This window comes from Nonomuraea sp. B5E05 (genome assembly GCF_039880665.1).
Taxonomy (GTDB): domain Bacteria; phylum Actinomycetota; class Actinomycetes; order Streptosporangiales; family Streptosporangiaceae; genus Nonomuraea.
Genome location: NZ_JBDPMJ010000010.1, coordinates 114,161 through 168,532 on the forward strand (window position 1 = coordinate 114,161; position 54,372 = coordinate 168,532).

General features: G+C 71.8%; 59 protein-coding genes and 1 pseudogene (2 of these 60 only partly in view). 30 read left to right on the forward strand and 30 right to left on the reverse strand.

The annotated features are described in order from the left end of the window. Together ABGB01_RS20175 and ABGB01_RS20180 are read right to left on the reverse strand one after the other, a co-directional pair. Nucleotides 1–642, reverse strand: the 5' portion of a protein-coding gene (locus ABGB01_RS20175) for an ABC transporter permease (RefSeq protein WP_347775084.1). The gene continues 297 nt to the left of window position 1, outside the view; 642 of the gene's 939 nt are visible here — the first part of the coding sequence; its start codon is at nt 640–642; its stop codon lies off the left edge, out of view. Further along, nucleotides 639–2,132, reverse strand: coding sequence for an ABC transporter substrate-binding protein (locus tag ABGB01_RS20180; RefSeq protein ID WP_347775085.1), 1,494 nt, complete (start codon nt 2,130–2,132; stop codon nt 639–641). Before ABGB01_RS20180 ends, ABGB01_RS20175 begins: the two co-directional genes overlap by 4 nt. An 86-nt stretch (nt 2,133–2,218) precedes the next feature. Here ABGB01_RS20180 and ABGB01_RS20185 point away from each other — a divergent pair, with 86 nt between their 5' ends. Genes ABGB01_RS20185 through ABGB01_RS20200 form a run of 4 tightly spaced genes read left to right on the forward strand, consistent with a single transcriptional unit; the run spans nt 2,219 to nt 5,578 of the window. After that, entirely contained in the window at nt 2,219–2,965 is a 747-nt protein-coding gene (locus tag ABGB01_RS20185; RefSeq protein WP_347775086.1) for a FadR/GntR family transcriptional regulator, read from the forward strand. A 57-nt stretch (nt 2,966–3,022) separates the two neighbouring features. Next, a complete protein-coding gene (locus tag ABGB01_RS20190; protein ID WP_347775087.1) occupies nt 3,023–3,988 on the forward strand; it encodes an adenylate/guanylate cyclase domain-containing protein in 966 nt (321 codons plus the stop codon). Nucleotides 3,989–4,046: 58 nt separating this feature from the next. Continuing rightward, entirely contained in the window at nt 4,047–4,571 is a 525-nt protein-coding gene (locus tag ABGB01_RS20195; protein ID WP_347775088.1) for a SigE family RNA polymerase sigma factor, read from the forward strand. Further along, the gene (locus tag ABGB01_RS20200; RefSeq protein ID WP_347775089.1) at nt 4,568–5,578 is read left to right on the forward strand and encodes a hypothetical protein; all 1,011 of its coding nucleotides are present in this window, start codon (nt 4,568–4,570) and stop codon (nt 5,576–5,578) included. Before ABGB01_RS20195 ends, ABGB01_RS20200 begins: the two co-directional genes overlap by 4 nt. Before the next feature lie 45 nt (nt 5,579–5,623). Here the strand turns inward: ABGB01_RS20200 and ABGB01_RS20205 are convergent, their stop codons facing one another. Further along, entirely contained in the window at nt 5,624–7,141 is a 1,518-nt protein-coding gene (locus tag ABGB01_RS20205) for an acyl-CoA synthetase (RefSeq protein ID WP_347775090.1), read from the reverse strand. Between the two features lie 219 nt (nt 7,142–7,360). On the opposite strand from ABGB01_RS20205, the gene ABGB01_RS20210 reads away from it, so the two are divergent. After that, nucleotides 7,361–7,996: a class I SAM-dependent methyltransferase gene (locus ABGB01_RS20210; RefSeq protein WP_347775091.1), complete on the forward strand. Its 636-nt coding sequence runs from the start codon at nt 7,361–7,363 to the stop codon at nt 7,994–7,996. Here ABGB01_RS20210 and ABGB01_RS20215 read toward each other — a convergent pair. Together ABGB01_RS20215 and ABGB01_RS20220 are read right to left on the reverse strand one after the other, a co-directional pair. Then, on the reverse strand, nt 7,963–8,154 hold the full coding sequence (locus ABGB01_RS20215; protein WP_347775092.1) for a hypothetical protein: 192 nt from the start codon (nt 8,152–8,154) through the stop codon (nt 7,963–7,965). The genes ABGB01_RS20210 and ABGB01_RS20215 overlap by 34 nt on opposite strands. A 39-nt stretch (nt 8,155–8,193) precedes the next feature. After that, nucleotides 8,194–9,144 carry a LysR substrate-binding domain-containing protein gene (locus ABGB01_RS20220; protein WP_347775276.1) on the reverse strand — a complete coding sequence of 317 codons (951 nt, stop codon included), beginning with the start codon at nt 9,142–9,144 and terminating at the stop codon, nt 8,194–8,196. Between the two features lie 66 nt (nt 9,145–9,210). Here ABGB01_RS20220 and ABGB01_RS20225 point away from each other — a divergent pair, with 66 nt between their 5' ends. Further along, nucleotides 9,211–10,419 carry an MFS transporter gene (locus tag ABGB01_RS20225; RefSeq protein ID WP_347775093.1) on the forward strand — a complete coding sequence of 403 codons (1,209 nt, stop codon included), beginning with the start codon at nt 9,211–9,213 and terminating at the stop codon, nt 10,417–10,419. Nucleotides 10,420–10,453: 34 nt separating this feature from the next. Here ABGB01_RS20225 and ABGB01_RS20230 read toward each other — a convergent pair whose 3' ends face one another. Then, nucleotides 10,454–11,368: a MerR family transcriptional regulator gene (locus ABGB01_RS20230; RefSeq protein WP_347775094.1), complete on the reverse strand. Its 915-nt coding sequence runs from the start codon at nt 11,366–11,368 to the stop codon at nt 10,454–10,456. A 63-nt stretch (nt 11,369–11,431) separates the two neighbouring features. On the opposite strand from ABGB01_RS20230, the gene ABGB01_RS20235 reads away from it, so the two are divergent. Then, entirely contained in the window at nt 11,432–12,178 is a 747-nt protein-coding gene (locus ABGB01_RS20235) for a maleylpyruvate isomerase family mycothiol-dependent enzyme (protein WP_347775095.1), read from the forward strand. Here ABGB01_RS20235 and ABGB01_RS20240 read toward each other — a convergent pair. From ABGB01_RS20240 to ABGB01_RS20285, 10 genes are all read right to left on the reverse strand, one after another. After that, on the reverse strand, nt 12,175–13,374 hold the full coding sequence (locus tag ABGB01_RS20240) for a sigma-70 family RNA polymerase sigma factor (protein WP_347775096.1): 1,200 nt from the start codon (nt 13,372–13,374) through the stop codon (nt 12,175–12,177). The genes ABGB01_RS20235 and ABGB01_RS20240 overlap by 4 nt on opposite strands. A 94-nt stretch (nt 13,375–13,468) precedes the next feature. Next, on the reverse strand, nt 13,469–14,290 hold the full coding sequence (locus ABGB01_RS20245; RefSeq protein ID WP_347775097.1) for an aldo/keto reductase: 822 nt from the start codon (nt 14,288–14,290) through the stop codon (nt 13,469–13,471). A 76-nt stretch (nt 14,291–14,366) separates the two neighbouring features. Then, a complete protein-coding gene (locus tag ABGB01_RS20250) occupies nt 14,367–15,011 on the reverse strand; it encodes a response regulator transcription factor (protein ID WP_347775098.1) in 645 nt (214 codons plus the stop codon). Next, on the reverse strand, nt 15,002–16,150 hold the full coding sequence (locus tag ABGB01_RS20255) for a histidine kinase (protein ID WP_347775099.1): 1,149 nt from the start codon (nt 16,148–16,150) through the stop codon (nt 15,002–15,004). Before ABGB01_RS20255 ends, ABGB01_RS20250 begins: the two co-directional genes overlap by 10 nt. 10 nt (nt 16,151–16,160) lie before the next feature. Next, the gene (locus ABGB01_RS20260; RefSeq protein WP_347775100.1) at nt 16,161–16,952 is read right to left on the reverse strand and encodes an ABC transporter permease; all 792 of its coding nucleotides are present in this window, start codon (nt 16,950–16,952) and stop codon (nt 16,161–16,163) included. Then, nucleotides 16,949–17,863: an ATP-binding cassette domain-containing protein gene (locus ABGB01_RS20265; protein WP_347775101.1), complete on the reverse strand. Its 915-nt coding sequence runs from the start codon at nt 17,861–17,863 to the stop codon at nt 16,949–16,951. Before ABGB01_RS20265 ends, ABGB01_RS20260 begins: the two co-directional genes overlap by 4 nt. A 221-nt stretch (nt 17,864–18,084) precedes the next feature. Beyond that, nucleotides 18,085–18,396, reverse strand: coding sequence for a YbaB/EbfC family nucleoid-associated protein (locus tag ABGB01_RS20270; RefSeq protein WP_347775102.1), 312 nt, complete (start codon nt 18,394–18,396; stop codon nt 18,085–18,087). A gap of 65 nt (nt 18,397–18,461) precedes the next feature. Beyond that, nucleotides 18,462–19,340 carry a hypothetical protein gene (locus ABGB01_RS20275; RefSeq protein WP_347775103.1) on the reverse strand — a complete coding sequence of 293 codons (879 nt, stop codon included), beginning with the start codon at nt 19,338–19,340 and terminating at the stop codon, nt 18,462–18,464. After that, entirely contained in the window at nt 19,340–19,627 is a 288-nt protein-coding gene (locus tag ABGB01_RS20280; RefSeq protein WP_347775104.1) for a hypothetical protein, read from the reverse strand. Before ABGB01_RS20280 ends, ABGB01_RS20275 begins: the two co-directional genes overlap by 1 nt. Nucleotides 19,628–20,175: 548 nt before the next feature. Beyond that, nucleotides 20,176–23,004, reverse strand: coding sequence for a response regulator (locus tag ABGB01_RS20285; RefSeq protein WP_347775105.1), 2,829 nt, complete (start codon nt 23,002–23,004; stop codon nt 20,176–20,178). 158 nt (nt 23,005–23,162) lie between these two features. On the opposite strand from ABGB01_RS20285, the gene ABGB01_RS20290 reads away from it, so the two are divergent. From ABGB01_RS20290 to ABGB01_RS20320, 7 genes are all read left to right on the forward strand, one after another. Continuing rightward, nucleotides 23,163–23,849: a response regulator gene (locus ABGB01_RS20290; protein ID WP_347775106.1), complete on the forward strand. Its 687-nt coding sequence runs from the start codon at nt 23,163–23,165 to the stop codon at nt 23,847–23,849. Beyond that, nucleotides 23,846–24,673 (forward strand): glutamate ABC transporter substrate-binding protein, encoded by an 828-nt coding sequence (locus ABGB01_RS20295; RefSeq protein ID WP_347775107.1) that lies wholly within the window; start codon nt 23,846–23,848, stop codon nt 24,671–24,673. Before ABGB01_RS20290 ends, ABGB01_RS20295 begins: the two co-directional genes overlap by 4 nt. Before the next feature lie 81 nt (nt 24,674–24,754). Then, nucleotides 24,755–25,498: an amino acid ABC transporter ATP-binding protein gene (locus ABGB01_RS20300; protein WP_347775108.1), complete on the forward strand. Its 744-nt coding sequence runs from the start codon at nt 24,755–24,757 to the stop codon at nt 25,496–25,498. Between the two features lie 8 nt (nt 25,499–25,506). Beyond that, nucleotides 25,507–26,334: a glutamate ABC transporter substrate-binding protein gene (locus tag ABGB01_RS20305; RefSeq protein WP_347775109.1), complete on the forward strand. Its 828-nt coding sequence runs from the start codon at nt 25,507–25,509 to the stop codon at nt 26,332–26,334. Between the two features lie 4 nt (nt 26,335–26,338). Further along, a complete protein-coding gene (locus ABGB01_RS20310) occupies nt 26,339–27,007 on the forward strand; it encodes an amino acid ABC transporter permease (RefSeq protein ID WP_347647493.1) in 669 nt (222 codons plus the stop codon). Next, nucleotides 27,004–27,807, forward strand: coding sequence for an amino acid ABC transporter permease (locus tag ABGB01_RS20315; RefSeq protein WP_347775110.1), 804 nt, complete (start codon nt 27,004–27,006; stop codon nt 27,805–27,807). The genes ABGB01_RS20310 and ABGB01_RS20315 overlap by 4 nt, the downstream gene beginning before the upstream one ends. Before the next feature lie 57 nt (nt 27,808–27,864). Continuing rightward, complete coding sequence (locus ABGB01_RS20320; protein ID WP_347775111.1) at nt 27,865–29,307, forward strand: amidase; 1,443 nt, start codon at nt 27,865–27,867, stop codon at nt 29,305–29,307. 113 nt (nt 29,308–29,420) lie between these two features. On the opposite strand, the gene ABGB01_RS20325 is transcribed toward ABGB01_RS20320, so the two are convergent. Next, complete coding sequence (locus ABGB01_RS20325) at nt 29,421–30,014, reverse strand: helix-turn-helix domain-containing protein (RefSeq protein ID WP_347775112.1); 594 nt, start codon at nt 30,012–30,014, stop codon at nt 29,421–29,423. 146 nt (nt 30,015–30,160) lie between these two features. On the opposite strand from ABGB01_RS20325, the gene ABGB01_RS20330 reads away from it, so the two are divergent. The 7 genes from ABGB01_RS20330 to ABGB01_RS20360 all read left to right on the forward strand — a co-directional run bounded on the left by ABGB01_RS20330 (nt 30,161) and on the right by ABGB01_RS20360 (nt 35,503). Continuing rightward, nucleotides 30,161–31,210 (forward strand): aldo/keto reductase, encoded by a 1,050-nt coding sequence (locus ABGB01_RS20330; RefSeq protein WP_347775113.1) that lies wholly within the window; start codon nt 30,161–30,163, stop codon nt 31,208–31,210. Nucleotides 31,211–31,863: 653 nt separating this feature from the next. Then, the gene (locus tag ABGB01_RS20335) at nt 31,864–32,325 is read left to right on the forward strand and encodes a DUF6069 family protein (protein WP_347775114.1); all 462 of its coding nucleotides are present in this window, start codon (nt 31,864–31,866) and stop codon (nt 32,323–32,325) included. Between the two features lie 38 nt (nt 32,326–32,363). Continuing rightward, nucleotides 32,364–33,245, forward strand: a complete 882-nt coding sequence (locus tag ABGB01_RS20340; protein ID WP_347775115.1) for an ABC transporter ATP-binding protein — start codon at nt 32,364–32,366, stop codon at nt 33,243–33,245. After that, nucleotides 33,238–33,978, forward strand: a complete 741-nt coding sequence (locus ABGB01_RS20345) for an ABC transporter permease (RefSeq protein WP_347775116.1) — start codon at nt 33,238–33,240, stop codon at nt 33,976–33,978. The genes ABGB01_RS20340 and ABGB01_RS20345 overlap by 8 nt, the downstream gene beginning before the upstream one ends. A gap of 72 nt (nt 33,979–34,050) precedes the next feature. Continuing rightward, nucleotides 34,051–34,389 (forward strand): helix-turn-helix transcriptional regulator, encoded by a 339-nt coding sequence (locus tag ABGB01_RS20350; protein ID WP_347775117.1) that lies wholly within the window; start codon nt 34,051–34,053, stop codon nt 34,387–34,389. After that, nucleotides 34,386–34,862, forward strand: a complete 477-nt coding sequence (locus ABGB01_RS20355) for an SRPBCC domain-containing protein (RefSeq protein ID WP_347775118.1) — start codon at nt 34,386–34,388, stop codon at nt 34,860–34,862. The genes ABGB01_RS20350 and ABGB01_RS20355 overlap by 4 nt, the downstream gene beginning before the upstream one ends. After that, nucleotides 34,859–35,503 (forward strand): dihydrofolate reductase family protein, encoded by a 645-nt coding sequence (locus tag ABGB01_RS20360; RefSeq protein WP_347775119.1) that lies wholly within the window; start codon nt 34,859–34,861, stop codon nt 35,501–35,503. The genes ABGB01_RS20355 and ABGB01_RS20360 overlap by 4 nt, the downstream gene beginning before the upstream one ends. 209 nt (nt 35,504–35,712) lie before the next feature. Here ABGB01_RS20360 and ABGB01_RS20365 read toward each other — a convergent pair whose 3' ends face one another. The 4 genes from ABGB01_RS20365 to ABGB01_RS20380 form a co-directional block, all read right to left on the reverse strand. Beyond that, nucleotides 35,713–36,315, reverse strand: a complete 603-nt coding sequence (locus tag ABGB01_RS20365) for a DUF6461 domain-containing protein (RefSeq protein WP_347775120.1) — start codon at nt 36,313–36,315, stop codon at nt 35,713–35,715. Nucleotides 36,316–36,411: 96 nt separating this feature from the next. Beyond that, entirely contained in the window at nt 36,412–36,711 is a 300-nt protein-coding gene (locus tag ABGB01_RS20370) for an NUDIX domain-containing protein (RefSeq protein ID WP_347775121.1), read from the reverse strand. Between the two features lie 116 nt (nt 36,712–36,827). Beyond that, nucleotides 36,828–37,589 carry a class I SAM-dependent methyltransferase gene (locus tag ABGB01_RS20375; RefSeq protein WP_347775122.1) on the reverse strand — a complete coding sequence of 254 codons (762 nt, stop codon included), beginning with the start codon at nt 37,587–37,589 and terminating at the stop codon, nt 36,828–36,830. A gap of 569 nt (nt 37,590–38,158) precedes the next feature. Beyond that, nucleotides 38,159–38,788, reverse strand: coding sequence for a TetR/AcrR family transcriptional regulator (locus tag ABGB01_RS20380; protein WP_347775123.1), 630 nt, complete (start codon nt 38,786–38,788; stop codon nt 38,159–38,161). An 88-nt stretch (nt 38,789–38,876) separates the two neighbouring features. Between ABGB01_RS20380 and ABGB01_RS20385 the strand changes: the two genes are divergently transcribed. After that, entirely contained in the window at nt 38,877–39,851 is a 975-nt protein-coding gene (locus ABGB01_RS20385) for an aldo/keto reductase (protein WP_347775124.1), read from the forward strand. 259 nt (nt 39,852–40,110) lie between these two features. Here the strand turns inward: ABGB01_RS20385 and ABGB01_RS20390 are convergent, their stop codons facing one another. Beyond that, entirely contained in the window at nt 40,111–40,701 is a 591-nt protein-coding gene (locus tag ABGB01_RS20390) for a TetR/AcrR family transcriptional regulator (protein ID WP_347775125.1), read from the reverse strand. Between the two features lie 78 nt (nt 40,702–40,779). Here ABGB01_RS20390 and ABGB01_RS20395 point away from each other — a divergent pair, with 78 nt between their 5' ends. From ABGB01_RS20395 to ABGB01_RS20410, 4 genes are all read left to right on the forward strand, one after another. After that, nucleotides 40,780–41,793: a hypothetical protein gene (locus ABGB01_RS20395; protein WP_347775126.1), complete on the forward strand. Its 1,014-nt coding sequence runs from the start codon at nt 40,780–40,782 to the stop codon at nt 41,791–41,793. 341 nt (nt 41,794–42,134) lie between these two features. After that, nucleotides 42,135–42,752, forward strand: coding sequence for a TetR/AcrR family transcriptional regulator (locus tag ABGB01_RS20400; protein ID WP_347647480.1), 618 nt, complete (start codon nt 42,135–42,137; stop codon nt 42,750–42,752). Beyond that, nucleotides 42,749–42,949, forward strand: coding sequence for a ferredoxin (locus ABGB01_RS20405; RefSeq protein ID WP_347775127.1), 201 nt, complete (start codon nt 42,749–42,751; stop codon nt 42,947–42,949). Before ABGB01_RS20400 ends, ABGB01_RS20405 begins: the two co-directional genes overlap by 4 nt. Nucleotide 42,950: 1 nt before the next feature. Beyond that, nucleotides 42,951–44,228, forward strand: a complete 1,278-nt coding sequence (locus ABGB01_RS20410; protein WP_347775128.1) for a cytochrome P450 — start codon at nt 42,951–42,953, stop codon at nt 44,226–44,228. 30 nt (nt 44,229–44,258) lie between these two features. Here ABGB01_RS20410 and ABGB01_RS20415 read toward each other — a convergent pair whose 3' ends face one another. From ABGB01_RS20415 to ABGB01_RS20425, 3 genes are read right to left on the reverse strand one after another with little or no spacing between them, the layout of a single operon-like run. Beyond that, nucleotides 44,259–44,408, reverse strand: a complete 150-nt coding sequence (locus tag ABGB01_RS20415) for a hypothetical protein (RefSeq protein WP_347775129.1) — start codon at nt 44,406–44,408, stop codon at nt 44,259–44,261. After that, nucleotides 44,405–45,793, reverse strand: a complete 1,389-nt coding sequence (locus ABGB01_RS20420; protein WP_347775130.1) for an OFA family MFS transporter — start codon at nt 45,791–45,793, stop codon at nt 44,405–44,407. The genes ABGB01_RS20415 and ABGB01_RS20420 overlap by 4 nt, the downstream gene beginning before the upstream one ends. 51 nt (nt 45,794–45,844) lie before the next feature. Further along, on the reverse strand, nt 45,845–46,462 hold the full coding sequence (locus ABGB01_RS20425; RefSeq protein ID WP_347775131.1) for a TetR family transcriptional regulator: 618 nt from the start codon (nt 46,460–46,462) through the stop codon (nt 45,845–45,847). 96 nt (nt 46,463–46,558) lie between these two features. Between ABGB01_RS20425 and ABGB01_RS20430 the strand changes: the two genes are divergently transcribed. Continuing rightward, nucleotides 46,559–47,446 (forward strand): TIGR03620 family F420-dependent LLM class oxidoreductase, encoded by an 888-nt coding sequence (locus ABGB01_RS20430; protein ID WP_347775132.1) that lies wholly within the window; start codon nt 46,559–46,561, stop codon nt 47,444–47,446. Between the two features lie 23 nt (nt 47,447–47,469). Here ABGB01_RS20430 and ABGB01_RS20435 read toward each other — a convergent pair whose 3' ends face one another. Further along, nucleotides 47,470–47,880: a cupin domain-containing protein gene (locus tag ABGB01_RS20435; protein WP_347775133.1), complete on the reverse strand. Its 411-nt coding sequence runs from the start codon at nt 47,878–47,880 to the stop codon at nt 47,470–47,472. A gap of 30 nt (nt 47,881–47,910) precedes the next feature. After that, on the reverse strand, nt 47,911–48,651 hold the full coding sequence (locus ABGB01_RS20440) for an SDR family oxidoreductase (RefSeq protein ID WP_347775134.1): 741 nt from the start codon (nt 48,649–48,651) through the stop codon (nt 47,911–47,913). A 227-nt stretch (nt 48,652–48,878) separates the two neighbouring features. Here ABGB01_RS20440 and gdhA point away from each other — a divergent pair, with 227 nt between their 5' ends. Then, the gene (gdhA, locus tag ABGB01_RS20445; RefSeq protein ID WP_347775135.1) at nt 48,879–50,222 is read left to right on the forward strand and encodes an NADP-specific glutamate dehydrogenase; all 1,344 of its coding nucleotides are present in this window, start codon (nt 48,879–48,881) and stop codon (nt 50,220–50,222) included. Nucleotides 50,223–50,282: 60 nt separating this feature from the next. On the opposite strand, the gene ABGB01_RS20450 is transcribed toward gdhA, so the two are convergent. The 3 genes and pseudogenes from ABGB01_RS20450 to ABGB01_RS20460 all read right to left on the reverse strand — a co-directional run bounded on the left by ABGB01_RS20450 (nt 50,283) and on the right by ABGB01_RS20460 (nt 52,108). Further along, entirely contained in the window at nt 50,283–51,008 is a 726-nt protein-coding gene (locus tag ABGB01_RS20450; RefSeq protein WP_347775136.1) for a phytanoyl-CoA dioxygenase family protein, read from the reverse strand. After that, nucleotides 51,005–51,604, reverse strand: coding sequence for a TetR/AcrR family transcriptional regulator (locus ABGB01_RS20455; RefSeq protein ID WP_347775137.1), 600 nt, complete (start codon nt 51,602–51,604; stop codon nt 51,005–51,007). Before ABGB01_RS20455 ends, ABGB01_RS20450 begins: the two co-directional genes overlap by 4 nt. 70 nt (nt 51,605–51,674) lie before the next feature. Beyond that, a pseudogene (locus tag ABGB01_RS20460) lies at nt 51,675–52,108 on the reverse strand (SAM-dependent methyltransferase). 92 nt (nt 52,109–52,200) lie between these two features. On the opposite strand from ABGB01_RS20460, the gene ABGB01_RS20465 reads away from it, so the two are divergent. Then, nucleotides 52,201–53,601 carry a tetratricopeptide repeat protein gene (locus tag ABGB01_RS20465; protein WP_347775138.1) on the forward strand — a complete coding sequence of 467 codons (1,401 nt, stop codon included), beginning with the start codon at nt 52,201–52,203 and terminating at the stop codon, nt 53,599–53,601. Nucleotides 53,602–53,732: 131 nt separating this feature from the next. After that, nucleotides 53,733–54,372 carry the 5' portion of a PIG-L family deacetylase gene (locus tag ABGB01_RS20470; protein ID WP_347775139.1) on the forward strand. The gene runs 185 nt beyond the window's last position, so 640 of the gene's 825 nt are visible here — the first part of the coding sequence; its start codon is at nt 53,733–53,735; its stop codon lies beyond the right edge, outside the window.

The window sequence follows — 54,372 nt, forward strand, 5'->3', positions numbered from 1 at the left end:
GCGCAGGTAGTCCTCCCGCATGACGTCGAGCACGGCGCTGCGCACGTAGCGGGTGAGCACCGCCCCCTGGACGAGCCCGAGCGACGCCCACGGCAGCAGGAGGCCGCGCAGCCACTCCCCCGGGTCCTCCGCGAAGGGCACGTAGCCGCCGGACGGCAGCACCTGGGCCTGCACCGCGAACACGAACACCAGCAGGATGCCGGCCAGGAACGCCGGGATCGCGATGCCGACCTGGCTGGCCGCGCTGATCGCCGCGCCGAGCGGGTCGCGGTGGTGCACGGCGGCGTACGTGCCCAGCGGCACCGCGACGGCGAGCGCCACGGCCATGCCGCCGAGCACGAGCACGGCCGTCACGCCGAGCCGGTCGCCGATCTGCGGCCCGATGGGCGAGCTGGTCACGTAGGAGGTGCCGAAGTCGCCCTGGAGGAGACCTCCGGACCAGTCGAGGAACTGCACGACGGGCGGCCGGTCGGTGCCGAACTCCTCGCGCAGCGCGGCCACCGCCTCGGGCGTGGCGTTGACGCCGAGCGCGATCTCGGCCGGGTCACCGGGCAGCAGCGCCATGAACCCGAACACCACGACGGCGGCCACGGCGGTGCTGGCGAGCAGCACCGCCAGGCGTTTGAGCAGGTAGAGGGTCACTGTTTGGCGAGTGCGGTGAAGTCGAAGGACTCCGAGATGGCGTTCTTCGGCAGGCCGGTGACGCCCTTCTTCGCCACGATCAGGTTGGGGAAGAGGAAGAGCCAGTCGGCGGCCGCGTCGTCGGACAGGAGCTTGGCGGCCTGCTTGAGGTCGTCGGCCTGCTCCTGCTCGGTGCCCTGGTCGGCGGAGGCGAGGAGCTTGCCGAACGCGGGATTGTCGTAACCGAAGTAATAAGACTTATCGGCAAAGATCCCCATGTCTCGGGGTTCGACGTGGTTGATGATCGACAGGTCGTAGTCGCCCTTCGAGAACACCTGGTCCAGCCAGCGGGCGGGGAACTCCAGCGGCTCGATCTCGGCCGTGATCCCCACCTGGGCCAGCTGCGACTTGACGACCTGGGCGCTCGCCACCGCGTACGGCAGGTTGGGGATGCGCATCTTGACGTTGTACGTCTTGCCGCCGAGCAGCTGCTTGGCCTTGGCCGGGTCGTACGGGTAGTCGCCGGTGCGGTCTTCGTACCAGGGGTCGGTGGGCGGCACCATCGAGCCGATCAGCCCGCCGCGCCCGGCCCAGGCGGTGTCGAGCAGCGCCTTGTGGTCGATGGCGTGCCGGACGGCCTGCCTGGCCTTCTTGTCGTTGAACGGCGGGCGGCCGTTGTTCATCGACAACACGACCTCGCCGTTGGTGGTGCCCTCGATGACCTCGAAGCGGCCTGGGTCGGCGAACTGCTGCAGCGACTCGGGCGCCTGCACGCTGGAGATGACGTCGATGCCGCCGGTGAGCAGCGCGTTGTTCATCGCCGTCGCGTCCTTGAAGTATTTCAGCGTGATCGACGACAGCGGCGGCTTCGTGCCCCAGTAGGAGGGGTTGGCGTCGAGTTTGATCGAGTCGCCGCGCCGCCACGAGCCGAGCACGTACGGGCCGGTGCCGACGGGCTTACCGGCCAGGTCGGACACTCCCGTGCGGCTGAACATCGCGCCCAGCCTGGTGGCCATCGAGTAGAGGAAGCCGTTGCTGGGCTGCTTGAGCGTGACCACGGCGGTGGAGTCGTCCTTCTTCTCCACCTTGTCGACGACGTCGAGCTGCGACTTGATCTTGAGCTTCCAGTCGGACTTCACCCGGTCGAGCGAGAAGACCACGTCGTCGGCGGTGAACGGCGCGCCGCTGGAGAACTTCACGTTCTCGCGGAGCGTGAACGTGTAGGTCTTCCTGTCGTCGGAGACCTCCCACTTCTCGGCCAGCAGCGGCACGATCTCGCCTGCCTGGTCGAGCTTGACCAGGCCCTCGTAGACGTTGACGAGCAGCGCCTGCGGGATCGCGGCGCCCTCGGTGGAGGTGAAGTCGAGGTTGGCCGGCTCGGCCACGAACCCGACGGCCAGCGACTGGGCCTCGGGGGTGCCGGACGCGGATCCACCGCTGTCGCCGCCACCGCAGGCGGCCGTGGCCAGCAGGAGACCGCCGACGGCGATCCAGATGCCGATGCGCCTCATTGTCTTCAGCCTCCTGGCTAGTGCACTGGTCGGACCAGTAGGCTGCACATTGCCAGTCGTCGGCGGCTCGGGTCAAGGGGGATTGCATGGGTGGTCCGCGGTTCGAGCCGGTGCGTGCCGTCCGCGCCTACGAGCGGGTCGTGGAGCAGGTCGAGGAGGCCATCGAGAGCGGCGCGCTCAGCCCTGGCGAGCGGCTGCCGAGCGAACGCGACCTGATGGTGCAGTTCTCGGTCAGCCGGTCCACCGTGCGCGAGGCGCTGCGGGTGCTGCAGGCGCGCGGCCTGGTCCGGTCGCGTCCCGGCGATCCGCACGGGGCGGAGGTGCTGCCGTTCACGCCCGCCGCCCTGCACAAGTCGATGACCACGCTGGCCAGGGTGGCGGAGCTGTCGCTGGCCGAGCTGGTGCAGTTCAGGATGGTGCTCGACTCGTCGGCCAGCCTGCTGGCCGCCCGGCTGCGCACCGACGGGCAGCTCGCCGAGATGGGGGCGGCCGTCGCGCGCATGCGCGCCGCGACGGACCACGACGCGTTCGTGGCCGAGGACGTCTCCTTCCACGATGTGGTGGCGCGGGCCAGCGGCAACAAGCTGATCCAGATCTGCACCGACGTCGTCCGCTCGATCGTGCTCGGGCTGATCTCGGAGAAGCTCGCCGCCGCCCCCGACCGGCCGGCGCTGATGCGGCAGACGATCAAGCACCACGAGGAGGTGCTGGCCGCCGTGCGCGCGGGCGACGGGCCGCTGGCCGCCCGGCTGACCCGCAAGGCGATGTACGACTATTACGCGGACTACGTGCCGGACGGTGAACGCCCGGCCCTGCGCGCCCTGCTGGAGTGATCGCGCTGACTCCGCACTGGTCACCTGACCCGGGGCCCCGAATGTTATCTTGCCCACGTGCCGCTCGATGATGGGGACGCGTTGCGCGAGGCGTTCCTGCGCGAGCCGCGCCGCTACACCAGCCACCAGGTCGCCGACATGGCGGGGGTGCCGGTCTACCGCGCGCGGCGGCTCTGGCGCGCCCTCGGGTTCCCCAACGTGGCCGACGACGCGGTCGAGTTCACCGACTCCGACGTCGAGGCGCTCAGGACGATGTTGCGCATGGTCGGCTCCGGCGCCTACGACGAGGAGCACATGCTGCTGATCGCCCGCTCCATCGGCCGGGCCACGACCAGGCTGGCCGAGTCGCAGGCCGAGGTGGGCGTGGAGTCGCTCGACCAGGCGGGCGTGCCGCTGGAGGAGCGGTCGCGGGCGTGGCGGCGGCGGGCCGAGCTCGTGGTGCCCGACCTGGGGCGGCTGCTGGTCTACGCCTGGCAACGTCAGCTCGCCGCCGCCGCCGGGCGCATCGCGGGCCAGGACATGAGCGCCGTGCGGCTGTCCGTCGGGTTCGCCGACCTGGTCGCGTTCACCCGGCTGAGCCGGCAGATCACCCTCGGCCAGCTGGCCCGGCTGGTCGACAGGTTCGAGGGGCGCTCGGCCGACATCGTGACCTCGTCCGGCGGGCGGGTGGTCAAGACGCTGGGCGACTCGGTGTTGTTCGTGGCCGATGAGGCGCACGTGGCGGCGGACATCGCGGTGCGGCTGGTGGAGACGCACGCGCGCGGCAAGGACATGCCGGAGCTGCGGGTGGGGCTGGCGGCGGGGCCGGTGATGTGGCGCATGGGCGACGTGTTCGGCACCACGGTCAACCTGGCCAGCCGGCTCACCGCGCTGTCATTGCCCGGCACGATCCTGGCCGATCCGCAGCTCGCGGAGGAGCTCGAGGGCGACCGGGAGTTCCGGCTGCGGGCGGTCGACCGGCTGTCGGTGCGCGGGCTGGGCGAGCTGGTGCCGTTCACGGTCACGCGCGCCGAGACCGCCTGACGCCGGTTCCCCCGGCCGGCGACGCCGGTTCCGCGCGGGCAACCTGGCGTCGCGCTCGATGCGTCACTACCGTCGGCAAGCTTCGAGGAGGCAACTCACGTTGGCGGATAGGACGATATTTCATGACTTTGTGGCGACAAGGTCCGATCGGCTGCTGCGCACCGCGTACCTGCTGACCCGCGACTGGGGGGTCGCCGAGGACCTGCTGCAGGAGTCGCTGGCCAAGGCCTGGTTCGCCTGGCCGGGCATCGACGAGCCCGAGGCGTACGTGCGCAGGGTCCTGGTGACCACGTACACGTCCTGGTGGCGGCGCAGGTGGCGCAGGGAGCTGCCCAGCGACGACCTGCCCCACGCCGTGACGCATGATCCTCCCGGCGGCGAGCGGGAGGAGCTGTGGCAGGCGGTCGGCCGCCTGCCCGCCCGGCAGCGCGCGGTGGTCGTGCTGCGGTTCTACGAGGACCTGCCGGTGGCCGAGGTGGCCAGGATCCTGGGCTGCCAGGAGGGCACGGTCAAGAGCCAGTGCGCCAAGGCGCTGGCCAAGCTGCGAGTGGACGAATCGATCGTGAAGGAGCTGCACCGATGAGCGCGCACGACCTGCGTGACGTCCTGCGGGAGCGGGCTGAGGCCCCGGCGCCCCCCAACCCGCACCGGCACGACCAGATCCGCTCCCGCATCCGCAGGACCCGCATCCGGCGGGGCGCGATGGCCGGCGCGGCGGTGGCCGCGGCGGCCGTGGTCGTCGGCGTCTCCCTAGTCCCCGGCGCGGCCGAGTCCCCCGCCCGGGAGATCACCGCGGCGGCCAGGCCCGCGGCCGAGCTGCCCGAGACGTTCACCTCCGGCGACGGCACCGAGTACCGGCGGCTGGCCACGACCCAACTGGCGGCCAAGGGCGGGCAGAAGACGTCGGTCACCGTCCCGGTCACCGGCAGGCCGCTGGACCTGGCCGGGTTGTGCCGGGGCAGGCCCGGGAGCCAGCCGCCGCACATCACCGTGAACGGCAGGCTCCACCAGGCCGGCTCCCTGAGGTGCGGGAAGGACATGGAGCTCAGACCGCTGGTCGTGCCGGAGGGCGCCACGGAGGTCACCGTCACCTTCGACACCGAAATAATCGGGTACGGCTGCGTACGTGAGAAGAAGGGCGGGAGGTGCGAGCCGCTCAAGCCGCACTGGGCCGCCTGGAGCCTGGCCGTCTACGAGTGGACGCCGCCCGCCGAGCCGGTCGAGCCCGACGAGCTGCGCTCCCCGCCTGCCAAGCTGGCCGGTATGAGGCTTGCCGTCGCAAGGGGCGGCACGTGGACGAAGGAGCGCTCGTTCGAGCTGGTGGTCAGGAGCCCCGGCGGGAAGCTCGGTCTGGAACAGCTCTGCACGGGCGACCTGGCCCGTCGCATGTGGTTCACCTACCGGATCAACGGCAAGGACACCGGCTCGACCGCCGACTGCGGCACCTGGAAGAGCGGCCCCTTCCCGCTGGCGATGGGCGAGCACACGGTGCCCAAGGGCGAGAAGGTGACGATCACCGGGAAGGTGGGCCTGTGGGGTGAGGCCACCAACCGGCCGGTCCGCTGGTCGGTGGCGGCGTACGTGAATTGACCGCCTCCGGGCGTGCACCGATGACCGGCCGCCGGCGGCGGCCGGTCAGAACCTGTCGCGCAGTTCCCGCTTGAGCACCTTCCCCGAGGCGTTCTTGGGGAGGGTCTCCACGAACACCACCCGCTTCGGGGTCTTGAAGGCGGCCAGCCGCTCCCGCAGGAACGCGATCAGCTCGTCGGCCGTCACCCCGGCGCCCTCGCGCAGCACCACGGCGGCCGTCACCGCCTCGATCCACCGCTCGTCCCGCACGCCGAACACGGCCGCCTCCGCGACCTCCGGATGCTGGTAGATGGCCTCCTCCACCTCGCGGCTCGACACGTTCTCGCCGCCCGACTTGATCATGTCCTTCTTCCTGTCGACCACGGACAGGTAGCCGTCGGCGTCCATGACGCCCAGGTCTCCGCTGTGGAACCAGCCGCCGCGGAACGCCTCCTCCGTCTTGGCGGGGTCGTTCCAGTAGCCGAGCATGGCGTGCGGGCTGCGGTGCACGATCTCGCCGACCACGCCGGGCGGCACCGGCCTGTCCTCGTCGTCGACGATCCTGGTCTCGACGTTCAGGGCGGGCCTGCCCGCCGAGCCCAGCCGGGTGAGCTGCTCGTCGGGCCCGAGGATCGTGGCGACGGGGGCCATCTCCGTCTGGCCGTAGAAGTTGAACAGGCGCACCTCGGGCAGGCGGGTGGCGATCTCCTTCAGCACCTCGACGGGCATGATCGAGGCGCCGTAGTAGCCCTTGCGCAACGACGACAGGTCGCGGCGGCCGAAGTCGGGGTGGCGGAGCAGGCCGATCCAGACGGTGGGCGGACAGAAGAGCTTCGTCGCGCGCTCGCCCTCGATCGTGGCCAGGATCACCGCGGGGGTGGCCCCGGGCAGGATGATGTTGGTGGCGCCCAGGTAGATGCCGGGCGTGAGGAAACAGTGCAGTTGCGCGCAGTGGTAGAGAGGCAGCGCGTGCACCTCGACGTCGTCGGGGCTCATCTCGCCGTCGGCCACGCACGTGACGTACTGGGAGATCAGGCTGCGGCTCGACAGCGTGGCGCCCTTGGGGCGCGACTCGGTGCCGCTGGTGTACATGAGCTGGATCGGGTCGTCGTCGGCGATGTCCACCTGCGGCTCCGACGCGTCGTCGCAGGCGGCCCAGCTCGCGAACGGCTCCCAGCCGTCCGCCGCCGCGCCGATCACCCCGCGCACGGTGACCCGCGGGCCCGCCGCCGCGGCGGCCACCGGCAGCAGCCCCTCCTCCACCAGCATCCCGGTCGCGCCCGAATGCTCCAATATGTACGCGACCTCGTCGCTCCCCAGCATGAAGTTGATCGGCACGGAGATCGCGCCCAGCCGGGCCAGCGCGAAATACGCGACCACGAACGCGTGGTTGTTGTGGCTCAGCACCGCGAACCGGTCGCCCTTGCCGACGCCCCGCGCCGCCAGCGCGTTCGCCGTGCGGTTGACCATCAGATCGAGGTCGGCGTAACTCTGGCGCAGGTCACCGTAGACGACGGCGGTCTTGGCGGGGTGGCGGGCGGCCGAGCGCCGCAGCAGGTCAGCGATGGTATGCCGGCGGATCATGGGGACATCCTTCAGTCGCGCAGAACCATGTTCGGGTGATCCTAACCGTTCCCCGTCTCCTGCGCCCGCGCGCGATGCCGCCGGCATCGGGTGGCGGGGCATAGACGGTGGTCATCCGGGAACTCGCTTCGGTGACGACGTCATCTCAGTTCACGGAGACGCTCACGCGTCCCATCCGAGAGAGGCCGCGCCACCGCCATGCCGCCCATTCCAGAGATCATGCACCGTACGTTGTTCCGCACCCTGTCACTGCTCCCGCCGCAGGCCCAGGGCATAATACTCGGCCGTTTCTTCGACTGGCGGCACCGGGTCCCCGACCCCTGGAAGTTGTCGACCGACACCTACGAGCGGCAGAAGTACGAGGCCACGCTGAAACACGTGCCGCGGAAACCGTACCGGCGGATCATCGAGGTCGGGTGCAGCGAGGGCGCTTTCACCCGCGCGCTGGCGGCCGCCTATCCCGAGGCCGAGATCGTCGGGGTCGACGTCTCCGCGCGGGCGCTGGCGCGGGCCCGACGGCGGGTCCCCGACACCGGCCGGGTGCGCTTCGTCCGGGCCGACATCCTCACCCACGTGCCCGAGCAGCGCTTCGACCTCGTGTTCTGCTCGGAGACCCTGTACTACCTCGGCCGCCACGAGCGCCTGCGCCTGGCCAGCGCCCGCCTGGGCCGGCTGCTCGTGCCCGGCGACGGGGTGCTCGTGGCCGTGCACCCATGGCCGGAGGCCGGGCGGCTGCACCGCTACCTCGACGCCGACACGGCGCTGTCGCGGCTGACCGAGGAGGTCTACCCGGCGCCTCCCCGCCCGTACGCCGTCACGATCTACACCACGAGGGCCGGCCCACCGCCCGCGTGACTCACCCGCGACATCAGCGGACCGAAGGCCGTCCTCCCGGCGGCGGTCCGTGTCCCCGGCTTGCCCCAGCGCGCGTCCTGCGCCGCCCGCTCCGCCGCCACGTCGGCGAGCACCCTAGCCAGCGAGCCCGGCACGCCCGCATCGCCGTCCTCAGTCATCTCTCCAGTGTGGCCCATGAGCCCCGCCGGCCTCACCGGTCACGGAGAGCCGGGCGGCTCGCCACGGAAGCCCGGCCCAAGATCCGTCACACCGGCGCACACGTGCTCCCTGAACACCCGCGCCGCGGGGGTCAGCCGCTCGCCCGCCGGCCAGCTCACGCCGATCGTCCTGAACACCGGCGGCGACAGGGGGATCTCCATGACCCCGGCGAGCGAGCCGGGCGGCCCGGAGCGGGGCAGGATCGCCACCCCCAGCCCCGCCGCCACGAGCCCGCGCACGGTCTCCGACTCCTGCCCCTCGAACACGATCCGCGGTTCGAATCCCGCCCTGGCACACAGGTCGTCGGTGATCTGGCGCAGGCCGTACCCGGGTTCGAGCGTCACCAGCTCCTCCCCCGCCAGCTCGGCGGCCCGCACCCGCCTCCTGGCCGCGAACCGGTGCGAGCCCGGCACGGACAGCACCAGCTCCTGGTCGGCGAGCCGCCTGCTGACCAGGCCCGGATCGTCCAGCGGCATGGGCGCGAGGAACACCAGGTCGATCTCGCCCTCGCGCGCGGCCCGCAACATGGTCTGCCGCGAGCCCTGCACCAGGCTGAACCGGATCCCGGGATGGCGCTCGCGGAAGTCGCGGATGAGGGAGGGGACGAGCGTGCGGCCGAGCAGGTGCAGGAAGCCGAGGACGACGCGGCCCGTGCCCGGGTCGGTCTCCTCGCGCACCTCGCGGACGGCGGCGGTCACCGAGCCCAGCGCGCGGGCGGAGGCGGCCGCGAGCACGCGCCCGGCCCTGGTCAGGCGGATGCCGCGGCCCGCGGGGAGCACGAGCGGCGCGCCGACCAGGTCGGCGAGCGCGGCGAGGCGGCGGCTGGCGGTCGGCTGGGGGATGCCGAGCAGCTCGGCCGCGCGGGTCACGTGCCCGGTCTCGCCGACCGCCGCGATCAGCGCGAGGTCGGAGGCGAGGCGGGCGGCGAGCTCCTCGTCAGACTCATCCATCACGGTATGAATCATCTCCTGTTTCCGCATTGGACGTATCTATGTGCCGTGCCTAGCGTGGCGCGGGTGGTGGTCACTCAGGCTCAGGCTCTGCCCGCGGACACGCGGCGGGTCAGCGCGGCCGTGGCGGCGGCCGGGGTGTCGTCGTTCGCCCTGCTGTACGCGCCCCAGCCGGTGCTGCCGCAGCTCGCCGGGGCGTTTCGGCTGGATCCGGGGAGCGCGTCGCTGGCTGTCGGCGTGGCCACGACCGCGCTCGCCGTGACGGTGCTGCCGCTGGCCTGGCTCGCCGGGGTGGCGGGGCGGCGGCGGGTGATCCTCTGGTCGGTGCTGGTGTCGGCGGTGATCGGGCTGCTGCTGCCGCTGGCTCCGTCGTTCCCCGTGCTGCTGGCGATGCGGGCGGTCCAGGGGGTGGCGGTCGCGGGGTTCGCCGGGGTGGCGGCGGCGTACCTGGCCGACCGGCTCGGCACGGCGCGGTTGCCGGGCGCGGTGGGCGCGATGATCGCGGGCAACACGATGGGCGGGATGCTCGGCCGGCTGGGCGCGGGCTTCGCCGCCGGCCCGCTGGGCTGGCACGGCGCGCTGTTCGCCGTGGCGAGCGTCGCCCTGCTGTGCGCGCTGTTCACGGCACTGGCCCTCCCCCGCGACCAGCCCCCGCCCCCTGGCCAGGGGCCGCCGCACCCCCACGTCGCGGCATCCGCGCCGTCGCGTGAGGGGCCGGGGCGGCCGGTCGCCGCCTACGCCGTCGGCGCGCTGGGCATGGGCGCGTTCGTGGCGCTGTACAACGCCGCCGGCTTCCGCCTGTCCGCGCCGCCGATCTCGCTCAGCACCGCCGCGGCGTCCCTGGTCTTCCTCGCGTACGCCATGGGCACCGCCTCGTCGGCCGCCGCCGGACGGGTGGCCGCCCGCCTCGGACGTACGCCCGCCCTCGTCACGGCGCTGATGGTCACGGTGGCCGGCGCCGTCATGACCGCCCATCCGGCGCTGCCGTTCGTCGTGCTGGGCTTCGCCGTGCTGACCGCCGGGTTCTTCGCCGCCCACGCCATCGCGAACGCCTGGGTCACCGCCGATGCCGCGCCGCGGGCCCGCGGCCGGGCCGCCGGGATGTACACCCTGGCCTACTACCTGGGCAGCGGCGTGGGCGGCACCGCGGGGGGCGTCGTGTACGGGCGCGCGGGCTGGACCTGGCTGGTGGTCCTGACGTCGGCCTGGCTGCTGCTGGCGGGCCTGGCCGTCCTCGTGTCACGCGCGGCGAGGGGACGACGGGTCAGACCGTGAGGGCAGCACGATCCGGCCGCGAGGGCACCACAGGTCAGGCGGTGAGGGCGTGTTCGAGCGCGTCGGCGAGCCACAGGTGGGTCGAGCCGAGCGTGGCCTTCTCTCCGCTGACCTCGCTCACGAGCCGCCAGTAACGGCGGAAGCGCGGGTCGCGGTCGGGAGCCACGTTCGCCAGCAGTTCGCGCCGGAAGTCCGGGGTGTCGCCGACCCCCCGCACCGTGGCGTGCACCGCCACGAACCGGTCCAGCTCGGGCCCGGGACGCGGCGCCTCTCCTGCGATCACGAGGGGCTCGACCAGCGCGCACGCCTCGCCGAGGCCGTACATCAGCTCGTCCTCGTCGTGGATCGCTTTCACGTTCTCCAGCGCACGGGCGCGCAGGAGGCGCGTCAGCGACCGGTCGGCGACCAGGGTGACCAGCTCGGCGTACGCGACGACCTGGGGCGGGGTCGGATGGGCGGGCGGGTCGGGCACGGCCATGGCCACGAACGACGCGAACATCTCGTCGGCGATGGGCGCCACCATCTGCCGCCGCCAGAATCCGACCAGCTCGTCGCGGGCGGCGGTGCCCTGCTCGGCCGCGGCCAGCAGGTCCAGCCGGGCCGGCCGCTCGGCCGGGCCCGCCTCCTCGACGGCGCGCAGGGCGGCCCGCCGCCAGGCCAGCCCGGCGAGCTGGACGTCGAGCACCGCGCGCTCCTCCGCCACCGCCTCGGCCACGGAGCGCTCGCCGGCGAGCACGCGCGCGATGGCGGCCAGCCCCAGGCCGAGCCCGCGCAGCCGCCTGACCATGCCGAGCCGCTCCACCGCGGCGCCGTCGAACCTGCGGTGGCCGCCGGCACTGCGCACCGACTCGATGATGCCCTCGTCGCAGTAGAAGCGGATGGTCCGCACCGGTACGCCGGTCAGCGCCGCCAGATCGCCGATCCCGAGCGTGTCGTTGCTCACATCCACTTGAACCTCCACCGGACTGGAGTTTCTACGGTACCGGCGTACCCGTTGAGAGGATTTTTCGCCATGACGACACTGGACACCGCCCGGCTCGCGGAGGGCTTGCGAGAGCAGACGGCGGGATTCGCCCGCGCGGTCACCGGCGGCGACCCGGACGCCCGGGTGCCGACGTGCCCGGAGTGGCGGCTGCGCGACCTGGCCGGGCACATCGGGCACGCGCACCGGTGGGCGGCCGAGCTGGTGCGCGAGGCCGCGCCCGTGCCCATCGCCGATCCCGCCACGGACGATCCGGGGCCTCGGGACGTGTGGGCGCGGTGGCTGCGGGACGGCGCGGAAGAGGTGATCGGCGCGGTCCAGGAGGCGCCCGCCAGCGCCCGGGTCTGGTCGCTGACGGGTCCGACGCCGCCGGTGTTCTGGTTGCGCAGGATGCTGGGCGACACCGTCATCCACCACTATGACGCGGCGGCCACGACCGGCGTCGCGTTCGACGTCGCCGGCGACCTGGCGGCCGACGTGATCTCCGAGGGGATGGGGCTGCTGGCGGTGCCGTCCGCGGTGGAGTTCAGGCCGGAGCTGGCCGAGCTGCGGGGCCGGGGCGAGACGATCGTGCTGCGGCCGGACTCGGGGCAGGGCTGGGTGATCACCAGGACACCGGACGGAATCCGTTGCGATCGCGGGGGCGGCGACGGCGACGTCGTGGTGTCGGGGTCGGTGACGGAGCTCATGCTGGTGTTCACCCGGCGCGTGCCCCCGCGCGACGTCACGGGCGACCGCGCGCTGCTCGACCACTGGCTGGCGCACACCGCGTTCTAGCCCCAGGCGATCCGCTCCTCCAGCAGCGCCTGCTGGGCGGGGTTGGCGGTGAGTGCGAGGGCGCGCTCGTCGGCCCGCCTGGCCTCCGCCCTGCGGCCGAGATCGCGCAGCAGCTCGGCGCGGGTGGCGTGGAGGAACGGGTAGCGGCCCAGCGCCTCGCCGAGGGCTTCGAGCTCCGCGAACGCCGCCTCCGGGCCGTCCACGTACCGCAGGGCGATGGCCCGGTTGAGCCGGGTCACGGGCGACGGGGCGAGGCACAGCAGCATGTCGTAGAGCACGACGATCTGCCGCCAGTCGGTGCCCGCCCATGACGCGGCCTCGGCGTGGCAGGCCGCGATGGCCGCCTGCAGCTGGTACGGCCCGGGACGCCGGTGCGTGCGGGCCGTCCGGGTCAGGAGCCGGATCGTGTCCTCGATGGCGGTGTGGTCCCACAGGGAGCGGTCCTGGTCGGCCAGCAGTACGAGCCGGCCGTCGGCGCCGAACCTGGCCGCGCCGCGGGCCCGGTGCAGCCGGATGAGGGCCAGCAGCCCGGCCGCCTCGGGCTCGTCCGGCATCAGCCCGGCCAGCAGCGAGGCCAGCCACTCGGCGTCGTCGACCAGGTCACGCGCCTGGGCCCGCTCCAGCGTGCTGGACAGGTAGCCCTCGTTGAACATCAGGTAGATGACGGTGAGCACCTCGCGCAACCGCTCCGGCCGCTCCCCCGCCGTCGGCACGCGGTACGGGATGCCCGCCTCCGCGATCTTCCTCTTGGCGCGGGTGATGCGCTGTGCCACCGTGCTCTCCCGGGTCAGGAAGGCGGCGGCGATCTGCGTGGTCGTCAGCCCGCACACCACCCGCAGCGTGAGCGCGACCTGCGCCTGCCGTGGCAGCGCCGGATGGCAGCAGGTGAAGATCAGCCGTAGCCGGCCGTCGGGTTCGCCAGGCTCCGGCACGCACAGCAGGGCCAGCTTGTCGCGGTGGTTGCTCTCGCGGCGCAGCAGGTCGAGGCCGCGCCGCCGGGCCACGGTGTACAACCACGCCTCGGGCCGCTCCGGCACGCCGTCCTCCGGCCAGCGCACCAGGGCCTTCTCCACCGCGTCCTGCACCAGGTCCTCGGCGGCGGAGAAGTCGCCCAGCAGCGTCACCAGCGAGGCGGCCAGCCGGCCGGCGTGCTCGCGCACCACGCTGGCCAGTGCGGCGTGGGAGACGTCCGTCATGGCCGCTCCTTCTCGTGTTCCCCGGTGTCCATCGTCCCGTCTCCTTCGGTCGTCATGGGACAGACGATCGGGGACCCGCCGTCCGCGACATCAGTCAGAGTTCGACGTGGGTGTCGGGATCGCCGCCGAGCCGTCCACCGCCGTCGAGCTCGGCCATCCTCGCCATCTCCGCGTCCGACAGGCTGAAGTCGAACACCTCCAGGTTCTGCCGCATGCGCTCGGGGTGGGCCGACTTGGGGATCGGCACGGCGCCGAGCTGCAGGTGCCAGCGGAGCACGACCTGCGCGGGGGTGCGCGCGTGGGCGATGGCGAGGTCGGCGACGACGGGCTCGTCGAGCAGCTTGGAGCCGCGGCCGAGCGGGCTCCACGACTCGGTGACGATGTCGTGCTCGGCGTGCCAGGCGCGCAGCTCGCGCTGTGCCAGCCCGGGGTGGAGCTCGACCTGGTTGACGGCCGGCAGGACGCCGGTCTCCTCGGCCAGCCGCTCGATCTGCGCGGGGGTGAAGTTGGAGACGCCGATCGAGCGGGCCAGGCCCTGCTCGCGCAGCTCGACGAAGGCGCGCCAGGTGTCGACGTAGAGGTCGCGACCCGGCAGCGGCCAGTGAATCAGGTACAGGTCGACGTAGTCGAGGCCGAGCCTGGCCCGGCTCTCCTCGAAGCCCTGCATGGCGGCGTCGTAGCCGTGGTGGGATCCGCGCAGCTTCGTGGTGATGAACAGGTCGTCGCGGGCCACGCTCGCCTCGGCCACGGCGGCTCCCACGCCGGTCTCGTTGCCGTAGCTGGCGGCGGTGTCGATCAGCCGGTAGCCGAGCGATATGGCGTGTCTCACGGCCTGATGCGCTCCGTCGTCGTTCATGGGCCACGTGCCCAGACCGAGACGCGGCATCGGGCGGCCGTCGCAAAGCATGATGGTCATGGCCACATCCTTGCCCGATGCCCACCCGGAACAACCACCTTTGTCGCATTTGTACCCCGCGTCGCTCTAAGCAGGGTCAGCCCTCGAGGTAACGCAGGACGGCCAGCACCCGACGGCTGTAGCCAGGATCACGGGGCAGGTCGAGCTTGTCCATGATGGCGTTGACGTGCTTCTCCACGGTGCTGAGCGAGACGTGCAGGCGCTCGGCGATGGCGGCGTTGACGAAGCCCTGCGCCAGGTGCCGCAGCACCTCGCCCTCACGCGGGCTCAGCCTGCTCAGCGGGTCGGCGTGGGTGGTGCGGGCGAGCAGCTGACGCACCACCTCCGGATCGAACGCCGTGCCGCCCGTACGCACCCGCTCCAGCGAGTCGAGAAACTCGCCCACCTCGGAGACCCGGTCCTTCAACAGGTAGCCGAGCCCTTCGGCGGGCCCGGCCAGCAGTCTCGCCGCGTAGTGCTGCTCGACGTACTGGGAAAGGACGAGGACGCCGACGCCGGGCAGGCGCCCGCGGATCTCCAGCGCCGCCCGCAGCCCTTCGTCCTTGTGCGTCGGCGGCATCCGCACGTCGACCACCGCCACGTCGGGCCGGTGGCGCTCGACGGCGTCGAGCAGCGCGGGCGCGTCGCCGACGGCCGCGACCATCTCGTGGCCCGCGTCGTCGAGCAGCCGGGTCAGCCCCTCGCGCAGCAGCACGGAGTCGTCGGCCAGGATCACCCGCACGGCGGAGCCTTCGGCAGCGACGCGGTGATCCTGGTGGGGCCGCCGGGCGGGCTGTCGACGGTGAACACGCCGTCGAGGGCCATGACCCGCCTGGCCAGCCCGGACAGGCCGCCGCCCGAGGGGTCGGCGCCGCCCTCGCCGTCGTCTGAGATCGCCACGCTCACCACCTGATCGTCCTCGTCCAGCACCACCAGGATGTCACGGGCGCCGGCGTGCTTGATCGCGTTCGTGATCGCCTCGCGGGCCACGAAGTAGAGCGCGGTCTCCACCTCGGAGACGGGCCGCCCGGCCAGCCCGTAGTGCACGGTCACCGGCACGCTCGACCGTTCGGCGACGCCCGCCAGTGCGGCCCGCAACCCCAGTTCGTCGAGGGCGGTCGGGTAGATCCGCCAGGCGACGCTGCGCAGCTCGTCCAGCAGGCGGCGCGCCTCGGTGTAGGCCTGGCCGACCAGCTCGGCGGTCCTGTCGTGGTCGCGCGTGTGCCGGGCGCGGCCGAGCAGCATGGCCAGGGCCACGCCCCGCTGCTGCACGCCGTCGTGCAGGTCGCGCTCGATCCTGCGCCGCTCGTCGTCCACGGCCCTGACGATGCCCGAGCGGGTGGCGGTCAGCTCGGCGATCCGCCTGCGCATCAGCTCCTCGCCCCCCGGGCCGAGGAAGCGGGCGGCCAGCCGCCGTTCGAGCGCCGCGACCCCCACCACGAGCAGGCCGGTCACCGCCAGCAGCACGGTCCCGCCGGTCAGCCCGAGCGTCCAGCCGCTGGTGACGAGCCGCACGCCGGGCAGGTTGAGCGGCACCGCCTCCGACCCGCCCGCGATCAGCTCCCACGTCCCGCCGGCGAGCAGCAGCCCGCCGACGAACAGGGCCGCCGCGCAGACATAGCCGCTCAGGACGCCCAGCGCGGCGCGGGCGGCGAGGAACGCGTAGCCGCCGTCCGGCCGGGCCGTCTCGTGGCCGAGCCACCGGGACAGCCTGGCCCGCTCGGCGGCCACCAGCCGGTCCCGCCCCCGCGCCGCGAGCGGCCGGGCCGCCGGGATCAGCGCCGCGGGCCACGCCATGACGAGGAATGCCAGCTCGGCGAGGCCGAGGACCATCCCCAGGAGGACCCCGGCCAGCGAACGAACGACCATGGTCCCCTGCACGGACGCGAGTCTAGGCGTCACGGCGGCGCAGCACGGCGAATCCGGCCGCCAGCGCCGCCGCCGTCCAGGCGAGCAGCCAGGCCAGCCCCTCCCCCGCGGAGTAGGGGATCGGCCCGCCGGTCAGGTTGTCCGTGCTGCCCATGAAGGCCAGCCCGGCGAACGTCGGAAGGCGCATGGAGGCGTCCAGGGCCACCGGAGCGCCGGTCATCAGCAGGAGCAGCGGCAGGCCCATGAGCAACATGAACACCACGGTCAGCGTGCCCGCCGCGCTGCGCAGCGCGGCGCCCACCCCCACGGTCATCACCGACACGAGCGCCAGGAACACCCCCGCTCCGAGCACGTCGGGCACGACCTCGCCGATCGGCATCACGACCAGGCCCCCGAACACGTCCGCCGACAACACCGCGTGGACGGACGCCGCCGCCACGGCACCGGACACCACCCCGGCCGCGAACATCACGGGCCCCACGACCAGCGCCTTGGCCGCCAGCACCACGCCGCGGCCGGGAGTGGCCTGCAACGTGACCCGGATGCTTCCCGAGGCGTACTCCGACGTGATCACCAGCATCGCCGCCGCCACCATCGCGAACTGGACGAACGACGTCGCCGACACCACCGGATCGCCGGCCGTCATCCGCACGCCCGCGCCGCCCTCGCGCAGCGCCTCGGTGGCCGTCGCGCCCCCCAGCGTGATCGCGCTCAGCACCATGAGCGCCAGCGCGCCGGCCAGGCACCACCACGTGGACCGCACGGACCACAACTTGCCCCACTCGGCCCCGACGGCCTGCCACAACGTGCTCATGCCCCGGCCCTCCCCGCGCCGTACTCGACGCTCCGCGACGTCAGCTCCTGGTAGGCCTGCTCCAGCGACGCCTCGCGGGTGCGCAACTCGTGCAGGCGGACGCCGGCCTCGTACGCCAGGTCGCCGACCCGCTCGACGGCGGCGCCCGTGGCCTCCAGCTCGTTCTCGCCGAGCCGGTCCACCGCGATGCCGGCGGCACGCAGGCGTTCGGCCAGGTCTCCCGCGTGCGGCGTGCGTACGAGCACGGCCGTGAGGGAGCTGCCCGCGATGACGTCGGCCAGCGGCGCGTCCATGATGAGCCGTCCCTTGCCGATCACCACGAGGTGGTCGGCGGTGAGCTGCATCTCGCTCATCAGATGGCTGGAGACGAACACCGTGCGGCCCTCGCAGGCCAGCGACCGCATGAGCCCGCGCACCCACCGCACGCCGTCCGGGTCGAGCCCGTTGACGGGCTCGTCGAACATCAGCACCTCGGGATCCCCGAGCAGTGCCGCCGCGATGCCGAGCCGCTGGCTCATGCCCAGCGACAGCGCTCCCGCGGGCCTGCGCGCCGCGCCCGCCATGCCGACCGCCTCCAGCACCTCCGCCACCCGCCGCCGCGCGATGCCGTTGGCGCGCGCCAGCGCCGTGAGGTGCGCGTGACCGCTGCGCCCCGGGTGCAGGGCGCGCGCGTCGAGCAGCGCGCCGACCGTGCGCAGCGGGTTCCTGATCTTCTGGTACGGGACGCCGCCGATCAGAGCCGTGCCGGAGGTGGGCCGGTCGAGGCCGAGGACCAGCCGCATGGTGGTCGATTTGCCGGCGCCGTTGGGGCCCAGGAAGCCGGTCACCGCGCCCGGTTTCAGGTCCAGCGACAGGTCGTCGACCGCGAGCCGGTCGCCGTACCGTTTGCTCAGGTTCTTGAGACTGATCACGCTGCCCCACGCTAGGCAGCCACCGCTGCGGCCACCATGGGGGCGATCCGCCGACCTCGATGGAGGAAAGCCGTAAACCATGTCATGACCATGCAGGCCGGTTGAAAGCCTCGGGCCCTATCCTGCTCGGCACCGAGGCACGCCGGGCGGTGGCCCGCACGTTCGGCGCCGTCACGCGCACTGACCGCTGCGCGTGCTGCGACTGCTCCTGAGCGCGTCCGTCAGGGGTCGGTGACGGTCTTGGCGATGTCGAACGACTGGCCCGTCACATCCTCCTCGGCCAGCCGGTACGCCTCCACGATGGCCTCGCTCAGCGCCTTCGAGCCCAGCCGCATGGCGCGGGGGTCGATGTGCAGCGCGGCCAGCGACCCGGCGGGCGTGACCTCGACGGCGACCTGCCCGCCCGCGCTCTCGCCGCGTCCCCTGGTCTCCTGCAGCCGGCGGGTTACCTCCTCGAACCCGGCCGTCTGGGCGGCCATCTCGGCGAGGACGCGGTCGAGCTCGGGGTCGCCGGTGGGCGGTGGTGTGGTCATCGAATCTCCTTAAGCGTGGAGACCCCGGGCTTCAGCCCTGGGGAGGAAGTCAACTCGCTCCTCGGTCAGCGTTTGAAGATGAACGCTCTCGGCGCGTGCGCCATCGCCGAGCGCAGGGACCCTGCCGCGCTCAGCTCCCCGCTGATGACGAGGGGGTAGATGGTGGACGCCGAAAGGGTGCGGCGGAAGAACCGGCCTGCCGAGTCGGTGCCCAGCAGCGTCTCCGTGACCTTCGTGGCGGGGAAGAACCTGCGCACGTCGCTCAGGGCCTTGATGCCGCCGTTGTAGGCCAGCTCGGCGGCGAAGTGTTTGCCCGCGTACTCGAAGAGGTTGCCCATGGGCTGGCCGGTGGCGGCGGAGCTGGCGGCGTGCACGCCGGTCTTGAGCACGGCCCACGTGACGGAGTCGGCCAGCGCGTCGAGCCCTTCGCGCACGAGGTAGGTGCCGACGCGGCGCTTGCCCATCCGCTGTTCCAGGATCATCTTGACGATCTTCTGGAACAGGGTGCGCTCCAGCTTGGCCCTGGCGACCAGCATGTTGAACGCGCGTTGCGCCGCGAACCTGGCCGCCGGATAGATGAAGCCGAACATCATGGTGAAGGCGAGGGCGGCCAACTGGGTGCCGATGATCCAGAGTTGTTCCCGGTGGCTGTCGACCGCGTCGGCGTACTCGTCGCAGCCGTCGGCCAGCTCGTGCAGTTCCTCCTGCAGGGCCCTGTAGCGGGGGGCGAGCTCCAATGGCCACACGTCCGCGAACCGGTCCACGGCTCTGCTGTCGTTCTGGCCGCGGGCCGCGGCGACGGCGATCTCGGTGCGGGCGGCGACCCTGCCGATCGAGCCGGCCAGGTCGCGCAGGGCCTTGGCGCGCGCCCTCAGGTTGGACGTGTCGGCCTCGGGCACGTGTACTCCGGCGAACCAGGCGAGCGCCTGGAAGGGGTCGAGCATCAGGCGCCTTCCCTGGGCGGTGGCGCCTGCGGGATCGGCGGCTGCGCGAGGTCGGGGATCTCAGGAAGCGACCGGATGATCTGCTGTTCCAGGTAGTCCCACAGCTCGTCGAAGTCGCGCAGGCCGGCCGCCGAGACGAAGCTCTTGTCCGCGATGCGGCGCATGGCGTCGGTCAGGGAGTCGTAGCCGTCGGCGTACCACTCGGCGAACGTGTGGCCCTGGTCGTCACCGCCGACCAGGCCGGACGTGCCGGCCAGCGCTGCCGCCCCGCGCTGTAACGCCACCACCTCGTCGCCGGTCTCGTCGAAGAGCCGGGCGAGCTCGCGGATCGACCGCCAGTCGATCTGGACCTGGTCGCGGGAGCCCGCGGCCGGGGACCGCGGGGCCTGCCCGGCGGGCGCGCGCTCCGGCGGCGGGGCGGGGTCGGTCGTCGTGCTCTCCGACGGGGACGGTGTGCCGCTCGGGGTCGGCGAAGGCTGCGGGGCCGGGCCGTCCGACGGCGTCGGGGTGCCCGAAGGAGTGGGGGTTTGCGATGGCGCCGGGGTTTGCGATGGCGCCGGGGTTTGCGATGGCGTCGGGGTTTGCGATGGCGTCGGGGTTTCCGAAGGCGTCGGGGATCCCGGCGGGCTGGGGCTGCCGGTGGGGGGCCCAGTAGGGGACGCGGTAGGGGACGCGGTGGGCGAGGCCGTGGGGCCGGGGGTGGTTGCCGGGCCGGGCTCACTGGACGGATCCGCCATCGACCCCTCCTTCACCAGTAGGCGATCACGCGACGACAGGGAAACAGTGACGGCGACGAACCTCGCACAGGGTTAATCTCCAGGAATATAGCGCTAATTCATGTTAAAAGGGCGTTCATCCATGAGGGCGGTTCCGCGAGCAGTTCGCCCAGCTCATCGATCGCCTCTCCCTCGAGGGTCCCCGTACGGGCCGCGTCCTCGACACGCTGGCACAACGCCGCCTCGCGGACGGCGCCAACGGTCGCGCAGGCGCTCTTGAGCCGGTGGGCGAGCGCGCCCGTCTCCGCCGCGTCGCCGGCCTCCCCCGCCCGCCGCAGCTCGTCGAACGTCCGCGTCGCGGTGGCGAGGTAGGCCTGCGCCACGTCGGCGACCGCCTCCGGCGACAGGCCCGCCAGCTCCGGCGGCAGGCTCGAGTACGCCGCCCACTCCGGGATCCTGGCCAGCACCCTGGGCCAGTCGACCGGCTTGGCCAGGTGGTCGTCCATGCCCGCCTCCAGGCACCGGATCCGGTCGTCCGGCATGGCCGCGGCGGTCATCGCGATGATCGGGGTGTGCCCCTCCTCCCGGCCGCGAATCTCCGCGGTCGCGGCCAGCCCGTCGAGCACGGGCAGCTGGCAGTCCATGAACACGAGGTCGTAGCCGCCGGCCAGCACGGCCCGCACGGCCTGCTCGCCGTCGTCCACGGTCTCGACCTCGTGCCCGGCCTGCTCCAGGATGAGCATCGCCACCTGGCGGCTCACCTCGTCGTCCTCGGCCACCAGGATGCGCGTGCCGCCGTCCTTCCCCTCGGCCTGCGCGCCCTCGCCGGGGTCGCCGGGGGCATCGGCGGTGCCCAGGGCGTTCTCCACGGCGGCGAGCAGCCGGCGACGGCTGAGCGGCCGGGTGATCGACTGCACGGCGCGCTCCCCTGAGGCGCCCGGCCAGGCGAACCCCGAGCGGCCCGGCGTCACGACCACGACGACGCTGGTGGCCTGGAGCAGCGGGTCGGTGAGGATCACGTGCGCGAGCGACTCCGACTCGCCGAGGTCCAGGGCGACGACCGCCAGCTCGTACGGCCGTCCGCTCTCGGCGGCGGCCCGCAGCAGCGTCAGCGCGGACGCCTCGTCCTTGGTCTCCTCCACGGCGAGCCCCGCCTCCGCCAGGGACCTCCCTGCCAGGGTGCGGTCCTGGGGGCGCGGGTCGGCGACGAGCGCGCGCCGCCCCTCCAGCGCCTCGGGCTTCGGCTCCGACCAGGTCAGGACGTCGACCGGCAGGGTCGCCCAGAACCGGCTGCCCACGCCCTCCACGCTGTCCAGCCCGATCCGCCCGCCCATGAGCTCGATGAGCTGCCTGCTGATGGCCAGGCCCAGGCCGCTGCCGCCGGTCCTGCGGGTGATCGGCGAGTCGACCTGGCGGAAGACGCCGAAGACCCGATCACGGTCGTCAGGGCCGACGCCGATCCCGGTGTCGGCGACCGCGAACCGCAGCACCGCCCGTTCGTCGCCGGGGCTGCCCTCGTCCAGCGTGACGTGCAGGTCGACCCCTCCCTGGACGGTGAACTTGAGCGCGTTGCCGACCAGGTTCGTGAGCACCTGGCGCAGCCGCGCGGGATCGCCCGCCACCTGCCGCGGCACGCCCTCGTCGAGCCGGAGCGTGAGCCAGAGCCCCTGCTCGTAGGCGTGCGGCGCGAAGGGCGCGACCACCTCGTCGCAGAGCCGCGGCAGGTCGAACGGCGCCGCCTCGACCTGCAGGTGGCCCGCCTCGATCCTGGACAGGTCGAGGAAGTCGTCGAGCAGGCGCAGCACGTTCCGGGCCGCGCCCTGGGCCGTGGTGGTGTAGTGGCGCTGCTCGTCGTCCAGCCGGGTGCCCATGAGCAGGGAGTTCATGCCGAGCACGCCGTTGATCGGGGTGCGGATCTCGTGGCTGATCTTGGCGAGGAACTCGGACTTCGCGCTGGAGGCGCTGACCGCGTCGTCCCTGGCGGCGGCCAGCTCGGCCGCGTACCTGGCCAGCGTGGCCTGCGCCCGGCGGCGGCCGTGCTCGCTGCGGATCTGCAGGCCGAGGCCGATGAGGATGAGCAGCGCCAGCAGGGCCGCGACGGCGAGCACGTTGGACCTGAGCTGTTCCGCGGAGGCCAGCGCGGCGGCGGCCGGCACCTCGGCGGTGACCGTCCAGCCGATGCCGGGGATCGGCTCGGACGCCGACAACACCGTGCCGTCGATGCCGCGGAACGTGCCGTTCCAGGTGCGCCCGGCGAGCGCCGCGTCGACCCGCGGGTCCTCGCGCAGGGAGGTGAGGGCGTAGAGCTTCCTGCCTGGGTCGGCGACGAGCACGCCTGCCTGGTCGGTGATCAGCAGACTGATGCCCTGCGCGTTCGCGGCCTGCTCGGCGAACTTCTGGATGGCGTCCAGGCTGTAGACGACCGTGAGGATGCCGAGCATGCGCTCGCCGTCGACGCTCGGGATGGGCGCGGCCACGGCGACGGCCCTGGACACGCCGACCATCGTGGGCGTGTACGCCTGCGAGACGTGGGCCTGCCGCCGGTCGCGCACGGCGCGGTACCAGTCGGTGTTGCCGATGTCCTGGGGCAGGCCGCTCGGCGGCTCGGCGCCCATCATGTCGCCGTCGGGCGTGATCAGGATGAGGCCGCTGACGCCGTCGCGCTGCCGTTCGAGCTGGTCGAGGAAGCCGCGCATGGACTTCGTGGTGACGCGCCCGACGGCCTCGCGGACCTGGGGGCGTTGCGCGAACGCGGTGACGAGTTGTTTGAGGGAGTCCATCTGCTGCTCCACCACGACCCGGCTCACCGAGGCGGTGGTCCTGACCCGGTCGGTGACCTCGTCGCGCACCGCCTGTTCCGACAGGGAGATGCTGGAGGAGGTGAGCAGTGCCAGGGGCAGCAGGCCGAGTAACGTCCACAGGGCCGTGACCGCGAGCAGCCATCTCACCGGCGTCCGTCCCTTCCCGCTGTCGTCCGCGTACAGATTAGGAGGAAACGGGCGTCAACGGCGGATCGTGATGAGCAGAAGAAGCAAAAGTCGATCTTTTGTGATAAAAGCCCCCTAAGCTGCTAGGACCCCCTAATAGCTGGACGAGGAGCGTGGCGATGCCTGAGCCCAGGGACATCACCGTTCTCATCGTGGACGACGATCCGGTCGTCACCGCGGCACTGCACGCGCAGGTGAACCGGGTCCTGGGCTTCAGGGTGGTGGGCATCGCCCACAGCGGGCACGCGGCGCTCGCCGCCGCCGCCCGCTTCGCGCCCCGGCTGGTCCTGCTCGACCTGCACCTGCCGGACCTGCCAGGGTTGGAAGTGGCACACCGGCTGCGCCGGCCCGACCAGCCGCCCGCCGACGTCATCGTGATCTCCGGCCGCAAGGAGTCCGCCACGGTCCGCGCGGCCATCCAGCGCGGCGCCCTGTACTACCTGGTCAAGCCGACCCGGGCGAGCACGCTGGAACAGACGCTGCTGCGGTACGCGGCGACGGTCGCGCAGCTGGAGTCGGGTGGCCGCTTCGCCGAGCAGCAGGAGATCGACCGGATCTTCCGCTCACTCCACCTCGACCAGGGAGCCCGGCCCAAGAGCATCACCGCCGCCACCGAGCAGGCGGTGCTCGACGCGCTGGCCGGCGTCGACGAGGACGCCTCCGCGCACGAGCTCGGCGAGCTGATCGGCGTCAGCCGGGCCACCGCCCGCCGCTATCTGGAGCACCTGGCCGAGCGTGGCCTGGTGGAGGGGCGGCCGAGGTACGGCCCCACCGGGCGCCCGCAGCACCGGTACCGCGTACGGTGACCGCGCTCAGGGCGCTGCTCGCCGTGCTGTTATGCCTGCTGGCCGCAGGTTGCGGCGAGGGGAGCCCGTTCCCCGAGGGCTCCACCATGAAGCGGGTCAGGGATCGCGGCGTCCTCACCGTGGGCATCAAGTTCGACCAGCCGCTGTTCGGCTACAAGGACCCGGCCAGCGGGCGGATCACCGGCTTCGACGCGGAGATCGCCCGGCTGGTGGCCAAGGACCTCACCGGCAGCGAGCGCAACATCCGCTTCGTCGAGACCGTGTCACGCGAGCGGGAGAACTTCCTCAAGCAGGAGGTCGTGGACCTCGTCATCGCCACGTACTCGATCACGCCGGCCCGGGCCGAGCTGGTCACCTTCACCGACCCGTACTACTACGCCGGGCAGGACATGCTCGTCAGGTCCGGCGACTCCACCATCCGTGAAGTGTCCGACCTCGACGGCAAGCGGGTCTGCACGGCCAAGGGCTCCACGTCCGTCGATCGGCTGCGCACCCTGCTGCCCGGCGCCGACCTCGAGGTCGTCGACGTCTACAGCGTGTGCGTGCCGGCGCTCATCTCCGGGCGCATCGACGCGGTCAGCACCGACGACACCATCCTGCACGGGCTGAAGGCCCAGCATCCCGACACGCTGCGGCTCGTGGGCAAGCCGTTCGGGCGCGAGCCGTACGGGATGGGGGTCCGCAAGCGGGACACCGTCTTCCGCGACTACCTCAACGAGCTGATCGCCCGCTGGCTGCGTGACGGGCAGTGGGACCGCGCCTTCATGTCCACCATCGGGATCTCCGGCGCCACCTCGGAATCGTCGAAACCCGCTAATCGCTGAGCAGAACGCTCACAAGCCTTTGCGCGGAACACGCGCCTCCTACGGTTACGCCAACGCTGACCGACACGAGGAGCGTGACGCATGACCCAGGCGGACCTGATCGTCCTGGACCAGGTCAACAAGCGCTACGGCGAGCACCATGTGCTCAGGGACGTGAACCTGACCGTCAAGCAGGGCGAGGTCGTAGTGATCATCGGCCCGTCCGGAGCGGGCAAATCGACCCTGTGCCGCGCGATCAACCGGCTGGAGACCATCGACTCCGGCACGATCAGCGTGGACGGGACCCCGCTGCCCGCCGAGGGGCGGCAGCTCGCCCGGCTCCGCGCCGAAGTGGGCATGGTCTTCCAGTCCTTCAACCTGTTCGCGCACAAGACCGTCCTGGACAACGTCGTCCTCGGGCAGGTTCACGTGCTCAGGCGGCCCAAGGACGAGGCCGTGCGCAAGGCCCGGGAACTGCTCGACCGGGTCGGCATCGGCGGCCAGGCGGCGAAGTTCCCCGCCCAGCTCTCCGGCGGGCAGCAGCAGCGGGTGGCCATCGCCAGGGCGCTGGCCATGGACCCCAAGGTGATCCTCTTCGACGAGCCCACCTCCGCGCTCGACCCCGAGATGGTCAACGAGGTGCTCGAGGTGATGACGGCGCTGGCCCGCGAGGGCATGACCATGGTCGTCGTCACCCACGAGATGGGCTTCGCCAGGCGCGCGGCCGACCGTGTGGTGTTCATGGCCGACGGCGAGATCGTCGAGCAGGACACCCCTGACGGTTTCTTCGGCGCCCCGAGCAGCGAGCGCGCCCAGTCCTTCCTCGCCAAGATCCTCACCCACTAAGGAGTGTCATGTTCGGCAGATCCCTCTATGCCGTTTTCGCCGTCGTCACGCTGGCCACCGCCTGCGGCGGCGGCCAGGAGAGCTACGCCTCCGTCGTCGACAAGGCCAAGAACGAGAAGAAGCTGGTCATCGGCGTGAAGGCGGACCAGCCCGGGCTCGGGCTGCGCACCCCCAACGGTGACTTCTCCGGATTCGACATCGAGGTCGCCACCTACGTGGCCAAGCAGCTCGGGGTCGAGGCGAAGGACATCACCTGGAAGGAGACCGTCTCCGCCAACCGGGAAGCCTTCATCGAGCAGGGCCAGGTGGACATGGTGGTGGCCACGTACTCCATCACCGACGCCAGGAAGCAGAAAGTGTCCTTCGCCGGACCGTACTTCGTGGCCGGGCAGGACCTGCTGGTGCGGGCCGCCGACGCGGCGCTGACCGGCCCGGAGGCGCTCAACGGCAAGAAGTTGTGCTCCGTCGCCGGCTCCACCCCGGCGCAGAAGGTCAAGACGGAGTACGCCAAGGAGGTGCAGCTGCAGGAGGAGCGGACGTACTCGGCGTGCGTGGACCGCGTCCTCGGCGGCCAGCTCGACGCCATCACCACCGACGACGTGATCCTCGCCGGCTACGCCGCCCAGCACGGCGGCAAGCTCAAGGTGGTCGGCAAGCCGTTCAGCACCGAGAAGTACGGCATCGGGCTGAAGAAGGACGACACGGCCGGGCGCAAGGCGGTCAACGACGCGCTGGAGAAGATGTTCTCCGACGGGAGCTGGACGAAGGCGCTGCAGGCCAGCGTCGGCTCCTCGGGCTTCACCCTGCCGCAGGCCCCGAAGCTGGAGCGGTACTGACCCCATGGACGCGCTGCTGATCGAGGGCGACACCGTCTTCGCCGCGTTCTGGATGACGGTACGGCTGACGGCCGTCAGCGCGCTCGGCTCGCTCGTGCTGGGGGTGCTGCTGACGGCCATGCGGGTGGCGCCGCTGGCCTCCCTGCGCGGCGCCGCGAGCGTCTACGTGTCCGTGGCCCGCAACACGCCGCTCACCCTGGTGCTGCTCTTCACCGGGCTCGGCGTCGGCGCGAACCTCGGGGTGGAGCTGTCCGACGACATCGCGACCAACAACTTCTGGCTCGCCGTCATCGGGCTGACCGCCTACACCTCGGCGTTCGTCTGCGAGGCCCTGCGCTCCGGGCTCAACACGGTGCCGGTCGGCCAGGCCGAGGCCGCCAGGTCGCTGGGGCTCGGCTTCGTCAAGACGCTCGGGCTCATCACGCTGCCGCAGGCGTTCCGCTCCGTCGTGGCGCCGCTGGGCAGCATCATGATCGCGCTGACCAAGAACACCACGATCGCGCTGGTGGTGGGCGTGAGCGAGGCGTCCGTGCGGATGCGCGAGATGATCGAGACGTACGGGGACCAGGTGATCGAGATCTTCTTCGGCTTCGCCGCCGGATTCGTGCTGCTGTGCCTGCCCATGGGGCTGGCGTTCGGCTGGTTGTCGCGGCGGATGGCGGTGGCACGATGACGTACGCGAACCTCTACGAGCCCCCCGGGCCGCGCGGGATCCGGCGCAACCGGACGCTGGCCGCGGGCGTGGCGATCGTGCTGCTGGCGGTGGCGTACTTCGTCTTCGTGCGCTTCGACGAGAAGGACCAGTGGGCCGCCGACAAGTGGACCCCGCTGCTGCGCGGCGACGTGTGGGCCACGTTCATCCTGCCTGGCCTGGCCGGGACGCTGGCCGCGGCCGTGACCGGAGTGGTGCTGGCCGGGCTGTTCGGGATCGTGTTCGCCACCGCCAGGATGTCCGACCACCGGTGGGTCCGGGTGCCCGCGGCCGCCGTGGTGGAGTTCTTCAGGTCCGTCCCGCTGCTCCTGCTCATCTTCTTCGCCTTCTTCGGGTCGTTCGCCCTGCTGGGCACGAACATCTCCGCCTTCAGCGCCGTCGTCTTCGGGCTCACCCTCTACAACGGGTCGGTGATCGCGGAGATCATCCGGGCCGGGGTGCAGAGCCTGCCGCGCGGCCAGCGGGAGGCGGCGTACGCGATGGGCATGCGCAAGGGGCAGGTGATGCGGCTCGTCCTGCTGCCGCAGGCGCTGCGGGCCATGATGCCGGCCCTGGTCAGCCAGTTCGTGGTGCTGCTGAAGGACTCGGCGCTCGGGCTGATCGTCGGCTATGACGAGCTGGTGGACCGGGGTCTGAACGGGATCGCGGCCAACTTCTCCAACGTCATCCCGGCGGCGATCCTCATCGCGGCCATCTTCATCCTCATCAACCTCAGCCTCGACCGCCTCGCCCACCGCCTGAGCGCCACCCGCCGATCCTAGCCCGGAAGCGGGGGGGTGCTCGGCGGGAGGCGAGCGGGATGTCGTACAAAGGGACGCATGCCATCCCCACAGTCCATCAAGTCCGGACCGTTCGCCGGGCGCACCGTGGCCGCGCTCGGCCAGGACCTGCGCGAGGGGCGCACCACCGCGACCGAGCTGGCCCGGCTGGCGCTCGACGCCGTGGCCGGCCTCGACCCGGCGCTCAACGCGTTCGTCACCGTGGACGCCGCCGGGGCGCTGGAAGCCGCCCGGCGGGCCGACGGCGAGCTGGCCGGGGGCACCGACCGGGGCCCGCTGCACGGCATCCCGGTCGGCGTGAAAGACCTCATCATGGTCGCCGGCCTGACCACGACCATGGGGTCGCGGCACTTCTCCGGGCACGTCCCCGACCAGGACGCGGCCTGCGTGACGCGGCTCCGCCAGGCCGGCGCCGTCATCGTCGGCATGACCACGACCCACGAGTTCGCCTACGGCCCCACGGGCGACCGTTCGGCCACCGGGCCCTCGCGCAACCCCCGGGATCCCGCGCGCATGTCGGGCGGCTCCAGCGGCGGCAGCGCGGCCGCGGTGGCGGCGGGCATGGTCCCGCTCGCGCTCGGCACCGACACGGGCGGCTCCGTCCGCATTCCGTCCGCGCTGTGCGGGATCGCCGGGTTCAAGCCCGCGTACGACGCCATCCCCTCGGACGGCGTCTTCCCCCTGTCGCGCACGCTCGACCACGTCGGCGTCCTCGCCGGCGACGCCCGCGACTGCCTGCTGGCCTACCGCGCTCTGACCGGGCAGGACGCCGGGCCTGACATGGGGCAGGTCGCGGGGCAGGTCGCGGGGCAGGACGCCGGGCTGGGCTCCGGGCAGAACGTGGGGCTGAACGCCGGCCGGGTGCGGGTGGCGTGGCTCGATCCGGCCGGGTTGTTCCCCGGGGACCCGCGCGTCGTGCGTGCGGCGCGGGCGGCGTCGGGGGCGGAGGAGGAGGTCAGGCTCCCCGCCGGCGCCGGCGGCGAACTGCGGGAGACGTACACGACGATCCAGAGCTGCGAGGCCGCCGCCGTGCACGCTGACCGCCTCGCCGATGCGCCCGAGCTGTTCGACGCCGAGGTGCTCGACCGCCTGCGGGCCGCCGAGGAGGTACCCGGCTGGCGGTACGTGCGCGCCATGGCCGCCCGCGAGCGCCTCGCCCGGACGGTCGGAGAGCTGTTCGGCCGCCATGACGTGCTCGCGCTGCCGGCCGTGCCGATGACCGCGCCTCCGATCGGGCAGCGCGAGGCCGTGCTCGACGGGGAGAAGATCGCTGTCCGGGCCGCCCTGCTGGCGTACACGAGCCCGTGGAACGTGCTCGGCCTGCCCGCGCTGACCGTACCGGCCGGACTGGTGGACGGCCCGGACAGCCCGAACGGCCCGATGGACAGCCCGAGCGGCCTGCCGGTGGGGCTGCAGCTCGTCTGCCGTCCTGGTCAGGAGAGGCTGCTGTTCGAGGTGGCCGCCCGCCTAACGCACTCCTGATCGCGAACGCCCGGCATGCTCGGCGCGCCCTGCCGGGCGCCGTGCCCGGGGCCGAGGCGCACCGCCCGGGCCGGGCCGCACCGCCCAGGACGGGGTGCTGCGCGCGCCCGGGATCACGGCGTGTCGCGGCGGCGTCCGTCCGCGCCGGTGAGGCCGTCCATCAGCAGGTCGAGCAGCCGTTCGGCCTGCGGGCGCTGGTCGGCGGCCCCGGTCACCAGGGTGGCACCCGCCAGGGCCATGAGGATGTCGCCTGACGGCACGTCGTCCCTGATCACGCCCTGGGCGATCCCCGCGACGCGGAACTCCTCGACCGCGCCGGTCAGCTGCTCGCGCGTCAGCGAGCTGAGCCGCTGGTCACTCCGCAGGAGGGCTTTGAGCGTCTCGGCCATGCCGTGCTTGGCGGCGAGGTAGTCCAGCACCTCGGACATCCACGCCCGCAGGGCCCGATCGGCGGGCAGCCCGGCGAGGAGGTCCGAGGCCCGGGAGGCGAGCCGGGCGGTCTCGTAGCGGTAGGTGGCGTCGACGAGTTGTTCGCGGGTCGGGAAGCGCCGGTACAGCGTGGCGATCCCCACGCCCGCGTCCTTGGCGATCCGTTTCAGGGTCGCGGCGGCACCGTCCCGCGCGAAGGCCGCGGCCGCCGCGGCGAGCAGTTTGTCCTCGTTGGCCCGCGCGTCGGCCCGAATCGGCCGTCCGGACGGTTCAGGCATGCGTTCTCCCCGGCTTGCTATGTGGAGTCGGCTCCGGTTAACCTGGCGGCCAACCGGACCCTGCTCCGGTTATTGCGGACGGTAGCAGAGGCCTGCCGGACGTTGCACACCACACCGCCTCGTTCACGGAAGGGCCGTCCAAGGTCATGCACTACCGCACACTCGGCGGCACGGGAATCCACGTCAGCTCGCTGTGCCTGGGTGCGATGATGTTCGGGAAGTGGGGAAACCCCGATCATGCCGAATCGATCGGCATCATCCACACGGCGCTCGACGCCGGAGTCAACATCATCGACACGGCCGACGTCTATTCGGGCGGCGAGTCGGAGGTCATCGTCGGGAAGGCGATCGCCGGACGCCGCGACGACGTCATCCTGGCGACCAAGGTGTCGAGCCCCATGGGTCCCGGCCCCAACGAGCGCGGCGCCTCCCGGCGCTGGATCGTCCGGGCCTGCGAGGAGAGCCTGCGCCGCCTCGGCACCGATCACATCGACCTCTACCAGGTGCACCGGCCCGATCCCGCCACCGACCTCGACGACACCTTGGGGGCGCTGTCCGACCTCGTCCGCGCCGGCAAGATCCGCTACGCGGGGTCCTCGACGTTCGCCCCCTCGGCCATCGTGCAGGCGCAGTGGACCGCCGAGCGGCGGCAGCGCGAGCGCTTCGTCTGCGAACAACCGCCCTACTCCCTCCTCAGCCGGGGCGTCGAGGCCGACGTGCTGCCCACCTGCGAGGCGTACCGGATGGGGGTGCTGGCCTGGAGTCCCCTCGCCGGGGGCTGGCTGTCCGGCCGCTGGCGCCGCGACGCGCCCGGCCTGTCCAGCCACCGCACGCGGACGATGCCCTTCCGCCAGACGTCCGCCCACTACGACCTGACCGTGCCGGGCAACCAGGCCAAGCTCGACGCCGCCACCGAGCTCGCCCGCATCGCCGGCGAAGCGGGCCTGACGCTGATCCAGCTGGCGCTGGCGTTCGTCACCTCGCACCCCGCGGTCTCCGCGGCGATCATCGGCCCGCGCACCGCCGAGCACCTGCACTCCCAGCTGAGCGCCGCGGACATCGTCCTGGAACCCGCCGTGCTGGACCGCATCGACCGCATCGTGGCGCCCGGCACCGACCTCAACCCCGACGACGCCGGCTACAACGCGGCCGTCCTCTCCGACCCGGCCCGTCGCCGCCGCGCCGCCGCTCGGTGAACCGCCGACGGTCCAGGCGTCGCGGCAGCCCGGCCAGGTCCGCCGTCACAGTTCCGCCTCCACGCTGACCCCGGTGACAAGGTGCCGGTTCTGTGCCTGGCAGCGGGACAGCCGTCGGTGGCGGTGGCGGCCCCGGTCAAGGGCGGCGTGGTCGCCGGGGTGGCGGCATCTCACCGCGCGGAGCTAACCGGGCTGATCCAGAACGTGTTCCCCGATCCTGACCTTCAGGCCCCAGCCGCTCAGCACCCGTGTGAGGTCTTCGACCGCGGCGAGGTCGGGGAAGCCGGCCGGAGAGACGAGGAGCGAGGTCACCGGCCCGCAGCCGCGGCCAGGACGTTGCTGCCGACTCCTTCGATGCGGTCGTCATCGAACCCTTCACGCCTTCCCCGGATGCGTCTCAACCGTCACGTCATCGGCGAGGTCCGGCAACACGGGCCCGGCGGCTTGTCCCTGCGTGCCACCCCCGCCGGCTGCTCCGGCCGAGGACGGGGTGGGCTGGGGAGGCGACACCGAGGCGGCGCATCGCCCCAGCTGGTCGCCGGTACGGCAGGCCCGTCACCTACCAAAGGAGGAGCCGCTCCCCACCGGGGGAGGACACGGCGCGACCGCGCGCCCGATGCGGCAGGCCGGGGCGACGAGCGAGGGTGACCGGCATGAACACCTCCCCGAACACTCCTGTCCACGCCACTCCCGCGCGGCGCTCAAGCGGCGGCCGCCGCGCGGGAGACATGAACGCCCGCATGAACACCTCCGTCAGAAGGCTGCTCACCGTGCTCGGCGCGTCCGCGGCCGCCCTGGCCGGCTGGGTCCTCGCGGTCCCGGTGGCCGGCATCGCGCTGACCGCGCGGATGGGCGGCGGCATCCAGCAGGTCGGGCCGGCGGCGGTCGTGGTGGCGAGCCTGCTGGCCGGGCTGGCGGGCTGGGCGCTGCTGGCCGTTCTCGAGCGGTTCGTCCCCCGGGCCGGCCGGCTCTGGACGATCGTCGCCCTGGTCGTGCTCGCCCTGTCCCTGCTCGGCCCGCTCGGCAGCGCCGCCGGCACCGCCTCGGCGCTGGCGCTGGTCCTGCTGCACCTGATCGTCGGCGCCGTGCTCGTTCCGGGGCTGGCACGGAGATGACCGCACCCCCGCCGGCACCACGACACAGGAGACCCGACATGACAGTCCTCGCCAGGGCGATCGACGCCACCCGCCGCTACGGCGACGTGCTCGCGCTCGACCACGTCTCGCTCGACATCAGAGCGGGCGAAGTGGTCGGCCTGCTCGGCCCGAACGGCGCCGGCAAGTCCACCCTCATCAACCTCTTCGTGGGACTGCGCCGGCCCACCTCCGGCACGGTGGAGCTGTTCGGCGGCTCGCCGCTGGACCCGGCCATGCGGCGCGGCATCGGCATGACCCCCCAGGAGACCGGCCTGCCCGAGTCGCTGCGCGTCGGCGAGATCGCCGACTTCGTCTCCGCGCACTTCCCCGACAGCGTCGGCACGGGCGAACTGCTGGCCAGGTTCGGCCTCGGCGACCTGGTCAGGCGGCAGGTCGGCGGCCTGTCCGGCGGGCAGCGGCGGCGGCTGGCGGTGGCGCTGGCGTTCGCGGGCAGGCCGCGGCTGGTGTTCCTCGACGAGCCGACGACCGGCCTGGACGTCGAGGCCAGGCGGGCGCTGTGGGAGGGCATCAGGTCCTTCCACGAGGAGGGCGGCACCGTACTGCTCACCAGCCACTACCTGGAGGAGATCGAGGCCCTGGCCGAACGGGTCCTGGTGGTCGGTGACGGCCGCGTCCTGGCCGACGACAGCGTGCGGGCCGTACGCGGCATGGTGGGCACCCGGCGCGTCTCCCTCGTCGCCGGGCACCTGCCGCACCTGCCGGGCGTGCTCGGCGCCGAACGCTCGGGCGACCGGATCGACCTGGTCGTCAACGACCCCGACCGGCTGGTCGTGGAGCTGGTACGCAGCGGGGTGCCGTTCTCCGGCCTGGAGATCAGGCCGGCCACGCTGGAGGAGGCCTTCCTCACCCTCACCTCGAAGGAGCCCGCACATGTCTAGCCTGGTCCTCGCCCACACCCGCTACCTCGTGATCGAGCAGATCCGGGTGCCGATCGCCATCCTGGCCAGCGCGTTCTTCCCGGCCGTCTCGATGGTGGCGTTCGTGGTGCCGTTCGCGGGCCAGGACCCCGTGGCCGCGACGACGGCGACGGGCTCGCTGATGTTCTTCGGCGCCATGTCGGCCGCGCTCATGGGGCTCAGCAGCGCGGTCGCCCAGGACCGCGACCTGCCGTGGAACCCGTACCTGCGCACGCTTCCCGCGGGCCCGCTCCCGCGCTTCGCCGGGCGGATCCTGTCGACGCTGGTCGTCATGCTGCTCTCGGTGATCCCCGTGCTGGTGGTGGCGGCGCTGTTCACGGAGGCGACGATCACGCCGGCCGGGCTGTTGCTGGGGGTCTCCGCGCTGGTCGTGGGCGTGGTGCCGTTCATGCTGATGGGGCTGTGCGTCGGCTTCCTGCTGGCCTCGAAGGCCGCCATGGCGGTGTCGCAGCTGTTGTTCTTCCCCATGGCCATCCTCGGCGGGCTGCTGCTGCCGCCGCAGATCCTGCCGGGGTTCGTGCAGGCCGTCTCGCCGTACGTGCCCACCAGGGGCGCGGCCGAGCTGATCTGGTGGGCGATCACCGGTGCTCAGCCGGGCGTGGTGCCGCTGGTCATGCTGGCCGTCTGGACCGGCGCCATGGTGGCCGCCGCCGCCTGGGCCTACCGCCGCGACGAGGGCAGGCGTTTCACCTGACCGCACGCCGTCGCGGACGGCGGGAACACTTAGCCCTTGCACTAACCATTCCTCCGCGCAATACTTAGCTTCATGGCACAGCATTCGGCACAGCTGGACGGCGTGTTACTCGCCCTCGCCGACCCGACCCGGCGCGCCGTCGTCCAGCGTCTCGGCCGCGGTCCCACGAGCGTGGGCGACCTCGCCCGCGACTTCCCCATCACCCTCCCCTCGTTCATGAAGCACGTACGGACTCTCGAGACGAACGGGCTCATCCACACGACCAAGACCGGCCGGGTGCGCACCTGCGTGCTCAACCGCGAACGCCTCGCCCTCGTCGACGACTGGCTCGGCGAGCAGCGCCGGATCTGGCAGGAACGCACCGACCGCCTCGAACGGTTCGTCACCGACCCGCAGGAGAACAGGCCATGAACCCCGACCTCGACCTCAGCATTGAGCGGATCATCCGCGCCCCGCGCGCCACCGTGTGGAGCGCCTGGACCGACCCGTCCAAGCTGGAGCAGTGGTGGCTCCCCGCACCCTCCCGCTGCCGGGTGGAGCGCCTGGACCCGCGGCCCGGAGGAGCGTTCGTGACACGGATGAGCGACGGCGGGCCGGAGTTCGTCCCCCACCTCGACGCCTGCTTCCTCGCCGTGGACGAAGCAGAGCGGATCGTGTTCACCAACGCCATCACCAGCGCCTGGCGCCCCGCCGCCCCCGCACCCGTCGCCATGACCGCCACGATCACGCTGAGCGACCACCCCGACGGCACCGACTACCGGATCGTCGTCCGGCACGGCGACCCGGAATCGCGTGCCCACCACGAGAAACTCGGTTTCGCCGACGGCTGGGGCTCGGTCACGCGCCAGCTGGCCACCTTCGCCGAGAGCACGGCACCGCGATGAAGATCGTGCTACTCCAGTTCGTCACCCTCGACGGGGTCAGCCAGGCGCCGGGCTCACCGGACGAGGACACCAGCGACGGCTTCACCCGCGGCGGGTGGCTCGTGCCCCACATCGACGAGACCTTCGTCCGGCGCACCTCCGAATGGCTCGGCCTCGCCGACGCCCTGCTGTTCGGACGCCGCACCTACGAAGCGTTCGCGCGCGACTGGCCGAAGATCACCGACCCGGCCGACCCGTACGCCGAACGCATGAACGCGTTGCCGAAGTACGTCGTGTCGAACACCCTCACCGAGGGAACCTGGCACCCCACGACCGTGCTCGGCGGCGACCCCGCCCAGGCGCTCGCCGCGCTGAAGGCACGACCGGGACGCGAGCTGCAGATCCACGGCAGCGCCCGCCTGGCCGACGCGCTGCTGGCGGCAGGCCTGATCGACACGGTGCGCCTCGCCGTCGCGCCCACGCTGCTGCGCACCGGCCGCCGCCTGGTCGCCGGCCCGGGCGCCACGTCCGGCCTGCGCCTGGTCCGCCACGAGGCGACACCGAACGGCCTGCTGCTCCTGGAGTACGACACGACAGGCCAGGCATCCCAGGGCGCGTACGAGGGCGTCACCGCCTTCCTCCACGAGGAAGGCGCCCCGTAGGCGTCTGGACCTCTTGAAGATGACAGTGGGACCCGCTCCCGACCAGGGCACTCTCACTTCGATGGGCGTCGAAATGCCGATGCTCTCGTCATCGACGATGACAGTAACCAGTCGAAGATCACGCGCTGTGACTCTGGGCGACTCAGGTGGAGGCCATGACTCCATGGTTCGGGATTGTTCTGGTCCGGGATGCCAGCAGAGCCTTCAGGTCAATGGGCGCCGGGGATGGCGGCGCCGAGAATGGGGCGACGAAGGTGCTCTGGGGTGATCACGACGCCGGCGATCCGGCTGGCGATCGCCAGGGCCGCCGGGATGGCGTTGTCGATGCGGTCGTCGGCGGCGGAATCGATACCCAGCTCACGAAGGTAGCAATTGAGCCGATCAGGATCCGCGCCACGCCTCTCGATGGGGAAGGCCGGGTTGATGTCGGTGAGGTATTTCCCGTCGACGGCGTAGGCAAGGCGGTGCCGGGCGGCGTAGTCATGGCGCATCACCGCCACCGCCTGTCCGCCGTCGCTGGATAGAGGGCAGAGGGCCTCCATGTGCGAGGCTCGCCAACCGCAGTCCTCGATGGCGATCGTCCAGTCCTCGATTCGCCTCACGGTGATGATCTCCGGCCCTTCCGGCTGAGAGTAGTCCTCGTCCGTGATGAACCGGATGTCCTCGTCCGCGGCCCCGATCCGGCGAAGCACCTCGTGCTCGTCGAGCCCGCGGACGAAGACGACGGTATAGATGTCGCCGAGCCCGCTGCCTTTTTCCCACCCGTAATCTTCTGGCGACGCGCCGGGAGTTCTTGCGGTGACGCGGACCATCTCGATCCCTGCCTGCTCGTAGCGCTCTTCTCAAGGGTCTCGTCAAACCAGGTGTGCTGCTCCTGGCCGGCGAAGGACTACGACCCTGGGAGAGCGTCACGGCCCCAGGTCGGCCTGGCGGGGAACCGGGCCGGGATGGCGAGTGCGCGATCGGCCGATGAGCACGCGCCCCCGGTTTCCCGACGTCACGCGACGAGCACGGCGGTGAGCATCGAGAGATAGGACAAGGCTCTCTTTCGGATCCTCCCCCTCCTCGACATGACCGCCCGGCAGGTCCCACACGTCGGGATTCCAACGGCGTCCGGCGCTTCGATGACACAGCAACACCCGATCGCCGTCGCGAAGAACGGCCGTCACGATCCGGACCGGACCGGAGTCGTCAGCGGAGATCGTCATCGGCACATTCTGACCCATGCGGATCTGCCGCGGACAAGGCGCGTCCCACCGCCGTTACCCGTCACCGTGCGTGAGCGGTGCGCCGAGTCACCGCAGATGATCGTTACGAGGCGCCCTTAGCCGGCTTCGAGAACGAAGAACAAGAAGCACAGAAACCTCGTGCGGGTGGGCTCGAACTCGCGGAGCTCCTCGGGGAACCGTTCGCGGGCTTCCGGCACGAACGGCGGTTCGCTGATGACGCTGATGCGAAAGCCCGCCGCGGTGAAGGCCTCGGTCATCGCGTGCAGCGGCCGGTCCCAGAACTTCATCTGGGTGGTCTGCCCACCCATGGTCCATTCTTCGGTCCGGCTGCGGGTCTCGAAGTACTTGGGCTTCTCCCCGGCCATGTGCTGGAAGAGAGCGACGCTGAAAGGATGGTCGATCGAGACGAGGAGTCGGCCGCCAGGCTTCAGCACGCGTCGAAGCTCCGCCAGTGTCGGTCCCCAGTCTTCCAGGTAGTGCAGCACCAGCGACGCGATGACGTCGTCGAAGGCGTCGTTGGCGAAGGGCAGCGGGCCGGCCAGGTCGGCGACCCGCAGGTCCGCGTCGGTGCCCAGCCGCTGCCGGGCCATCTCCAGCATCCCGGCGCTCGCGTCGACGCCGGTGACGATGGCGCCTCGATCGCGCAGTTCGGCGAACAGGGGGCCTGAGCCGCAGCCGGCGTCGAGGATGCGCCGGCCAGTCACGTCCCCGGCGAGTTCCAGCATCGCGGGACGCTCGTAGTACGCATTCAGGAGGCTGGTCTCGTTCTCGGCCGTGTACCCCTCGGCGAAGCTGTCGTAGTCGTTGGATCGGGACGGATGTACAGTCTCTACGTGATCTTCGGGCATGGTAGGCATGCGGGTCATTGTGGCCCAGCAGTCTCGGCGGCACAGACATATGGCCCGTTCGCCCTGACGGAGCGCGTCAACCGGCCGGAATCGCCGCCTTACCCACCAGCGAAGACGCAGCAGGTCGAGCCAGCCGAAGTAGCCCGTCCCCGCCCATAGAACGCGCGGAGCTCGCCTGTCTGGAGCCACTGAACATGACAGTGGAGCCTGCGGCTGACCTGGGCACTGTCATTTCGACGGGTGTCGAAATGTGGATGCTCGCGTCATCGAAGTTGATCGAAGTTGGCAGTGCCAGGTCGAAGGTCGCGTTCACTCGAGTGAAGGCCATGACTCCGAAGTTCGAGGTTGTTCTGGCCCAGGGTTGCCGACGAGGGCTTCAGGGAGTCGGACGCCGTGCGCTTGAAGCCGGGAGAGAATCAGCTCTCGGAGCTCGCGTTCTTGGTCCATCCTGCGGAAGAGTCCGCAGCGTACATCGCAAAGACTAACTGGCGATCTTGCGATGGTGGCGCCAGGGTGTAACCATTGCGCCGATCGCCAGGTTGCACACCCGCTGGCCTACTGAGTCGTCGCCGGTTTCGTCAGCGGGCGTTTCGCAGGCGCAGGAGATGCCCGGTGATGTGGTCACGGGCCGCGGTGACAGCGCGAACTGCGTGATCGTCGATGCCTTGTGGCGGGCGGGTGCCCTTGAAGAGCAGGGTGGCGTAGCCGTGCGTGGTGGACAGGTGCACGTAGACGAAATCGGCGGTGTCGGCCCAGGAGGTGTCGGCGGGCAGCACGTCCGCGGCCAGGCGCATGAGGGCGGCCGTGAGGTGGCGGCTCTGCTCCTGGACCGTCGGCCGGTGGGGCTCGGCGAAGTCATAGGAGTAGACGAGGTCGAGGCCGGCGCGGTGCTCCAGGACGAAGCGGGTGTAGGCGCCCGCGGTGGCAGCGAGCCGGTCCACGGGATCGGGCCCCGCCCGCTCGGCCGCCTCGACGAGAACCTCGGTGATGTCGCTGATGATGGCGGCTGCGCAGGCGGCGAGCAGTGCCTCCCGATCGGGGAAGTGACGGTACGGCGCGGCCGATGACACGCCGACGCGGGCGGCGACCTTCGCCACGGAGAAACCGGCGATGCCCGACTCGGCCAGGAGCGCGAGGCCCTCGCGGATGAGCTCGGCGCGCAGGTCGCCGTGGTGGTAGCCGCGTTTCGGCGGCGTGGGTCTGCTCACGGCGAACGATTCTCCCTCCCTTCCCAATGTTAGAGTACTCTTACTTAATGTTAGAGCACTCTTACATCTGTGGGAATGAGGACGCATCATGGAGCAACGGACCCTCGGACGGCAGGGGCTGGCGGCGTCGGCGCTGGGATACGGCGCGATGGGCATCTCCCTGGCCTATGGGCCGTCGGATGAGAACGAGGGGATCGCGACGATCCGCCGGGCCCACGAGCTGGGCGTGACGTTCTTCGACACGGCCGAGCTGTACGGGCAGGGCGAGAACGAGCGGATCGTCGGCGCCGCGCTCGCACCGATACGCGACGAGGTCGTCATCGCGACCAAGTTCGGCTTCGACTTCACCGGCACCAGAGAGGGCGGTGTCGACAGCCGTCCCGAGCACATCCGCGAGGTCGTCGACAACAGCCTGCGTTACCTCGGCGTCGACGTCATCGACGTGCTCTACCAGCACCGCGTCGACCCCAACGTGCCGATCGAGGACGTGGCCGGGACGGTCAAGGAGTTCATCGACGCCGGTAAGGTCCGCTACTTCGGGCTGAGCGAGGCGGGAGCGAACACCATCCGTCGCGCGCACGCCGTACAGCCCGTCTCGGTCCTGCAAACCGAATACTCCCTGTTCGAGCGGGACGCCGAGATCCTCTTCCCCGTCCTGCGCGAGCTCGGGATCGGGTTCGTCGCCTACTCGCCGCTCGGCCGGGGTTTCCTCACCGGGCAGGCCAAGCCCGGCGCCGAGTACGACCCCACCGACATGCGCACCTGGGACGCCCGCTTCCAGCCCGGCAACTACGAGAAGAATCTGGAGGCCACCCAGCGGCTCGCCGACCTGGCCGCGACCAAGGACGCCACCGTCGCCCAGCTCGCCCTGGCCTGGCTCTTGACCCAGGGCGACGACATCGTCCCCATCCCCGGCACCCGCAGCATCCAGCGGCTGGAGGAGAACGTGGCCGCCGCCGACCTCACCCTCGACGACACCGACCTGAAGCGCATCGCCGAGATCCTCCCGACCGGCGGCTTCGGCGCCCGCTACCCCGAGGGCATGCTGCCCACTTGGGACTGACCCCGCTGACCGGGCACGGCCTTTTCTCCTGTTCGGGTACGGCTCGGACACCAGCCGACAGATAGACGCGAAGCCGGGGGCGGGTCCCGCAGGGCAGCGGATGCCGGGCGACGCGCAAGACCGGATCAGGCGCGGCCAGGCACTGGGGCAGAAGGCCGCGGTATCAAGGGTTAGGGACGCCGCCCCGCCCAGGGCGACCCTTTGCACGGGGCCCGCCCGATACCCCCACAGCACCACCACACAACGGGCCGCGACAGCGTCAGTCCTGGGCTCCGGCGTCGATGCTGCCGACGGTCAGGTCGGTCAGCGCCGCGATGGCCTCGGCGACGGTGGCCCGCCCCCGGTTCAGCTCCGCGGCGATCGCCTCGGCCGCGCCCAGCGCGCCGACGCAGCGCAGCCGGAGGGCTTCGTGCGTGAGCCTGGAGTACGGCCGCAGGGCGGTGGCCATCAGGTCCGTGTAGCCGTCGAGCAGCTCGCGCTCGATCGCCTCCATCTCCTGGTTCCCCTTGAGCGCGGCCGAGATCGCGGTCCACTCCGGCATGTCGGTGGCGCAGGCGAAGTAGGCGGCGCTCAGGACGCGGGCGATCTCGCGGGGGACGGCCGGGGCGTCACGCAGGGCCTCCTCCGAGGCGGCCCGGTGCCGCTCGTCGAGCCGCCGGTAGAGCGCAATCAGCAGGCCGGGGCGCGTGCCAAAGTGGTCGTAGACGATCGGCCTGCTCACTCCGGCGGCCTCCGCCAGGCTGAGTAGCGTGAGGCTGTCGGTGCCGTGGGCGCGCACGATCGCCATGGCGGTGTCGAGCAGTTGCTCCCGCCTGGCCGGCTTGGACAGGCGAGTCGATCCCGTGGTCATCGTCCTCCCTTGCGTTGCCTTCCACCATAAGCTACAAAATGTAAGTTACAGAATGTAGGTTAGCGAGAGGACATCACCGTGGAGCACTCCGTACTGATCATGGGCGGATCCGGCCAGGCGGGCGCGGGGACCGCAGCCCTCCTGCGCCGGTGGCACCCGGAGCTGCCGTTGACGATCGCGGGCCGCGATCTCGGCCGCGCCCGGCGGGTCGCCGACGAGCTCGGCGGCGCGACAGCCGTGACCATCGATCTGCGGCGAGGCGACCTCGGCCTCCAGTGGACCGACGGCTACTCGGCGGTCGTGGCAACGGTGTGGGACAGCCACCTGAACGGACTGCGTTACGCACAGGACCGCGGCCTGCCGTACGTCAGCATCTCCAGCGGCCTGGTCGACATCGGCCCCGAGGTTGTCGCCGCCGGCCTGCGAGCCGGCGCGGCGCCGATTCTGCTGGCCAGCCACTGGTACGCGGGGCTCGTCGTCCTCGCGGTGCTCGGCCTCGCCAGGGAGTTCGACAGGCTCGACACCATCGAGGTCAGCGGCGTGCTGGACGAACAGGACAGCGGCGGGCCCGCGGCCACGGCGGACATGGCACGCCTGCTGGCCGCCACCTCGGCGGGGCACGTCCGCCGCGACGGCGTCTTCGACTGGGTCAGCGGCCCTGACGCGCAGGTGGAGGTCACCAGTGTCGACGGCGCCGTGCTGCCCGGCCAGATCGTCCCCATCCTCGACGTGCCGAGCCTGGCCGTCGCGACGGGTGCGCCCAACGTCCGCTTCGCGTTCGCGTTCGCGATCGGTGAATCGGCGGGCAGGCGGCGCGGCGGGCCCGCGTCCACGGAGGTCAAGATCGACCTCGAAGGCGTGGACCGCGCGGGCGCACCACTCAGGACGAGCCGCTACCTCCTCCACCCGGAGGGGCAGCGCCCCCTGACGGCGCTCGGCGTCGCCCTCGGCGTCGAGCGACTGCTCGGCCTGCGCGGCGACCCCGTGCCGCCCGGCCTCCACACCCCCGAGGCGTTGATCGATCCCGGCTACGCGGCCGAGCGGATGGCGGAGATCGGCGCCGCCTTCGTCGGCGCGCCCGGAGATCGCTGACTGCGGCGATCGCCGGCTCCGGTGATCGCCGGCTGCGGCTATCGAGAATCGCGGGCGGCGCGCCCGTGGCCATCCGTTCCGCAGGGCCATCCGGCGGCCCCACGACGCGAACGACTCACCGTACGCCGGTGCCACCACCAGCGCCAGCCGCCGACGCCAGACCGCAGCCATCTCCGGGCCGAACCTCCTGCCGTACACGCGCCTACTGACAACTCCGATGGCCTGCTGCCAAGTCCGCTGACATCTCCCGTGCCGTTCTGACATCTGCAAGCGCGCCAGACAAGCCTCAACTCCGCACCGGTGCCCTTGACGAATCAAATGAACGACTTTTTAATTCGTTCATGGGGCGCATCGCCGGTGTCACCGCCGCGGAGACGCGGGAGCGGCTGCTGCGCGCGGCAGCCGACGCCTTCGCCGAGCGCGGATATGACGGCACCCGTGTCGCCGACATCGCGGCCGCCGCCGGGGTGAGCAACGGCGCGCTCTACGCGCACTTCGGTTCGAAGGCGGACCTGCTCGTGGCGGCCCTGCGCGCGCACGGCCGCAGCATGCTCGCCGACCTGCTGGCCGCCGACCCGAACCGGCCGGTCACGGAGCTGCTCCTCGTCATCGGCCGCCGGCTCCCCCGCAGGCCCGACGTCCGTGGCCGTCTCATCGTCGAGGCGCTCGTCGCGGCTCCCCGTGACCAGGACGTGGCCCTGCCGATGCGCGACTACATCGGCGAACGCGCCGGCCAGATCTCCGGGCTCGTCCGCGGGGCCCAGGACGACGGCGAGCTCGATCCCGCGCTGTCGCCCGACGCGCTGGCGCACTTCTGCCTCCTGCTGGCGATGGGCAGCGTGCTGGTCACGCCGGACCTGCACGCGGTCGCCGACGAGGAGTGGGCCGAGCTGCTCGCCCGTGTCGTGACGGTCCTCGGCCCCGCGGGCATCACAGAGAAGAAGGAGTCGACCCCGTGAAAGTACAGATCAACCCCGAACGGTGCCAGGGGCACGGGCGCTGCTACGACCTGGCTCCGAGCCTGTTCGGCGAGGACGACGAGGGTTACGGGCAGGTTCTCGGCCATGGCATCGTTGCGCCGGGCGAGGAGGAGTCGGCCCGCCTGGCGGTGGCCAACTGTCCCGAAAGGGCGATCGACGCGCACGAGGAGACCTGACATGGCCGTTGACGAGCGCTTCACGCAGGACTACCGTGACGGGCAGGACGACGAGTTCGTCGGGACCCGCAGCGAGATCGTCACCGGTCCCGTCACCGACTGGGCGAACGACTTCTCCCATCTTGAGCCCGAGTGGGCCGCCGACCCGTACCCCATCCAGGACGAGCTGCGGCAGGGCTGCCCGATCGCGCACACCGGGCGGTTCGGCGGCGGCTGGCTGCCGACGCGGTACGAGGACGTCGCGGCGATCGCCTACGACACCGAGCACTTCTCCTCGCGCTCGATCATCATGAGCAACTACCGGCCGCCGCTCGACCTGGCGCCGGTCGGCGGCGTGCCCCCGATCTCCTCCGACCCGCCGTTCCACCGCGACGCGCGCAGGCTGCTGCTGCCGGCGTTCACCAAGAGCGCCGTCGCCAAGCGGGAGGCGGCCACGCGGGCGTACTGCCACACGCTCATCGACGCCTTAGAGGGCCGGCGGGACGTCGACGCGGCCCGCGAGTACGCGCAGCACATCCCGGTACGCGTCATCGCCGACATGCTGGGCTTCCCTCCGGAGGACGGGCCCCGCTTCCGCGCGTTCATCGAGCACGCGCTCGAGGGCGTCAACCTGCCGCCCGATGAGCGCATGGCGCACATGGGCGAGCTGTTCGACTACCTGCTGGAGCAGATCCGCGACCACCTCGACAACCCGCGCGACGACCTGACCACCTACCTCATCGAGGCGGAGCTGTACGGCCAGAAGCTCCAGCCGGCCCACGTGTCCGGCACGATGGCCCTGCTGCTCATCGCCGGCATCGACACCACGTGGAGCGCGATCGGCGCGTCCCTGTGGCATCTGGCGAAGACGCCGGCCGACCGGGAGCGCCTGGTGGCCGAGCCGGAGCTGCTGCCCACCGCGATGGAGGAGTTCCTGCGGGCGTACGCGCCGGTCACGATGGCGCGGCTGGTCAAGCAGGACATGCACTGGCGCGGCGTCGACATGAAGGCCGACGACTGGGTACTGGTGTCGTTCCCCGCGGCCAACCGTGACCCGGCGCACGTCGAGCGGGCGGACGAGGTCGTCATCGACCGCGAGGTCAACCGGCATGTCGCGTTCGGCCTGGGCATCCACCGCTGCGTGGGTTCCCACCTGGCGCGCATGGAGCTGCGGGTCGCCCTGGAGGTCTGGCTGGAGCGGATCCCGGAGTTCACCCTGGCCGACCCGGCGGCGGTGACGTGGGCGACGGGGCAGGTCCGCGGGCCGCGGACGCTGCCCCTGCGCATCGGACGGGCGTGACGCAGGCCGCATGCGCGGCTCAGGGACCGCTCAGCCGGAGAAGAGCTGGGTGAGCTTGAGGAACAGCTGGTAGACGCCGTACGTGAAGGGCACGCCCACCCACGCCCAGGCCAGCACCATGAGCCCTGTCCGCCGGTTCGCCCTGTCCGCGTCGCCCGTTGTGGCCGTCGTGTCCGTCATACCGCCTGCCCCTTCTCCGTCACGTTCTCCTGCCGTGGCCGCTCGTGGTACCTGTCGTGCACCGGCCGGATCAGCTCGTTGGCGACGAAGCCGACCACGAGCAGGCCGATCATGATGTAGAGGGACGTGGTGTAGAGAGCGGGTCCCGACCGCCCCGCGGCCTCCTGCCCGTCGGCGATCGCGTTGATGATCAGCGGGCCGAGCACGCCCGCGGTGGACCAGGCGGTGAGCAGCCTGCCGTGGATCGCGCCGACCTCGTACGTGCCGAACAGGTCCTTCAGGTACGCCGGGACCGTCGCGAAGCCGCCGCCGTAGAAGGACAGGATGCCCAGCGCGCAGATGATGAACAGCGGCTTGGAGGTGTCGCCCGCCAGCGCGATCGCGAGATAGAGCAGCGCGCCCACGCCCAGGTAGACACGATACATGTTCTTGCGCCCGATCAGGTCGGAGGTGGACGACCAGCCGAAGCGCCCCGCCATGTTCGCCAGCGACAGCAGCGCGACGAAGCCCGCCGCCGCTCCCGCCGCGACGGGCATGGAGGTGCCGGAGAAGAAGTCGGCGATCATCGGCGCGGCCTTCTCCAGGATGCCGATCCCGGCGGTGACGTTCAGGCACAACACCAGCCACAGCAGGTAGAACTGCGGGGTGCGGACGGCGTTGCGCACCGAGACGTCGGCGGTGGTGACCAGCCGGCGGGTGGCCGCCTCGCGCGGTCGCCACCCCTTCGGCGTCCACCCGTCGGCGGGGACGCGCACCAGCAGCACGCCCATGGACATGAAGACGGCGTAGACGACGCCGTGCACGACGAACGTCGTGGCGATCCCGCCCGTGCCGGTGCCGAACGTGCCGAGCATCTGCGCCGACCACGGCGAGGCGATGAGCGCTCCCCCGCCGAACCCCATGATCGCGATGCCGGTGGCCATGCCCGGCCGGTCGGGGAACCACTTGATCAGCGTGGAGACCGGCGAGATGTAGCCGATCCCCAGCCCGATCCCGCCCACGAAACCGTAGCCGAGGACCACCAGCCAGTACTGTCCCGTGGCCACGCCCAGCGCGGACAGCAGGAACCCGGAGGAGAAGCAGGCCATCGAGACGAACATCGCCCAGCGTGGCCCGTTGCGCTCGACCAGCGTGCCGCCGAAGGCCGCCGACAGGCCGAGCATGACGATGCCCAGCTGGAACGGCAGGGCACTCTGGGTGCCCGACAGGCCGAGGGAGGATTCGAGGGGCGGTTTGAACACGCTCCACGCGTACGCCTGCCCGATCGCCAGATGCACGGAGAGGGCGGCGGGCGGCACCAGCCACCGGCTCCAGGTGGGCGCCGCCACGGTACGGGAACGACTCAGGAAACCTGTGGGACTCGCGAACCTCGTACTGATTGCCACGAAGATACGGGTAACACATACGGTATGCCGTATTTCGCATCCGGAGCGGGTTTACGGCGAGCGGTCAGATCTGGTCGGCGAACGGCGTCCGAAGTCCGGCACGCCCAGGCCTTCGAAGAGCAGCAGGAGCAGGCGATCGCCGGGGACCTCGGCCCCCGCCATCTGCTCGCGCGCCCATGAGGCGCCCGCGACCAGGGCCAGGAACTCCAGCGGCGCGACGTCGGCGCGTACCTCGCCCGCCTCCTGCGCGCGGGTCAGCAGCGCCGTCGCCGCGCGGCGCATCGTCTCGCAGGATGCGTGCAGGGCGGAGGCCGGGTCGTGCAGCGTCGCCGTCACCGCCGCGGTCAGCCCCCGGTAGACGGTGGTGGTCCGCACGAAGTCGAGCGTCCAGGTGATCAACGCCTCGCGGGGCGACGGGTGGGCGGCGAGCTGCCGCGCGCCGGCGGCGAGGGCGTCGAACCGTTCGCGCAGCAGCTCTGCCAGCAGCGCCTCCCGCGTGGGGAAGTGCCGGTAGAGGGTGCCGACGCCGACACCGGCGCGCGCGGCGACGTCCTCCAGTGAGGCGTCGGTGCCGTGGTCCAGGAAGGCGGTGCGCGCCTCGGCCAGTAGCCGGTCGCGGTTGCGCCGCGCGTCGGCCCGCATGGCGCGCCGGGTGGTGGTGTCGCCCATATCCGCCTCCTGGGGTTCACGAACCGGAGCCTCCTTCCGTATCGTATGCTCCAGATAAGCGGAGGCTAGCTCCGCTAAGCTCGGACAGGAGTGACGATGACCCCGACACAGGACCGCCTCGGCCGCTTCGGCGTGTGGATCGCGCCGATGACGCTGCTGCACACGCCGGTGGCCAGGCAACGGGAGCAGTTCGCGCGGATCGAGCGGCTCGGGTACGGCTCGGTGTGGACGGGCGAACCTCCCGCGGCCTCCCCTGTCGCCGGGCGTGACATCCTCACCCAGCTGGCCGTGGTGCTCGCCGCCACCGAGCGGCTGGTCGCGGGCGCCGGCGTCGCCAACATCAACATGCGCGACCCGCGGGCGACCCACAGCGGTGCGGCCACGCTCGCCGAGGCGTACCCCGACCGCGTGATCCTCGGCCTCGGCGGCCACGGCGGCGAGCGCCCGCTGGCCGGGCTGCGCGCCTACCTGGACGCCATGGACGAAGCCGCCACCCGCGTCCTGCCGGAAGCCCGCTACCCGCGCGTCCTGGCCGCGCTCGGCCCCGAGGCGCACCGGCTGGCCGCCGGACGGGCCGGCGGCGTCCACCCCTTCCTGCAACCCGTCGAGCACACCCGGGCCGCGCGCGACGCTCTCGGCCCCGGGCCCCTGGTGATCCCGCACCTGGCCCTCCTCCTCGACACCGACGAGGTCCGCGCCAGGGGACGGATCCGCGCCCTCTTCGGCGCAGGCGGCCGCGAGAACGCCTACACCGCCCACTACCGCAGGCTCGGGTACGGCGACGCCGATCTCGACGGCGGGTACAGCGACCGCCTCGTCGACGCCATCGTGGCCTGGGGGGACGACGAGGCCGTCGCCGCCCGGGCGGAGCGGCACCTCGCCGCCGGCGCCGACCACGTCCTGCTCCACCCGCTGGCCGACGACCTGACGAACACGGTCGACCAGCTGGCGCGGCTCGCCCCCCGCCTGCTCCCCCGCGCCTGACCCCGAGCGGTCAAACGGGGCGGTCAGACGGGGCGTGCGGCGCGCCGGTCGGCTCGCTGGGCGAGCTCCTCGTCGTCCACCAGGGTGAGCATCGGCTTGCCGGGCTCGCACAACATCGTCACGAGGAACCGGAGCGGGATGTCGTCGCGGTTGTTGCCGTCCTGGTAGTGGATGACGTCCCCGCCGGGCTCCCAGAACGCCTCTCCGGCGCGTACGACCCGCTCGGGCTCACCTTCGAGCTCCAGCACCATCTCGCCTTCCAGCACGTAGCCGAAGGCGGGTCCGTAGTGGCGGTGCGGCGGCGCGCCTGGGTCTCCGGGCGGATATTCGACGACCAGGGTCATCTCGTGTGCGCCCTGGGGAATGTACGGCGGTTTTGCCTCCTGCACGATGGTGATCGCCGTCTGCCAGGCGTTCGATCGGTGTTCCCGCATGGTGGGTGCCTCCTTGGTGGGATGGGCGGGCTACTCGCCGAGCCAGCCGTTGTAGGTGATCTCGCCGCGGATCGTGTCCTCGACGGGCACCAGCGTGTCCTGGTCGAGGTGGAGGCCGAAGTAACGGGCCTCCGGGTCGGTGACGACCTGGCGCGGGTCGTTCCAGGCGGCCAGCGCGTCGCGGAAGAAGTCGTCCATGAGCACCCGCTCGGGCCCGGCGACGTCGATGCCGCCGTTCAGCGGGGTGCCCTCCGCGACCCTGCTGACCACCGTGGCGACCTCCTCGCCGGCGATGGGCTGGAACCACACCGGCGCGATCCGTACGGTGCCGTCCTCGGTGGCGCCGTCGGCGATGCCGCGGGCGAACTCGAAGAACTGCGTGGCGCGCACGATCGAGAACGGGATCGAGGACTTCTCGATCAGTTCCTCCTGGGCGGCCTTGGCCCCGAAGTAGCCCTTGCCCGGCTGCCGCCGGGCGCCGACCACGGACAGCGCGACGTGGTGCCCGACTCCGGCCGCCGCCTCGGCGGCCAGCAGGTTACGCGTGGAGGTCTCGAAGAACTCCCGTACTGCGGCGTCCTCGAACGACGGCGAGTTCGACACGTCGATGACCACCTGCGTACCGGCCAGAACATCCTCCAGCCCTTCCCCGGTGAGCGTGTCGACGCCGGTGTTCGGCGAGGCCGGCACCGCCTCGTGACCACGTTCGCCGAGCTTGGCCACGACTTTCGACCCGATCATGCCGGTCCCGCCGATGACCACGATCCTCATGACGTTCCTCCCCGTCCGCCGGGAGCACCGCTCGCCCCCGCTCGCGAGCTAGGACAGGGCGGCGCACCCGCCTGTGACGCCCGCGCGGAAGATTTTGCATCCCGCTGACCGGCGGCGCCCAGGCGCACACAGGCGCCACGAGATCCCGCTAAAGGGGGGCATACGGGTGCAGGTCACATCACGCCTCCCCTTACAGTGAGGAACGCATGCAGTGAGCTGAGGAGTACGTGTTGCACGAGAAGCTGTCGTCGATCTACGACAACGTCCTTCGCCGCAACCCCGGTGAGACGGAGTTCCACCAGGCTGTGCGCGAGGTGCTCGAGAGCATCGGCCCGGTCCTCGGGAAGCACCCCGAATACGCCGAGTCGAAGATCATAGAGCGTATCTGCGAGCCCGAGCGGCAGATCATCTTCCGGGTGCCGTGGGCCGACGACCGTGGCGAGGTGCAGATCAACCGCGGCTTCCGGGTGGAGTTCAACGGCGCTCTGGGGCCGTACAAAGGTGGGCTGCGCTTCCACCCGTCGGTCTACCTCGGGATCGTCAAGTTCCTGGGGTTCGAGCAGATCTTCAAGAACAGCCTGACGGGCCTGCCGATCGGCGGCGGCAAGGGCGGCTCCGACTTCGATCCGAAGGGCCGTTCCGACCGCGAGGTCATGCGCTTCTGCCAGAGCTTCATGACGGAGCTCTACCGGCACATCGGCGAGTACACCGACGTGCCCGCCGGTGACATCGGCGTCGGCGGGCGGGAGATCGGCTACCTGTTCGGCCAGTACAAGCGCATCACCAACCGCTACGAGTCGGGCGTCATCACCGGCAAGGGCCTGGCGTACGGCGGCGCGCAGGTCCGCACGGAGGCCACCGGTTACGGGTGCGCGTTCTTCGTGGACGAGATGCTGAAGGCGCGCGGCACGTCGTTCGACGGCCGGCGGGTCACGGTGTCCGGCTCCGGCAACGTGGCCGTCTACACCATCGAGAAGATCGAGCAGCTCGGCGGCCGGGTCGTCGCGTGCTCCGACTCCTCCGGCTACGTCCTCGACGAGAAGGGCATCGACCTGGACCTGCTCAAGCAGATCAAGCAGGTCGAGCGCGGCCGCCTGAACGTGTACGCCGAGCGCCGCGGCCACAACGCCACCTTCGTGGCGGGCCGCAGCGTGTGGGAGGTGCCGTGCGAGGTGGCGATGCCGTCCGCCACGCAGAACGAGATCACCGGCCGCGACGCCGCCGTCATGGTCGGCAACGGCTGCATCGCGGTCGGCGAGGGCGCGAACATGCCCACCACGCCGGAGGGCATCAAGGTGTTCCTGGATGCGGGCGTGGCCTTCGGGCCGGGCAAGGCCGCCAACGCGGGCGGCGTGGCGACCAGCGCGCTGGAGATGCAGCAGAACGCCAGCCGCGACTCGTGGACGTTCGAGTTCTCCGAGCACCGGCTCGAGGAGATCATGCGCGACATCCACGACCGCTGCCTGCGGACCGCCGACGAGTACGGCATGCCGGGCGACTACGTGGCCGGGGCCAACATCGACGGGTTCCGGCGGGTCGCCGACGCGATGCTGGCCCTCGGCCTGATCTGAGCCCGCCCCCCTTCGAACGCCGCCTTCGAGAGCCGGAAGGCCCGCCCGGCGGGGCGCGGGTCAGGCGAAGAGCCGGTGCGGGTGCATGCCGTCCACCAGCCCCAGCTCGGGCGGGTGGATGCTGTACCCCAGCATGCGGCGTGTCCTGGCGCTCAGCTGCCTGGCCACGTCCCTGCCCGGGGACAGGAGGAACGCCTCCCTCGTGCGCAGCCAGGGCTCGCAGTAGTGCGTGGTGACGGTCATGTGCGGCTGCCCCCGCTGCGGGGGCCGGGCGTGCCACAGCGTGCCGAGGATCAGGGTGCAGGAGCCCGTCGGGGGCGCCAGCGCCACGCCCGCCGTGGCGGGCCGGTGTCCGGCCCAGCGGTGGCTGCCCGGCCACACCGTGAGCGTGGTGCCCGGATCGAGGGTCCAGAGCGCCGCCACGGACAGGGCGGGGCGCGGACGGGGCAAAGGGTAGTGCCGGTCGTCGTACGCGGGCGCGCGGGCGGGGGCGCCGGGTCGCACCTCGACGACCTCCAGCTGCGAGAGCAGGAAATTGGGCAGCAGCAGCCGGTCGACGAGCGCGAGCACGCGGGGGTGGTCGATGAGGGGGTCCACGGCGCGCGTGTTGTGGAGCACGCCGTACACGCGGTGGGTGTGGCGCGAGCGGAACGGGTCGCGGCCGGCGGGCCTGAGCAGCGGGGCGAGCTCCTCGCGGATGCGGCGGCAGCCGGCCGGGCTCAGCAGGTCGCGCATGACGAGGTGGCCGTCGCGGTGCAGCGCGGACATCGCCCCCTCACCGGTCACGACGCCTCCACACGTACGGCGCCGAGCGCGGCGGTGCTGAACTCCCAGATCTCCTGGAGCACGGCGGCCCGGTCGGGGCGCGGGTCCTGGTCGAGCACGACCGACAGGATGGAACGTATCCCCCCGACGACGGCGGCGGACATGAGGCCCGGGTCGCGACCCGGGGTGACGGCGCCTTCGGCCTGGCCGGCGGCGACGTGCTCGGCGCCGAGGGCGATGACCCGCCGGGCGCAGCGGGCCTCCATCGCGGCCACCTGGGCGTCGCCGACCATGCGGCCGAGCACGACGGGCGCGAGAGGCTCGTCGTACACCCAGTCGACCCACTGGGTGAGCTGGGCGCGCCAGCGTTCGAGCCAGGTGGCGCCGTCGAAGTGGGCGAGCACGGTCTCGGTCACGAGGCGTTCGTAGAAGTCGGCGAGCAGGGCGCTCATCAGGCCGCTGCGGGTGCCGAAGTAGCGGTAGGGCAGGCCGGTGCTGAGCCCGGCGCGGCGGGCGGCGGCCGCGACCTCGACGTCGCCGGTCTCGATGAGCTCGGCGGCGGCGGCCTCGAGGATGCGACGGCGGGTGGTCGCGGCGCGTTCGGTCAGGGGCTCCACGCTCCAAGGTTAGTTGAGTTCAACTCAACTCACCAGGCCCCCGGACCCGGCCATGGCGCGCCCATGGAGCTCAGGGTTTCCTGGCGACACCGCAGACGGCGCTCACCACGGCGGGCAGGGCGTCCCGCCGGTCCGGATCGGGCCGCCACTCGGGCGTCGGCACCACTCCGGGAGGCAGCGGTTCGAGGCCGTCGAAGAAACCCGCGATCCGCTCCGGGCTGCGCAACTGGTAGGTGTTGGCGGCGGTCCTGTTGTAGCCGGCGACGGCCTCCACCAGGGCGGGATTGGTGTTGCGGGGTCGCGCACGTCGGCGTCGACGTAGTCGGTGGCGCCCTCGGGGGCGCTGGTGAGCAGCTCGCGGGCGTGCACCAGCACGATCGGGTCCTCCCGGTCGACGGGGAAATGGTCCGTACCGCCCAGCAGGAAGTTCCACACCCGCGCGGAGTGCGGGACGGTGGTGTCGACACAGGCCCGGCCCGGCGTGGCGTCGTCGTGGTCCGTCATGGCGCCCCTGTCCAGAGGTTCGTGGACGGTTCGGACGCTACATCACCCGCGGCGAATCCCCGGTTCGTACGCCTCCCCGTTACATTGGAGCTGTGTTCGACGACGAGCACGGCCTGGCGATGAGCGGGGCGAGCGCCGCCGCGGCGCGGCACTACGACCGGGCCGTCCACGAGCTGCTGCACCTCCGGGCAGAGGTCGCCGCGGAGACGAAGGCGGCGCTGGCCGACTCCCCCGCCTTCCCGATGGGCAACGTCCTGTCGGCCTACCTGGGGCTGCTCACCACCGAGGCCGGCGACGCGCGCAAGGCCCGGGCGCGGTTCGGGGCGTTCCGCCGCGCGGTCGAGGAGGCGTCGCTGCTCCCCCGCGAGCGCGCGCACGTGGCCGCCGTGCAGGCGCTGCTCGACGGCGACTTCCTGCGGTGCGGCACGCTGCTGGCCTGGATCACCGTGGAGCACCCGCGCGACGCCCTGGCGCTGGTGGCAGGCCACCAGATCGACTTCTTCACCGGCGACGCACGCTCGCTGCGCGACCGCGTCGGCGGCGCGCTGAACACCTGGCGCCCGGACGACCGGCACTTCGGGCACGTCCTGGGCATGTACGCCTTCGGCCTGGAAGAGGCGGGCCACTACGACCGGTCGGAGGAGGTGGGGTTGCGCGCGGTCGAGCTCAACCCGCGCGACGTGTGGGGCATCCACGCGGTGGCGCACACGTACGAGATGCAGGGCCGCTTCGGCCGCGGCCTGCGCTATCTCGACGCGCGGCTGCCCGACTGGTTTACCGGCACGTTCTTCAACGTCCACACCTGGTGGCACTACTGCCTGTACGCGCTGGAGTCCGGCGATGTGGCACGGGTGCTGGAGATCTACGACGCGGTGCTGGCGGACGGGCAGTCGTGCATGGAGCTGCTCGACGCCGCCGCCCTGCTCTGGCGCCTCCACCTGGAGGGCTCGGAGCAGCACGTACGCTGGTCCGCGCTGGCCGACGCCTGGCCGCCGCGGGTGGCGGAGCCGTTCTACGCGTTCAACGACATGCACGCGGTCATGGCGTACGTCGGCGCCGGCCGCATCGGCGACGCCGAGCGGCTGATCGCGGGGCGGGAGGCGTACTTGCGGGAGCCGCGTCCCGGCGTCACCAACCACACCATGACGCTGCAGGTCGGGTTGCCGGTGTGCCGGGCCATCGTGGCGTTCGGGCGGGGCGACCACGCCTCGGTGGTGGAGCTGCTCTATCCCATCAGGCATCGGGTCAACGAGTTCGGGGGCAGCCACGCGCAGCGGGACGCCGTGCAGAAGACGCTGCTGGAGGCGGCCCTGCGGGCGGGGCTTCGTGACGTCGCGCGGGCGCTGGTGAGCGAGCGGATCAACGTGCGGCCGTGCAGCCCGTACAACTGGCTCAAGCAGGCGGCGCTCGCCGACCACCTCGGCGACCGCGCCGCCGCCGCGACCGCCCGGCTCCGCGCAGGCGACCTCGCCAGGACCGGCGGCCGCACGTGACCGCGTGCTGATCCTCCAGGTACGCGAGCACCGCGCACACTGGCCCTGAGCACGGGCCCCGAGCGCCTTCGGGCCGGCGCCGAGACCGCGGCGGGCCGCAACTGTCGGAACCGGCCGCTAGTGTTCCGGTCATGGACCCGCAACTCACCCTGATGATCGTGCACGCCCACCCCGACGACGAGTGCCTGAGCACCGGCGGCATCCTGGCCCGCTACGCCGACGAAGGCATCCGCACCGTCCTGGTCACCTGCACCAACGGCGAGCAGGGCGACGCCGAGGGTGGCGTCAAGCCGGGCGAGGCCGGGCACGACGACGCCGCCGTCGCCGAGCGACGGCTCGCCGAGCTGCGCGAGTCGGTCACCCACTTGGGCGTCGACCACCTGGAGCTGCTCGGCTACCGCGACTCGGGCATGGACGGATGGGAGGGCAACGGCCACGCCGACGCGTTCGCCAACGTGCCGGTCGAGGTGGCGGCCGCCAAGCTGGGCGCGCTGATGGAACGCTACCGGCCGCAGGTAGTGGTGACCTACGACGAGACCGGCGGCGGCGGTTACGGCCATCCCGACCACGTCCAGGCGCACCGCGTCACGGTCGCGGCCGTCGAGGCGACCGGCATCCCCGAGAAGTTCTACTACACGGCCATGCCCCGCGCCGAGATGAGAAAGATGTTCGAGCTGCTGCGTGAGCACGGCGTCGAGCTCGGCTTCGAGCCGTCCGGCGACTTCGGCACCCCTGACGAGCGGGTCACCACCCTCGTCGACGTCAGCCCCT

Excerpts from the sequence above, each read along its gene's own strand:
- ABGB01_RS20330 (WP_347775113.1), top strand. The coding sequence starts at position 30,161 with ATGCACTACCGCACACTCGGCGGCACGGGAATCCACGTCAGCTCGCTG.
- ABGB01_RS20195 (WP_347775088.1), top strand. The coding sequence starts at position 4,047 with ATGCGTCACTACCGTCGGCAAGCTTCGAGGAGGCAACTCACGTTGGCG.
- ABGB01_RS20370 (WP_347775121.1), bottom strand. The coding sequence starts at position 36,711 with ATGACGATCTCCGCTGACGACTCCGGTCCGGTCCGGATCGTGACGGCC.
- ABGB01_RS20275 (WP_347775103.1), bottom strand. The coding sequence starts at position 19,340 with ATGCTCGACCCCTTCCAGGCGCTCGCCTGGTTCGCCGGAGTACACGTG.
- ABGB01_RS20290 (WP_347775106.1), top strand. The coding sequence starts at position 23,163 with ATGCCTGAGCCCAGGGACATCACCGTTCTCATCGTGGACGACGATCCG.
- ABGB01_RS20415 (WP_347775129.1), bottom strand. The coding sequence starts at position 44,408 with ATGACGGACACGACGGCCACAACGGGCGACGCGGACAGGGCGAACCGG.
- ABGB01_RS20315 (WP_347775110.1), top strand. The coding sequence starts at position 27,004 with ATGACGTACGCGAACCTCTACGAGCCCCCCGGGCCGCGCGGGATCCGG.
- ABGB01_RS20430 (WP_347775132.1), top strand. The coding sequence starts at position 46,559 with ATGACCCCGACACAGGACCGCCTCGGCCGCTTCGGCGTGTGGATCGCG.
- ABGB01_RS20325 (WP_347775112.1), bottom strand. The coding sequence starts at position 30,014 with ATGCCTGAACCGTCCGGACGGCCGATTCGGGCCGACGCGCGGGCCAAC.
- ABGB01_RS20205 (WP_347775090.1), bottom strand. The coding sequence starts at position 7,141 with ATGATCCGCCGGCATACCATCGCTGACCTGCTGCGGCGCTCGGCCGCC.
- ABGB01_RS20185 (WP_347775086.1), top strand. The coding sequence starts at position 2,219 with ATGGGTGGTCCGCGGTTCGAGCCGGTGCGTGCCGTCCGCGCCTACGAG.
- ABGB01_RS20425 (WP_347775131.1), bottom strand. The coding sequence starts at position 46,462 with ATGGGCGACACCACCACCCGGCGCGCCATGCGGGCCGACGCGCGGCGC.
- ABGB01_RS20320 (WP_347775111.1), top strand. The coding sequence starts at position 27,865 with ATGCCATCCCCACAGTCCATCAAGTCCGGACCGTTCGCCGGGCGCACC.
- ABGB01_RS20355 (WP_347775118.1), top strand. The coding sequence starts at position 34,386 with ATGAACCCCGACCTCGACCTCAGCATTGAGCGGATCATCCGCGCCCCG.
- ABGB01_RS20365 (WP_347775120.1), bottom strand. The coding sequence starts at position 36,315 with ATGGTCCGCGTCACCGCAAGAACTCCCGGCGCGTCGCCAGAAGATTAC.
- ABGB01_RS20375 (WP_347775122.1), bottom strand. The coding sequence starts at position 37,589 with ATGCCTACCATGCCCGAAGATCACGTAGAGACTGTACATCCGTCCCGA.
- ABGB01_RS20180 (WP_347775085.1), bottom strand. The coding sequence starts at position 2,132 with ATGAGGCGCATCGGCATCTGGATCGCCGTCGGCGGTCTCCTGCTGGCC.
- ABGB01_RS20340 (WP_347775115.1), top strand. The coding sequence starts at position 32,364 with ATGACAGTCCTCGCCAGGGCGATCGACGCCACCCGCCGCTACGGCGAC.
- ABGB01_RS20305 (WP_347775109.1), top strand. The coding sequence starts at position 25,507 with ATGTTCGGCAGATCCCTCTATGCCGTTTTCGCCGTCGTCACGCTGGCC.
- ABGB01_RS20350 (WP_347775117.1), top strand. The coding sequence starts at position 34,051 with ATGGCACAGCATTCGGCACAGCTGGACGGCGTGTTACTCGCCCTCGCC.
- ABGB01_RS20440 (WP_347775134.1), bottom strand. The coding sequence starts at position 48,651 with ATGAGGATCGTGGTCATCGGCGGGACCGGCATGATCGGGTCGAAAGTC.
- ABGB01_RS20360 (WP_347775119.1), top strand. The coding sequence starts at position 34,859 with ATGAAGATCGTGCTACTCCAGTTCGTCACCCTCGACGGGGTCAGCCAG.
- ABGB01_RS20245 (WP_347775097.1), bottom strand. The coding sequence starts at position 14,290 with ATGACCATCATGCTTTGCGACGGCCGCCCGATGCCGCGTCTCGGTCTG.
- ABGB01_RS20400 (WP_347647480.1), top strand. The coding sequence starts at position 42,135 with ATGGGGCGCATCGCCGGTGTCACCGCCGCGGAGACGCGGGAGCGGCTG.
- ABGB01_RS20345 (WP_347775116.1), top strand. The coding sequence starts at position 33,238 with ATGTCTAGCCTGGTCCTCGCCCACACCCGCTACCTCGTGATCGAGCAG.
- ABGB01_RS20200 (WP_347775089.1), top strand. The coding sequence starts at position 4,568 with ATGAGCGCGCACGACCTGCGTGACGTCCTGCGGGAGCGGGCTGAGGCC.
- ABGB01_RS20410 (WP_347775128.1), top strand. The coding sequence starts at position 42,951 with ATGGCCGTTGACGAGCGCTTCACGCAGGACTACCGTGACGGGCAGGAC.
- ABGB01_RS20260 (WP_347775100.1), bottom strand. The coding sequence starts at position 16,952 with ATGAGCACGTTGTGGCAGGCCGTCGGGGCCGAGTGGGGCAAGTTGTGG.
- ABGB01_RS20235 (WP_347775095.1), top strand. The coding sequence starts at position 11,432 with ATGACGACACTGGACACCGCCCGGCTCGCGGAGGGCTTGCGAGAGCAG.
- ABGB01_RS20310 (WP_347647493.1), top strand. The coding sequence starts at position 26,339 with ATGGACGCGCTGCTGATCGAGGGCGACACCGTCTTCGCCGCGTTCTGG.
- ABGB01_RS20300 (WP_347775108.1), top strand. The coding sequence starts at position 24,755 with ATGACCCAGGCGGACCTGATCGTCCTGGACCAGGTCAACAAGCGCTAC.
- ABGB01_RS20215 (WP_347775092.1), bottom strand. The coding sequence starts at position 8,154 with ATGACTGAGGACGGCGATGCGGGCGTGCCGGGCTCGCTGGCTAGGGTG.
- ABGB01_RS20435 (WP_347775133.1), bottom strand. The coding sequence starts at position 47,880 with ATGCGGGAACACCGATCGAACGCCTGGCAGACGGCGATCACCATCGTG.
- ABGB01_RS20385 (WP_347775124.1), top strand. The coding sequence starts at position 38,877 with ATGGAGCAACGGACCCTCGGACGGCAGGGGCTGGCGGCGTCGGCGCTG.
- ABGB01_RS20390 (WP_347775125.1), bottom strand. The coding sequence starts at position 40,701 with ATGACCACGGGATCGACTCGCCTGTCCAAGCCGGCCAGGCGGGAGCAA.
- ABGB01_RS20335 (WP_347775114.1), top strand. The coding sequence starts at position 31,864 with ATGAACACCTCCCCGAACACTCCTGTCCACGCCACTCCCGCGCGGCGC.
- ABGB01_RS20240 (WP_347775096.1), bottom strand. The coding sequence starts at position 13,374 with ATGACGGACGTCTCCCACGCCGCACTGGCCAGCGTGGTGCGCGAGCAC.
- ABGB01_RS20270 (WP_347775102.1), bottom strand. The coding sequence starts at position 18,396 with ATGACCACACCACCGCCCACCGGCGACCCCGAGCTCGACCGCGTCCTC.
- ABGB01_RS20210 (WP_347775091.1), top strand. The coding sequence starts at position 7,361 with ATGCACCGTACGTTGTTCCGCACCCTGTCACTGCTCCCGCCGCAGGCC.
- ABGB01_RS20220 (WP_347775276.1), bottom strand. The coding sequence starts at position 9,144 with ATGGATGAGTCTGACGAGGAGCTCGCCGCCCGCCTCGCCTCCGACCTC.